Genomic DNA, 54,649 nt, shown 5'->3' with positions numbered 1-54,649 from the left:
ACCGAAGACGCCGAAGACGCTCAGTCCTTGGGCTTCGGCGCATGGCCGTGCGGCAGGTGCTCGTCCACCGGCACCTTCACCAGCCCGTCCGCGCGGAACATCGCCTTGATGCCGCGCACGGCCTGGCGGATACGCGCCTCGTTCTCGATCAGCGCAAAGCGCACGTACTCGTCGCCGTAGTCGCCAAAACCGATGCCGGGCGAGACGCAGGTCTTGGCCTTGGCCAGCAGCTGCTTGGAAAACTCCAGCGAGCCGAGCGCGCGATACGGCTCTGGGATGCGCGCCCAGATATACATCGACGCCTTGGGAATCTCCACCGGCCAGCCGGATTCGATCAGCCCGCGCGCCAGCACGTCGCGGCGCGTCTGGTAGTGCGCGGCGATCTCCTTGACGCATTGCTGGTCGCCTTCCAGCGCGGCGATGGCGGCCACCTGCAGCGGCGTGAACGTGCCATAGTCGTGATAGCTCTTCATGCGCGTGAGCGCCGCCACCAGGTCCGGGTTGCCCACCATGAAGCCGATGCGCCAGCCCGCCATGTTGTAGCTCTTGGACAGCGTGAAGAACTCCACTGCGATGTCCTTGGCGCCCTCCACCTGCATGATCGACGGCGCCTTCCAGCCATCGAACACGATGTCGGCATAGGCCAAGTCGTGCACCACGAAGATATCGTGCTTGCGCGCCAGCGCGATCACGCGCTCGAAGAAATCCAGCTCCACGCATTGCGCGGTGGGATTCGACGGAAACCCCAGCACGATCATCTTCGGCTTGGGATAGCTGCCGCGGATGGCGCGCTCCATCTCGGCGAAGAAGTCCACGCCCGGCACCAGGGGCACGGAGCGGATATCGGCGCCGGCGATCACCGCGCCATAGATATGGATGGGGTAGCTCGGATCGGGCACCAGCACGGTGTCGCCGCGATCGAGCGTGGCCAGCATCAGGTGGGCCAGCCCTTCCTTGGAACCGATGGTGACGATGGCCTCGGTGTCCGGATCGATCTCGACGTCGTAGCGTTCGCGATACCAGTGCGAGATGGCGCGGCGCAGGCGCGGGATGCCCTTGGAGGCGGAGTAACCGTGGGTATCGGGACGCTGCGCGGCTTCGGTGAGCTTGGCAACGATGTGCGGCGGCGTGGCGCCGTCCGGGTTGCCCATGCTCATGTCGATGATGTCTTCGCCACGGCGGCGCGCCGCCATTTTCAGCTCGGCGGTGATATTGAAGACGTACGGGGGAAGACGATCGATACGCGCGAAGCGGCGCTTGCCTGCGGAGGCTGACATGGATTTTCCTTGAACGTAAGCGCCCGGAACCGTCCGAGCGACGCTGCCAGCCGTTGGTGCGGCTAACCGGAAAGATCTTAGCGGCGAATGCAAGCGGCGTCTACGGCTTTTGCAACTCAGCACCGCGCGTCGGCGAATCTCGCCGTCATGTGCCGTCATGCGCCGCGCTTACTTCAACGTCTCCTCGCCCACCTTCCTCACCACGGCATCGCCGGGCCCGAGCAGGCGGCCATCCTCGGCGCGCACCTCGAGTTGCCGCACCGGTTTGCCGGCCTTGCCATCCACCAGCACCGAATGCGGTTCGCCGGGCGCGAAGAAGAACGCCTCGCCCCATTGCCGCAAACCCACCACCACGGGGAACAGTGCCCGCCCCTTCTGCGTCAGCACATATTCCTGGTAGGCGCTGCCGTCCGATGCCGGCACCTGCTCCAGGATGCCGTGCGCCAGCAGCGTGCGCAGCCGGTCGGCCAGGATGTTCTTCGCCAGGCCAAGGCTGCGCTGGAACTCCCCGAAGCGACGCAGGCCGTCGAAGGCGTCGCGCACGATCAACAGCGACCACCAGTCGCCGATCACATCGAGCGAGCGGGCCACGGGGCACTCCGCGCCTTCCAGGCTGGTTCGCCGAACCATGTCGCAACTCCATCTGCTCGCCGGCGGCACGGCGCCGCGGGATGCGGCGCGCTGCAATGGCGCCGGCTTCGGCGCCCACGGCGAGGCGGTTGCATTGTAAAACCAGCCGATCCCGTCTTCAACCTCCGGGCAAACCGCCGCGGCGGCCGTCAGTCGTCGATATTCTCGTGCACGGCGGCGGCGCCGGCCTTCCAGTAGCTGGCGGCGCGGATACGTCCCTTCTCGATGCCGCGCTCGCCCACCAGGTACTGGCGCACGGCACGGATCGCCGCGCCTTCGCCGGCGGCCCAGGCATAGCCCTCGCCGCGCGGCAGCGTCAGCTCGCGCAAGGCTTGCTCAAGCAGGTTGCCGGCGGTTGCACCCGCCGGCGCGCTATCGCGGTGCTGCCAGCGGATATCGGCATCGGCGCGGCTGGGCAGCGGGATTTCGGCGGCGGCGTTGTCCACCGCCAGCACCACCAGCGCGCGCACGCCGGCCGGCAGTTCCTCCAGGCGGCGGGCGATCGCGGGCAGCGCGGTTTCATCGCCCACCAGCAGGTGCCAGTCGAAGGCCTCGGGAATCACGAACGAGCCACGCGGGCCGCCCACGCCGAGATACTGGCCGGGCGCAGCCTGCGCGGCCCAGGTGGATGCGGGACCATCGCCATGCAGCACGAACTCGATATCGAGCTCGCCGGCAGCCGCGTCATAGCGGCGCGGCGTGTAGTCGCGCGCGGCGGGCTTCGGCGCGCCCTCGGGAAACACCGGTCCGTTGGGGCCAGGTTCGGGCAGCGCGGGCTTGTCCTGCCCGGGCGCCGGGAAAAACACCTTGACGTGATCGTCGAAGGAAGCGGAGACAAAACCCTTCAGGTCGTCGCCGGCCAGCGTGACGCGCAGCAACTGCGGCGAAACCGACTGGGTGCGCACGACTTGCAGCAAGCGCATCTTGAGTTCATGGCGAACACGTTGCACGGTAAGGTCGCGAGTATTCATGGATTTCCTGGGTGACTGGAATATGGGATACGGGAGATGGAGTGTCGGGATGCGGCTCAGCACTAGGCGCCCTGCCGGTGTGGCCCGGCATTGATCTCGGCGGTGGCTCGCGCAAGGATGGCGGCGATGCGCCGCTGCTCGGCCGGCGTGGCCTCCGTGCGCAGCAGCAGCGCCCGCTTGAGCGCCAGGCGCGCCTCGACGAACTCGGGCAACCAGCCGCCTTCGGCTTCACCCTCGTTGCCAGCCTCGGCCCCCTCGCCCGATAGCGCGCGCCGCACCCACTCCATCTTGCGCGCCACATGCTTGAGCTTGTTGAGCATCATCGCCAGCCGCTCGCGGTTGGCTTCGAGGTGTGCCAGGCCCGGCCCGGCCAGTTGGTAGCGTTTTTTGTTGCCCTCGGTATCCACGGTGGCGTAGCCGACTTCCTCCAGGAAGGTCAGCGCGGGATAGACCATGCCCGGGCTGGGCTTGTAGAAGCCGTTGGTGCGGGCCTCCAGTGCCTTGATCAGTTCGTAGCCGTGGCTCGGCTTTTCCTCAAGCAGGGACAGCAGCATCAACTGGAGATCGTCCGAGCTGAACTTGCGGCCGCGCCGCCAGCTATCGCCGTCGCCGTCGAAGCCATCCCCGCCACCGCCAAAGAAGCCGCCGGGACCGCCGCCGTGGCGGTGACGGCCAATGGCATGGCGCGCCCCGTGGGACGAAGAGGGAAAGGAAAAATCGGTAGACAGGTGGGCAAGCATGTGATGGCTAAGCCTGCCCAGAAGCGGATGGTGACGCATGATCGCGACTCCTACTATCGAAAGACATATCGTAAGATATATATCGTAAGTAAGGATGTCAAGGCGATCTTTGCGGGCACGGCTGGAGAAGCCGGCCCGCCGGGACTGCGCCATGGCATGCGCAAAGCCCGTGAAACATGGATGGCCAGCGCCACATGCGCCGGCCACGCAGGGCTACCTGGCGCCCTTCGCCGTGCTGTAGCTCGCCATCAGGTTGCGATAGTCGGGAATGTGATTGGAGAACAGCGTGCCCAGTCCTTCGATATCGTTGCGCCAGTCGCGATGCAGCTCGCAAGCCACGCCGAACCAGCTCAGCATCTGCGCCCCGGCTTCCGCCATGCGGGTCCACGCGGCATTGCGGGTGATCTCGTTGAAGGTGCCCGAGGCGTCGGTTACCACAAAGACGTCGTAGCCTTCGGCCATCGCGGACAAGGCCGGGAACGCCACGCACACCTCGGTCACCACGCCGGCGATGATCAGTTGCTTGCGGCCGGTGGCCTTTACCGCCTTGGTGAAGTCCTCGTTGTCCCAGGCGTTGATCTGGCCCGGCCGCGCAATATAGGGCGCATCGGGGAAGGTCTGCTTCAGTTCCTGCACCAGCGGTCCGTTCGGGCCGTCTTCGAAGCTGGTGGTCAGGATGGTGGGCAGATTGAAATACTTCGCCAGGTCCGCCAGCGCAAGCACGTTGTTCTTGAATTTATCGGGTTCGATATCGCGGACCAGCGATAGCAGGCCAGCCTGGTGATCGACCAGGAGCACGGCGGCCTGGCTCTTGTCCAGGCGCTTGTATGGGGTAGTCATGCGAATCTCCTTCTTGAGGATTTGAGGATCGGTGTTCGACGATTGACGCTCAGCTACGCTGCGAATCCAGCGTCTCGTGTTCGGATGCAACCTGCTGCGCCTTGATGTAGCTTTCGATCAGCAGTTGATAGTGCGGCATGGCCCGTGAGTAGACCTCCGCCCATTCCCGGGTATCCGGCCGGTTCCACGATTTCTGCATTTCCGACAGCGTGCCCATGGTGTCGATGGGCACCACGCCGGCCTGGACCAGCCGCGCGATGGTCAGGTCGGAGGCCATCTTCGACACCGTGCCCGAAGCGTCCACCACGGCGAACACCTTGTAGCCCGCAGCCACCGCGCTCAGGGAGGGGAACGCCAGGCACACGCTGGTGATGGTGCCGGCGATCACCAGGGTCTTCTTGCCGGTGGCCTCGACGGCGGCCGCGAATTCGGGGTTATCGAAGGCATTTATCTCCCCCTTGCGGGCCACATACCTGGCATGCGGCGCGGCCTGGTGGATCTCGGGGATCAGCGGCCCGTTGGGGCCTTGCGGCACCGACGCGGTGGTGATCACCGGCATCTTGAGCAGGCTGGCCGCCTTGGCCAGCGCGGTCACATTGGCGCGCAGTTGCGGCAGGTCGATGTCCTTGACCACCTGGAACAAGCCGCTCTGGTGATCGATCAGCAGCATGGCTGCATCGTCGGGATCGATCACCGGTTTCTGCCCGTTGAAATTGGCGATATTGGCAAAGGCGTTCATGTTGATGGATTCTCCGGTTTGGTTGCGGCGGGCCCACGGCCCGCCCGATCCTCAGGTGCGCTCACTGCAAGCGCCGCTCGTGCGCTGCCTCGATATGCCCGAAGCGGCCGCTGCGAAAATCCTGCAGCGCCTGCGCGATTTCTTCCTCGGTGTTCATCACGAACGGCCCGTAGCTCGCCACCGGTTCGTCGATGGCGTCGCCGTGCAGCACCAGCACCATGGCATCGCTGGTGGCCTCCACCGAAAACGCGGTGCCGGCGCGGTCGAGCAAGACCATCTGCCCCGCTTGCGCGGCCTGGCTGCCGTTGACCCGCACATTGCCGCGCAGCACGACCAGCGCCACGATGCGGCCCGCCGGCGCATCCAGGTCGACATCCGCGCCCTTGCGCAGCTGCATGTCCCACACATCCATCGGCGTGAAGGTGTGGGCCGGCCCGCGGGCTCCCCGGAATTCACCGGCGATCACGCGCATCTCGCCTGCGCCGCCCGGCAATGGCAGCGACGGGATATCCGACGACACAATGGTCTGGTAGCCCGGCGCGGCCATCTTGTCGCTGGCGCGCAGGTTCACCCACAGCTGCACCATTTCCAGCGTGCCGCCGGTGCGGGTGAAGGCCTCCGAGTGGAACTCTTCGTGCAGGATGCCGGACGCCGCCGTCATCCATTGCACGTCGCCCGGGCCGATGCGCCCGCCCTGCCCGGTGGAGTCGCGGTGCTCCAGCTCGCCCTGGTAGACGATGGTCACGGTCTCGAAGCCGCGATGGGGATGCTCGCCGACGCCGCGCCGCCGGGTGGCCGGCGCGAACTCGGCCGGGCCCGCATGGTCGAGCATCAGGAACGGGCTCAGGTGGCTGCCAAGGCTCTGCTGGGAGAACAGCGTGCGTACGGGAAAGCCGTCGCCCACCCAATGGGCATGCGGGCTGCTGTAGGTGCCGATGATCTGCTTCATGGGGATTCCTGAACGATGGCGGGCTGACTTCGCCTCTGGTGAGGAAGAGCTTAGGCGGTGGACAAGCGCGGCGGTAGTCGCCGTGCGCTATCCTCAGTGTCCTATCGATAGGACGATGACCCGATGCACCCCGACCTCAACGACCTCTTCTACTTCGCCCAGGTGGTGGACCATCAAGGCTTCGCGCCGGCAAGCCGCGCCCTCGGCATACCGAAGTCGAAGCTGAGCCGCCGTATCGGCGTGCTGGAAGAGCGCCTGGGCACTCGCCTGATCCAGCGCTCGACGCGGCGCTTCAGCGTCACCGAGATCGGGCAGAGCTACTACGGGCACTGCAAGGCCATGCTGGTCGAGGCCGATGCCGCGCAGCAGGCCATCGACCTGACGCGTTCCGAGCCCCAGGGCATCGTCCGTGTGACTTGCCCGGTGGCCCTGCTGCACGCGCGGATCGGCGCCATGGTGGCGGAGTTCATGGCCGCCTACCCCAAGGTGGTCGTGCATCTCGAGGCCACCAACCGCAGCGTGGACGTGATTGCCGAGCGCATCGACGTGGCGATCCGGGTGCGCGTGCCGCCCTTGAGCGACAGCGACCTGGTGATGCGCACGCTGGCTACCCGTGCGTGGTGCCTGGTCGCGAGTCCCGCGCTGCTCGCCGACCGCGGCCTGCCCGCGGTGCCGGCCGACGTGGCGCAGCTGCCGACGCTGGACTGGGGCCCGCCGCAACCGATGCATAGCTGGCAACTGCAAGGGCCGGAAGGCGCCAGCATGGAAATCCGGCACAGCCCGCGGCTGGTTACCGACGACATGCTTTCCCTGCGCCTCGCCGCGCTGGCGGGGGTCGGCGCGGTGGCATTGCCAAGCATGGTGGTGGAGGACGAGTTGAAGCAGGGCCGGCTGGTCATGCTGGTGCCGCAATGGCGGCCCAAGGGCGGCGTCATCCATGCCGTCTATCCCTCGCGGCGGGGCCTGCTGCCCGCGGTACGTGCCTTGATCGACTTTCTCGCCCTGCGTTTCGAGCAGCTCGTGGAGGAATAGGCCTCGCAAGCCGGCGCCCGGAGAGCCAATCCACCAGGAGGAGCTCGACCAGGATATGCGCCGGCTGTTCGGCACCGGCGACTTCGAGCACGTCAACTATCGTTTTCCTCGAGGAACCTGGCAAGCGCATCCTCTCGGTTGATCAAGTCATCGAGAAATCCTACGGCCCGAATGACCTGCGTTTCGGGCTGGGCCTGAGTTCGGATTTAACGCCTTGTGGGCAAGGTGCTGAATGACGGCACCGACGGCACCATGGCGTCCTGGACCTCTCCGGCGCAAGGCAAGCGCAAGCCGATCGAAGGCCAGTTGACGCCACTGCGCAGCAAGACCGACAAGGGCCAGTCCTGCCGGCAACTGAAGTTACAGCTCACGCGGGCGGACCAGGAAGACAACTGGACCGGCTGGTTCTGCAAGCAAAGCGACGGCCGCTGGCGCTCGCGCAAGGTAGCGGACGATTGAGCCATCACCCACAAGCTGCCGCCGCTGACGCCAGCCACGGACCAACCTTCCTCACACCCTCGCCATTCGTCGATGGACGCCTCGCCATGCGGCTCGTTCAGGTTCTCAACTCAACCAGAATCCGTTCAGCGAGATAGTCACAGGGCGGCCGCGCGGACCGGGAACTGCGGGCGAGGACAATTTCGAGATCAGCCAGCGGTGGCAAGCCGTCATTCTGGGATAACTGCACAAGATGCCCCGGTACGCTGCATCTTGCGAGCGGAGCTACCGCAAGCCCCGCTTCGACCATGCTGACAAGACCCAATAAACTTGGGCTTTCATAGGACATGCGGTATTTGATGTTCTCGCGCGCAAGCGCGCTGATGGCATTGGCTCGCGCCGTACTGCCGTGGGCGAAAACGGCGATGGGCAGCGGGCGCTCATTCCAAACCTTTCTCACGGCCGCCCCCACCCAGACCATCGGCTCGAACCGGATGAATTCCCCGGGAATGCCCTTGGCTTTGGTGAGGCAGGCCAGGTCAAGCGTATTGTCCTTGAGCAATGGCACGAGCGCGCTGCTGGGCATGCCGATCACCCGAATCTCTACCCGCGGGTGAGCCATGGCGAACTGCCTGAGCACGGACGGCAGCAATGAAGAGGCGTAGTCGTCAGGCACGCCAATGGTGACGCGGCCCTTCATCTCCGGGCGAACTACCGATGCCCATGCTTCTTCCCGCATCGCAAGCATGCGGCGGGCATAGTCCAGCAGCGTCTTTCCCTCGGCGGTAATCGTCACGTTTCGGGTCGTTCGCACGAACAGCGGCTTCCCAAGCGCTTCCTCAAGCGCCTTGATCTGCATGCTCACCGCCGATGCAGACCGGTGCACGGTCTGCGCCCCCCGAGCAAACGAGGCGGTGTCGGCGACCGCGACCACCATCTCCAGCACGTCCAGATCGAGCTTCTTCATATTAATCAGAAAAGCTGAACAAAAACTTCAGTTTAACGCGTTTTACTCGGGCATTCATCAAGTGGATACTACAGCCAATGTCCACTGGGGAACACGGAGCATGCAAGGTACGGAATCGATTTACGGATTTCTGGCGATCGGAGGAATGCTAGCCGTGACGCCGGGCCCGAACATGGTCTACGTGATGTCGCGTTCCATCGCACAAGGACGCAAGGCCGGGCTGGTATCCCTCGCTGGCGTCATGCTCGGATACCTCTTCTACATGTTTGGCGCGGCGTTTGGCATCACGGCGTTCTTCCTGAGCGTGCCCTATGCCAGCTGCATCCTGGGCGCCGTTGGCGCGCTCTATCTGTTCTACCTGGCGTGGCAAGCAGTCAAGCCTGGTGGCCGCTCCCCGCTGGAAGTCCGCGACCTGCCCCACGAGCGGCCGCGCCGGCTGTTTGCGATGGGCGCAACCACCAGCCTGTTGAATCCCAAGCTGGCGATGACCTTTCTGTCGGTCTTGCCCCAGTTCATCAACTATCGGAACGGCAGCGTTCTCCAGCAATCGCTCGTGCTCGGGTCGTCGTTGATTGTCGCATTCGCGTGCGTCAATGGCGCCGTGGCAATCTGCTCCGGCAGCATGGCAACGCTCCTGTCCCGCCGGCCGGGACTCCTGCTGGCCCAACGCTGGGCCATGGGCGCTGTTCTGCTGGTGCTGGGCGCGAACATGATTGTCGACGCCTGGAGGCTGGCGGGAATTGGCTGACTGAAGTCAAGCGCGCTTGCTGCGGCGATTCAGTGGGTGCTTGAGTCAGCCGTGCGATTCGTGCACCATTGGCGCTTTAAACGGCGCCCCGCGCTTGCACAGCAGCGCCGTGGACCAGCCTTGTGCTGCACACTCAAGTGAATCACACCGCCGAGAGCATCGACATGGTTGCCGACCTTGCCCACTCCTGGTTGACCTGCAGCGCGCCTGTGGCCGCTGCACAGGCCGCTGGCCGCCCGCTCGTGGCGCTGGAATCGACCATCATCGCTCACGGCATGCCCTACCCGGACAACGTTCGCACTGCGCGCGAAGTGGAGGCCTTGATCCGCGACTTGGGAGCCGAGCCCGCAACGATCGCGCTGATCGGTGGGCGAATCCGCATCGGCCTTTCGGACGACGAACTGGAACTGCTCGGCCGCTCGGACCAGGTACACAAGGTTAGCCGCCGCGACCTGCCGGCCGTGCTGGCCGGCGGCGGGCTCGGCGCCACGACAGTGGCTGGCACGATGATATGTGCCGCGCTGGCCGGCATTGAGGTCTTCGTCACCGGCGGCATTGGCGGCGTGCACCGCGGCGCGCAGGAGACCTTTGACATCTCGGCCGACCTGCAGGAACTGGCGAAGACCTCAGTGGCGGTGGTCTGTGCCGGTGCGAAGTCCATCCTGGACATCGGGCTCACACTGGAATACCTGGAAACGCACGGCGTGCCGGTGCTCAGTTGCGGGCAAGACAATTTCGCGGCGTTCTACACGCGCGACAGCGGCTTTCGCGCGGACTTCAGGCTGGACGATGCGGCGGAGCAGGCACGCTTCATCCGTACCAAGTGGGACTTGGGCCTCGCGGGCGGCGTGGTATTGAGCACTCCGGTGCCGGAAGCGGCAGCGATGACGTTCGAGGAGATCGACGCGCTGACCCAGCAGGCGCTCGCCGAGGCCAAAGCGCAAGGAATCACCGGCAAGGCCGTGACCCCCTTCCTGCTGGCTTGCATCAAGGCGCTGACGAGTGGACGCAGCTTGGCGACAAACATCGCACTCGTGAAACACAACGCCGAAGTGGGGGCAAGGCTGGCGCTGGCGTTGGCCCACGCGGGGCGCGGGGCAGGCGCGGCGTAGCCGAGCCGCCGGAACGTCCGCTCCCTACCAAACTTCGCGCCAGCTTCCAACGACCGCTCCTGGCCACCGGCAGTCTGATCGAGCTGCGATTTGACCATCGCCAGCAGGCAATGCGTGCCGCTGCCGCTGAATCAATATCCTCGCTGCTCCAGTCTGGGTCTGTTCACGCGAACCACGCTTTCACGGCTCTCGGGCAAGGCGAGGTTGGCGACTCCGTTCACTTGCCCATTAGACAGGTTCTCGGCCAGATACGTCTCTATTGTTCCTATCAAGTCTGTCGGCAGTGTGCCGTAGTTCTCAGCGGCGGCCTCTTTCTGGCCCTCATTGAGGGCCCAGCGGAAAAGCGCCAGCGCGGCAGCCGCGCCAGCCTTGTCCTTGGAGCTGGCTTCCATCAAGATGAATACGACGCCGGGAATCGGCCAGGATTGGTAGCCCGGCGGATCGGGCTCGATTCGATAGAAATCGTTCTCACGGCCCCAGTTCATGGATTCCACCGCAGCCTTGAAACTCACGGCCGAGGGTGCTACAAACGCGCCACTTCTATTCTGGACGATGACATACGGCAGGTGCGCCGGCGCGGCGTAAGACAGTTCTACGTAGCCGACTGCGCCCTTGATCCGCTTGACGTAAGCGGCGACAAGTTGGCTGCTCGTGACGCTCACCCCGACGGGCCAATTGACCCTTATGCCGCTCCCCACCTGTGCCCGCCATTGCGCACTCACCGTGGACAGGTAGTTCGTCCACGTGAAGGTCGACCCAGACCGATCACCGCGATGTATCACAACAATATTCAGGGGAGGGAGCAGGAGGCCGGGATTGACGGCCTTGACCGCCGGATCGTCCCATTTGGTGACTTTGCCCAGGTAGATGTCGGCCAGCAGCGAACCCGTCAAGTGAAGCTGCCCCGGGGCAATGCCATCCAGGTTGACCACCGGTACGAGGCCGCCCGCCGCCACCGGAAACTGTATGAGTCCGGATGCGCGCAATTCGTCTGGTCTGAGCGGCATGTCGGAGGCGCCAAAATTCACTGTGGCCGCTTTCAGCCGATCGATGCCAGCCCCTGAGCCAGTAGATTGGTACATGACCTGTTGGCCGGTTCTATCGTGATAGGAGACAGCCCATTTCTGCATCAGGGGATCGAAGAAGCTCGAGCCCGCGCCCGTGATCCCTCCATCTGCGTGGGCAGCCAGCGCATGACTCGCGAAGATACACGCAGTCGCGATCCATCTACACAGCCGCCACAGGCCGCGGGCGCAATGCCAATCTGAGGTTCTCATGACATCCCCGACATTCATTTTCTTGCTGGAGACACTTGCCATCCTTCGACGGCGCGATTCGATGTTCGTGTACCGCGCCCGCGAATGCGCTGCCGGTGAAGCGGGGGTTCTCTTCACTGGGCTGCAGCAATGGCTTAGCGCGTGCTCTGCGCCGCCCCCTGTCCAAGGGGCGCGGCATCCAACAGTACAAGAGCACTGTATGTCCTGCGGATGGTCGTATAAATAAGGAATCTTTCCGAAAAGAGGCTAGGGGATTGCCCTATTTGGTGAGAGGGCTCCGCCCTATTGGCTCTCGATCCACGCAGTAGCGATACCGAACGACGCCTCATGGCCGAACGCTGACATCGGCTCACCATTCGAGGGCCGACGGCGGTCATCGACGGCTTCCGACCCCGCTCCGACATTCGCACTCTGCTCTGCAACCGACTGGCGTAGAGTGTATTAATTCTGTCGCCACCCTTGCCGTGGTCTGATGCGCCTTAGTGCCGCTGTTTTGACACATTTCCTTCTACTCGAAGCGCAATAAAAGTGTCAATTCGCGTGGGTCCGAAAGAAATCTGTCAACTCACGTTTGCACTTCCTCGCTCCAGCCGTCAGGAGTCTGGGGCGTCGTATGACGAGGCCCGCCAAGCACTGTTCACGTTCCTTGAAGGCTGAACAGCCTGAAGGGCGTTTCGAGCCGGATGATCCGCAAAAAGAACTATCCGAGCATCCGGCGTAAGCTGTGGGGCGGTGCGCTTTGGTCGCCGATCTACTTCGCCGGAAGCTGCGGCGGCGCACCGATCAACGTGATCCGCCAGTACATCGAGCAGCAGCGAACGCCACACTAAGGGCCCAAAGGACGGCTACGCCGTCCGCGCTATCCTTCCCCGCCCTGAAAAGGGCGAGGTTTGCCGCGCAAGCCGATCAATCCAGGCCTCAACCCTGAAAGCACCGCCAATGCCCTCTGGGCCATGATGGATGGGGTTCATTGCCTGGCATTGCGGAAAGATGCGATGCGGCCGGAATCCGTGAGTCCAGAGGCATTGATCGGCGCGGCCTGGAGCCTGCTCGAACTCGGCATGAGAACGCGCTGAGATGATTGCAGGTGGGAATTTCACGCAGTCCCGCATTGTGCCGCCCCACTTGGCCCTGTCCGGGGAGCCAGCGGGCGGAAAATGCGCGCGTACTTGTTAGCCAATGCGAGTGCCGTGCGGTGTGCCCGCGTTGCGCAATGCGCTGTTGTAGCCTTCTACTGCTTGCCAGACACAAGCCGCTCATTACGCTCAGTCAGCGACTGGATCAGCCCCTCCACTCCGCCTTGCTGAATGCGCTCGTTGAACTGCTGCCGGTAGGTCTGCACCAGCCAGGCGCCCAGCACGTTCAGGTCATACACACGCCAGCCTTCCGGCGTTTTGTGCAGCCGGTAGTCGATCTGCACTGGCTGGCCGCTTTTCATATTGGTGGCGACGGTGCGCACCACCACGTCCGTGTCGGACGGCTCGATGCGAGACGGCGGATACTCGATCTGCTGGTCCGGGCGGAGCTGCGCGATAGCGCCGGCATAGGTGTGGATCAGCAGCAGCTTGAACTGCTCCACCACTTGCTGCTGCTGTGCCGGCGTTGCGGTGCGCCAGTAGCGGCCCATGGCGAGTTGCGTGGTGCGGTTCAGATCGGTGTACGGGAGGATGTCCTTGTTCACGATCGTGGTAATGCGCGCGATATCGCCTGGCGCGACCGCGCGGGTGCGCACTTCGCGCAGCAACTGCTGCGTCACGGTCTGGATCAGCGCCTGCGGCTTCGACTGGTCATCGACCTGGGCACGGGCTGCGCTGCCAAAGGCAAGCAATGCCGAAACAAGGGGAATCAGGAATACGTTCCTCATCGGTGGGGGTCCTGTCTGAATGTGCCTGAATGTGCCTGAATGTGCCCGAATGTCCCGTCGCATGCAGATGGCATGTTAAAGCAAACGCCATTGCGCTACATCCCCAAGTCACCCGCAAGACCGCCAGCCTGCTCCAGCATCGCCCGTGCCCCCGCCAGTATCTCCCTGGCCACATCCTGGTTGGCCACCGTGCGCGCCAGCATCAACGCCCCAACGCACTGGGAGATGACGCCCCAGGCCGCTTCACCGCTCCCGAGCCGTACCGCCAGCTCCCGCTGCATGGCCACCATGCCGTCCTCGCAGGCCTGGCGCGTGTGGGCATCGGCCCGGGCGATCTCCGCGCCCAGGCTGGGCAACGGGCAGCCTGTTTCCGGATGCCGCACATGCCCCATGGTGAGATAGCAATCCAGCATCCTTGCCAGCCAGGCGCCGTCGTCTCCCTGCCCGTCGGGCAGCAATAGCTCCCGGCTGCGCTGTAGCTCGCGCTCGATCACCTCGCGCAGCAATGCCTGCTTGGAATCGAAATGGCTGTAGAAAGCCCCGCCGGTCAGGCCGGCGGCGCCCATCAGCTGGTCAACGCCCGTCGACGCAAAGCCCTCGCGCTTGACCAGCGCGCCGCTGGCCTCCAGCACCCGCTCGCGGGTGGCAGCTTTGTGAGTGGCGGAATAACGCATTGCAGTTCCTGAGATTGTCCTGGGGCAGATGCCGCTTGACGCGACCTGCATACATACCATAACGTTCGTTTGCTAAACGATCGTTCAGCTTACGCCAGATCGGCTCCCGAGGAAAGCGGCCAGCGTGGGCAAGAGCGCAGAAAGCCCGTCCGGCCATGCCGGGCGGATCATTCCAAGACTGGAGACAAGCCATGTCCAACAAGAAAGCCATCCTTGTGGTGGGTGCCGGCGACGCCACGGGCGGCGCCATTGCGCGCCGTTTTGCTCGCGAGGGCTATATCGCCTGCGTGACGCGCCGCAGTGCCGACAAGCTCACGCCGCTGGTCGAGCAGATCCGGGCCGAGGGTGGCGAGGCCTACGGCTTTGCCTGCGATGCCCGCAAGGAGGACGAGACGGTGGCGCTGATCGAGCGCATCGAGCGCGAGATCGCGCCGCTGGAGGTGGCGATCTTCAATATCGGCGCCAATGTGCGGTTCTCGGTGCTGGAAACCACATCCCGCGTGTACTTCAAGGTCTGGGAGATGGCCTGCTTCGGCGGCTTCCTGATGGGGCGCGAGGCCGCCCGCGTGATGCTGCCTCGCGGGCACGGCTCGATCTTCTTCACCGGCGCTACCGCCAGCCTGCGCGGGCGCGACGGCATGAGCGCCTTCGCGGGGGCCAAGCATGCCCTGCGCGCGCTGGCCCAGAGCATGGCGCGGGAACTGGGGCCGAAGAATATCCACGTGGCGCACCTGGTGGTGGACGCTGCCATCGACACCGACTTTATCCGCTCGAACTTCCCCGACCGCTACGCCACCAAGCAGGACGACGGCATCGTCAATCCGGAGCACATCGCCGATACCTACTGGATGCTGCACCAGCAGCCGCGCGACGCGTGGACGCACGAGCTGGACATCCGTCCGTGGATCGAGCCTTGGTAAGCGCGCAGGGCATGAACGAAAAGCAGCATCGAGAACGCGTCACGATACCAAGCGGAGACAACGACATGAGCAGGCAAGTGGAGTTTTATTTCGACTTCGGCAGCCCCTATTCCTACCTGGCCTACAAGGAATTGCCGCGCGTGGCGCAGCGCACCGGCGCGCAGATCGTATGGCGGCCCATCCTGTTAGGCGGCGTGTTCAAGGCCACCGGCAACCACAGCCCCGCGGAGATCCCCGCCAAGGGCCGCTGGTCGAAGACCGACTCCGCGCGCTGGTCGCGCCGGTACGGTGCAAACCTGCAGCAGAATCCGCATTTCCCGGTCAACACGCTGGCGCTGATGCGCGCCGCCGTCGGCTTCCAGTTGCAGGACGAGGCCGCGTTCCACCGCTATGTGGAAGCGATATTCGCCGCCATGTGGGAACTTCAGCGCAACCTGAACGACCCCGCCGAGATTGGCGCCGTGCTGACGGCCGCCGGGTTCGACGCGCGCCAGGTGCTGGGGATGATCGATGACCCAGCGGTGAAAGATGCCCTGAAGCGGGCCACCGAGGCCGCGGTAGCACGCGGCGTGTTCGGTGCCCCAAGCTTCTTCGTCGGTGACGAACTGTTCTGGGGCAATGACCGGTTGCTGTTTGTCGAGGAAGCGCTGGCCGCATAGCCAGCGCTATCCTCCAAAGCGCGGTCGGTCAGAACGCCGGCAGGATCGCGCCCTTGAACTGCGTGGCCAGGAAGTCGCGCACTTCCTGCGACTGGTAGGCCGCCACCAGCGGCTTGACCCACGGCTTGTCCTTGTCCTGCGTGCGCACCGCGATCAGGTTGGCATAGGGGCCGCGCAGGTCTTCGGTGGCAATCGCATCCTTGGTCGGGCTGAGGCCGGCCTTGACCGCGTAGTCGGTATTGATGGAAGCCACGGCCAGGTCATCGAGCGAGCGCGGCAGGATGGCCGAGTCCAGTTCCACGATCTTCAGCTTGCGGGGATTGGCCTTGATATCGAGCGGCGTGGCGTTCTTGCCGTTCTTGCCGGCGCCATCGCGCAACGTGATCAGGCCCTCTTTCTGCAACAACAGTAGCGCGCGGTTGCCATTGGACGGATCGTTCTGGATGCCCACCCTGGCGCCGTCCGGCAGGTCCTTCAGCGACTTGAGCTTCTTCGCGTAAAAGCCCATCGGCGCCACGTACGTCAAGCCAACATTGGCGATCTTGTAGCGCCGCGCCTCGATCTGGCTGTCAAGGAAAGGTTGGTGCTGGAAGCCGTTGGCGTCCAGGTCCCCGGCATCCAGCGCGGCATTCGGCTGGGCATAGTCGTTGAATTCGATGATCTTCACGTCCAGGCCACTGCGCTTGGCCACGGTCCGCACAACCTCCCAGATCTGCGCGTCGGGGCCGCTCATGGTGCCAAGGCGCACCACCTGGTCAGCGGCGTGCGCGGCCGGCAGCACGATCATGGCGGCGGCCAGGGCAATGGATTTGAATAGACTACGGCGTTGCATGCAGGCTCCACACTCATGGTTGCGGCGCTTCGCGCGCCACGCCGATGCGCGGCGGCGCGCAAGCTGGCCGCTGTTATCAAGGCGCGACCGGCACTTGTGATGCCGGCTCGCTTGCCAGCCATGTTAGCGCTGCAGCTTTGGGCATGGAATGAAGGTGTTCGCCTATCGATATGCATGGCGTGCGCGACGCGGGCGTTCTCGGCTGCGGGTAGAATCGCGCTCCTGTTTCCTGCGGATATCCAGCAAGCCATGACGCAAACCCAGCCAGCATCGCCTGCCTACGAGGTTCTCTTCGCTTTCACCGCAGCCGCAGGCACGGTGCTGGAAATCAAGCGCCTCGGCCTGCCCGCCGACGCGCCGCGCTCGCGCAAATACCAGTGGCTGTGGGTAGCCGCGGACAATACGGGTAACACGGGCAATAGCCCGCGGCAAGCGCTGCCGTTGCAGTTTGTGTCGATGAGCCAGGGCGATTGCCAGGAGCGCGTGTTTGCCGAAGGCAAGCTGCGCTTCGGCGAGCGAGATGCGACATTGACGCTGCGCACGGGACAGACGCTGCATCTGCTGGCTTGCGCGGCGGACACGGTTCCGCCCGATGTGGCGGCGGTGGTGAGGCGTTTTGCGGCTGCGGATTGAGCCACCCTCACTCGCCCAGAAACTCCGCCAACACTTCCAGCCCCTCCACATGGTCCGCCACCACTTTGGCGATCACGGCAATGGGAATGGCCAGCAGCACGCCCCAGGTGCCCCATAGCCAGGTGAAGAGCAGCAGCACGACGAACACCGCGACGGCGTTCATCTTGGCCATGCGCCCCGTCATCCAGGTGGTCACCAGCGCGCCGATCAGCGTGGCGACCAGCAACGAGCCGCCTGCCGCCATTGCCGCCAGGGCAAAGTCGCCCGACTGCATGAAGGCAGCCAGCCCGATGCAAACCGCAATGAGTACCGCGCCGAAGTAAGGCACCAGGTGCAAGGCGGCAGCGGCCAGCGACCAGGTGCCGGCGTTGTCCACGTGCAGCCATTTCAGCAGGAACCAGGTCAGCAAGCCCACCATCGCGTTGGTGACCAGCAGCATCACCATGTAACGCTGGATCTGCCGGTTGATTTCATCGAGCATGTGCACGCTGATCTTCTTCTGCGACAGCGTGGTACCCGCCATCTTGATGAACTTGCGCTTGAACATGTCGCCGGACACCAGCATGAAGAAGGCGAGGAACAACACCACCGCCACCTGGCCGGCGACGGCAAAGACGCCCACGGAACCTGCCAGCAGGATATTGTTGAGCGAATCCCCGGCGCGCTCCACCACGATCCGGGAGCCACGCACGGGCGGCCCTTGCCCGGTGCCGCCCAGAACCGTGGCGGCGCGCCGGATCTTTTGCACCATCGAGTCGTCTCCGCTGAGCAAGGCGCCTATGGAGCGCGACAGCTTGGTGGCCACTTCCGGCAAACGGTCGATCAGGCCGGCTACCTGATCCTGCAACAGGTAGGCGCAGCAGACCACGCCGGCCAGCAACGCCAGCAGCACCAGCGAGGCGCCGAGCACGCGCGGGATGCGGCGGCCGCACAGCACCGTGACCAGCGGATCGAGCATATAGGCAACGACCACCGCCAGCACCACGGGGATCACGAAAGCGCTAGCCAGGTGCAGCGTGTAGAGCGAAGCGAGCACCGCGAGGATGGTCAGTGCCAGTTCGCCGCGCCTGCCCGGGTCGGGAACGGTTGCGGTCGCGGCCGGCTGGGCCGCCGGAGCGCCCGCAGCTACGGCTTCAGGCGCCGGCGGCTGGCTGGCCGAGGGCGCCGTCCGGCCTTCGCCGACGCCGCCAATGGCATCCGCTGGGACAGACGACTGGCTGGCCGCAGCGGGGCCGGCGTTCAGATCAGCCATGGGATTGCGGTTCCTGTCGTGATGGTCGCGTGATGGTCGCGTGATGGTCGTGTGAGTGCCGCGTGGGTGCCGGCGAGGGAAGCATGTGCGCGCAGCGCGCGCCATGCTTCATGCAAGCATAGCCTTGCCTGCCTGCATTTCTGTCGGAGAATGACGCAAGCCGGTGTAGGACAACCACGGCTTGCCGCGCGGCTCGCGATGCACCACATTGAGAGAACACGGATGCGCCGTGAAAGGGACTTCCCGACCCGCAACGCGCCGTGGCCCGCACTTTCTCCCGCCGTCCCTGCAATGACGAACTGACCCATCCTCTGCCATGCAGATACTCGATGCGCGCGCCCGACTGGTGCTGAGGCACCCATGGCGCTTCGTGCTGCGCACGCTCCGGCATTTCCGTGCCAACCAGGGCTTGCTGCTGGCTGGGGCCGTGGCGTACTACGCCTTGCTGTCGATCGTGCCGCTGCTGATCCTGATGGTGATCGCGCTGTCCCATGTGATCGAGCCGGAGTTGCTACTGGCCACCTTGTCGCGCTACCTGGAGTGGCTGGTGCCGGGGCAATCCCGCGCGCTGGTCGGCGAACTGGCCAACTTCCTGGCAAACCGCGGGGTGATCGGCTGGGTGCTGCTGGTGAGCATGATCTTTTTCAGCTCGCTGGCGTTCACGGTGCTGGAGAACGCCATGTCGGTGATCTTTGTGCACCGGGTGGCGATACGCCGCCGGCACTTCCTGGTGTCGGCGGTGCTGCCGTACTGCTATATCGTCGTGCTTAGCATCGGACTGTTGCTGGTCACGGTGGTCTCGGGCAGCCTGCAGGCGTTTGGCGAGCGGCATGTGGAAGTGCTGGGGCATGACCTGTCGCTGGACCGGATCTCCGGCACCCTGCTCTACCTGCTCGGGCTGGCGGGGGAGATCCTGCTGTTGACCTCCATCTACCTGGTGATGCCGGTGGGCCGGCTGTCGCTGCGCCATGCGCTGATCGGCGCGGTGAGCGCCGCGCTGCTGTGGGAGATCTCGCGCCACTTGCTGGTCTGGTACTTCGCCACGCTGTCGCAGGTGAGCGTGGTGTATGGCTCGCTGACCACCGCGATCGTCGTGCTGCTGAGCCTGGAGATTGCCGCCACCTTGCTGCTGCTCGGGGCGCAGGTGATCGCGGAGTTCGAGCGCAGCAGCGTCAATGCGCCGGTGCAGGCAGAGGCGGAAACGCAGACTGAGACCTTTCACACCTGAGCCGCACCGCGCGCAGGCTAAGGACTATCAGTGCAACGTCCCCAGCAGCTTCGGCAGCGAGGCAGACAGCAGTGCCACGCCGGATGCGGTCAGCAGGCTCAGCACGATCCTGCGAAATGCGATGTCACTGATGCCGATGTACAGCCGCGCGCCCAGGATGCTGGGCACCAGCATGGCCGGCCCCACCACCAGGAACATGGGCAGCATGTCGCGCGTGACGATGCCGGTGCCGACATAGGTGGCCATGGTCACGGCCAGCGTAGCCAGGTTGAAGTTCTGGATGATGGCGCGCTGCTCGTCCTTGGCCAGCCCGCGCAGGGTGCACCACAGCGTGGGGATGACGCCGGTAAAGCCGCCGATCCCACCCATGATGCCGCCGGCCGCACCGATCACGCCGTCGGCCACGCGTCCACCGGCCCGGATATGCGGCAGTTGCCTGGACATCAGCATGAGCGGGCACCAGATGACCAGCAGCCCGCCCAGGCAAGCCTTGAACACGCCGGGGTTGAGCGCCGGCAGGATCGCCACGCCAATGGGAATGCCCAGGATGCCGCCGGCCACGAAGGGCAGCAACTGCCGAGGCGAAAAGCTGCGCCGCACCGTCACCGCCGCCACCACCTGCCCGGTCAGCGAGCCGAACACGGCCATCGTCGCGGCCAGGCGTGGCTCCACCGTCCAGACCCAGAAGGACATGGCCACCATGGCGAAGGCAAACCCGGACAAGCCTTGCACGAAGCCGGCCACGATGGCGCCCAGCGCCAGGATCAGGACAGGAAATTCCATCGGTAACGCGAATGCCCGAAAGCCACGCCATGCCGCGCTATGCCGCGCGAAAGCCGCAAACTATGCCGGGGATTGAACGGTTTGTCACCTTCCGGCGGCCTTCACGCCGCGTGCCTGCACGTCGAGCACCTTGGCCCGCGCCGCGTCGAAGCGCGCGCCCTCGGCCGCCAGCCAGTCCTCCACCATGGCGATATGCGGCGTCTGCCCATGCGCGCAGACGAAGAAATAAGACGCCTGCGAGCGCGCATGGATGCCGAACAGGTCGACCAGGCGGCCGGCCTCGATATCTTCCAGCACCAGCGCCGAGCGCCCCATCGCGATGCCTTGCCCGGCCAGCGCCGCGCCCACGGCCAGCTGCGACAGGTTGAAGCGCTGCCCCGCGTCCAGTTCGCCCACGTCCGCCTCCACCCCCGCCGCCTGCAGCCAGTGGCGCCATTCCTCGAACGCTTGCGCGCCGTCCCACGGGCTCACGTCGTGCAGCAGCCAGGCGCCCTTCAGGTCCTTGGGCGTGCGCAAACCGGGATGTGCGGCCAGGAAGGCGGGGCTCGCCACCGGCAGCAGCCATTCGTCCAGGAACAGCCGGGCCTTGAGGTCGTCATAGCCGCCCAGGTCGAAGCGCACGGCCGCGTCGATGCCATCACGCACCATCCGGGTGCGGTCCAGCGCGTGGAATTCGCCGTAGACGCGCAGCCCCACCTCGGGGTGATCACGGAAAAAATCGCCCAGCCGCGGGGTCAGCCAGCGCATGGCAAACGATGGTGCGCAGCTCAGCGCAATGGGGCCGGCTTCGCGCGGCTTGCGTAGCTGGGTGAGCGTGCTTTCGATGGCCTGAAAGGATTCGCATAGCACAAAGCGCAACCGCTCGCCTTCGGGCGTCAGCACCAGTGCGCGCGGTGTGCGCAGGAACAAGGGCCGGTCCAGCCACTGCTCCAGCTGCTTCACCTGCTGGCTGACCGCGCCCTGTGTCACGCACAGTTCCGTGGCCGCGTGGGTGAAGTTGCAATGGCGCGCCGACGCCTCGAAGCATCGCAGCCAGCTCAGCAAGGAGGACGATAACAAGGTACTCATAAGTGGCCGCGGATACCCATATCCACCCCCAGATTGCCATTAGTCATACTAATGCCTCGCTAAATATAAATGGATTGCCAGCTGTGCCGTGCGGGCCAACAATGCAGTCACCCTGGAACCCGCAGCAGCCTATCCCTTTCCGATGAACCAGCCTTCTGCCATGAACGCATCACCCGCCGCCAACCCGGAAAATGCAGCAGCATTGCGCGCCAGCCTGGCGGCAGCCACGCCGTTGCTCTGGTGCAATCCGGCGCGCGCCGGCACGCCCCCACCCGCCCAGGCCGCTGGCGAGCGCAGCATTAGTCTAGCTGATGTCGAGTCCGCACAGGCGCGCATTGCCCGCTTTGCCCCGCTGCTGCCGGCGCTGTTTCCCGAGCTGGCCGAGACGAATGGCGTCATCGAGTCGCCCCTGGTGGCCGTGCCGTCCATGCAGGCAGCCCTTGGGCTGGCGCAGAGCCAGGGCCAGCTCTGGGTCAAGGCCGACCACAGCCTGCCGGTCGCGGGCTCCATCAAGGCGCGCGGCGGCATCCACGAGATGCTGGAATTTGCCGAGAGCCTGGCGCTGCGCCACGGCCTGCTCGGCCCCGGCCGCAACGGGCCGGCGCATTACCTGGCACTGAGGGAGCCCGCGGCCCGCGCCTTGTTCGCGCGCTACCAGGTGGCGGTGGGCTCCACCGGCAACCTTGGCCTGAGCATTGGCGTGATGGCTTCGGCGCTGGGTTTTCGCGCGGCCGTGCATATGTCGTCGGATGCCAAGGCATGGAAGAAGGCGCGGCTGCGCAACCGTGGCGTGGAGGTGGTGGAGCACGCCGGCGACTACGAGGAAGCCGTTGCCGCCGGCCGCCGCCAGGCGCAGCGCGACGAGTTCACCTACTTTGTGGACGACGAGCGCTCGCTGTCGCTGCTGCTGGGCTATAGCGCCGCGGCGCTGCACCTGCGCCAGCAACTCGCCGCGCATGGGATCCGCGTCGATGCCGCGCACCCGCTCTTCGTCTACCTGCCTTGCGGCGTGGGCGGCGCGCCGGCCGGTATCACCTTCGGCATGCGGCAACTGTTCGGGCCGCACGTGCACTGCGTGTTTGCCGAGCCGACCCAGTCGCCCTGCTTCCTGGTGCAGATGATGGCAGGCGTTGGCAATCCGTCCGTCTATGACTATGGCCTGAGCAACCGCACGGAGGCCGATGGGCTAGCCGTGCCGCGCGCCTCAGAGCTGGCCGCTGCCGTCATGCGCCCGCTGCTGTCCGGCGTGTTCACGGTGGCGGACGATACCTTGTTCGAACACCTGGCCCTGGCATGGCGCACGGAACGACTGCGCATCGAGCCCTCGGCTGCTGCCGGCTTCAGCGGGCCGCGCATGCTGTGCGAAAGCGCGGCGGGGCGCGATTACCTGGCCCGTCACCAGCTCGAAGCCGCCATGCCGCAAGCCACGCACCTGGTGTGGACCACCGGCGGGCTGTTCGTGCCACAGGCGGAGTACCAAGGCTTTCTGGACAAGGCGGCGGCGCTCGCAATCTGATCCGCTCACCGCTATCAGCCATCCCCCTCATCGTCGAACGCAGGAGAGTCAGCATGAAACCCGTCCACACCTTCAAGCTTGCATGTCTGGCCGCCTGTTGCCTAGCAGTGCCTGCCGGCAGTGCGCTGGCCCAGGCCTACCCCACGCACCCGATCCAGATGGTGATCCCCTTCCCGCCCGGCGGCGCCACCGATGTCATCGGCCGGCTGCTGGCGAAGAAGCTCGGCGACCACCTGGGCCAGACCGTGGTGATCGACAACCGGCCGGGCGCCGGCACCATCGTGGGCGCCGGCATGGTGGCCAAGGCCGCGCCGGATGGCTATACGCTGCTGGTCAGCTCGGGCACCACGTTCACGGTCAATCCGGCGATCCATCCCAAGCTGCCCTATGACCCGCTCAAAAGCTTCGAGCCGATCGGGCTGACCGGGCGCACCGGCCTGATCCTGCTGGCCAACCGCGATGTGCCCATCAACAACCTCAAGCAGCTCGCCGCGGCGGTGAAGGCTACGCCCGGCAAGTTCTCCTACGGCTCGTTCGGCACGGGCACCACCGCGCAGTTCGCCGGCGAGATGCTGCTGAACGATCTCGGCATCAAGATGCTGCACGTGCCCTACCGTGGCAGCTCGCCGGCCATGACCGACCTGATCGGCGGCCAGATCCCGTTCTCGGTGGATACCGTCTCGGCGGCCGTGCCGCAGATCCGCGCCGGCAAGGTCAAGGCCATCGCGGTCACCACCGCCAAGCGTTCGTCCCTGCTGCCCGACGTGCCCACCGTGGCGGAAAGCGGGTACCCGGGTACGGATATGGATACCTGGCTGGCCGTGGTAGCACCGCGCGGCCTGCCGCCCGAGGTGAAGGCCAAGCTGGAAAAGGCGCTGGCCGAGACCATGGCCGATCCGGACACGCGCAAGAAGCTGCTGGACAATGGCTTCGAACCGTCCTACGGCACGGGCGCGGAGGTGACCGCGCTGATCACCAAGGAGCTGCCGCGCATGCGCGCCATTGCGCAGCGCGCCAATATCACGGCGGACTGAACGCAGGCAAACGGCCCGAGGCGGGCCTGGTTTGACAGCGCCCGCCTCCAGCCCACATCATCGCAAGCACAGCCGCCCCCGAGGCGGCGCCATGCCATCCAGAACGATCCGAGACAACCCGAGACAGTCCGACACATGACGCTCCCTGATTCCACTTCAGCCACCCTGCGGCTCGGCGCCTGTGCCGTCGTCGGCCAACCCGCCGCCGCCATCGACACGCCGGCGCTGATGCTCGACCTCGACGCCTTCGAGCGCAACCTGGCGCAGATGCAGCAAGCCGCCGACAAGGCGGGCATGCAACTGCGCCCGCATGCCAAGGCGCACAAGTGCCCGGAGATTGCACTGGCGCAGATCGCGCGCGGCGCGGTCGGCATCTGCTGCCAGAAGGTCAGCGAGGCGCTGCCGTTCGTGCAGGCCGGGGTCAAGGACATCCATATCAGCAACGAGATTGCCGGTGCGGCCAAGGCCGCGCTGCTGGCCCGCCTGGCGCTGCATGCACGGATGAGCGTTTGCGTGGATGATGCGCGACAGGTCGACGCGCTGGCAGCGGCCGCCGGGCAAGCCCGCAGCCGCATTGGCGTGTTCGTGGAAATCGACGTGGGCCAGGGACGCTGCGGCGTGGCCGACGCGGCTGCCGCGCTGCGCCTCGTTCAAGCCATCGGCGCGCACCAGCAACTCGAGTTCCGCGGCTTGCAGGCGTATCACGGCGGCATCCAGCATGTGCGCGACTACGCTGCGCGCCGGCAGTCAGCGGCCGATGCCGCGGCGCGTACCGCCGCCATCGTCGCCGAACTGGCCGAGGCTGGCGTGGCTTGTGCCACGGTGACCGGCGGCGGCAGCGGCAGCGTGGAGTTCGACCTGCGCAGCGCCGTCTATACGGAAATCCAGCCCGGCTCCTATGTCTTCATGGACGCCGACTACGGCCGCAACGAATACAGCGGCGCGCTGCGCTTCGAGCACAGTTTGTTTATCGCCACCACCGTGATGAGCGTGGCGGCGGCAACGCAGCCTTCGCCTCGCGTCGTGCTGGATGCGGGCCTGAAATCGATGGCGGTGGACTCCGGCCTGCCGCTGGTGTGGGGCGCCCACGGCCAGGACCGCGCGCTGGCCTATGTGGCGGCCAACGACGAGCACGGCATTGTCGAGCCGCTCCCCGGAACCGGCGCGGCCGGCCTGCCGGACCTCGGCAGCCAGGTGCTGCTGGTGCCGGGCCATTGCGACCCCACCCTCAACCTGTACGACGAGATCGTGGGGGTGCGCGGGCAGGCCGTGGCCTGCCTGTGGCCGGTGTCGGCGCGCGGGCTGAGCCGCTAGCCGCGCGATGTAGCCAATCCGACTGCAATGGCGCCTCGCCTGCCATGCCGGCGCGCCGCTTTCACCACAATGCCAGAGAATTTCACCATGACCCAGACCGATAACCTGCTAGCCCAATCCGCCGTGGCGCTGCGCCGCATGATCGGCAGCAAGGAGATCTCGCCCGTCGAATTGCTGGAGGCGTGCATCGCCCGCATCGAGGCGGTCAACCCCTTCATCAACGCCATCACCGCCACCTGCTATGACCGCGCCCGCGAAGAAGCCCGCGCGGCCGAGCGCGCCGTGCTCGACGGCGCGCCGCTGGGCCTGCTGCACGGCCTGCCGCTGGGCGTGAAGGACCTGGAAGCCACGGCAGGCCTGCTCACCACCTACGGCTCGCCGCTGTACCGCGACAACGTGCCCAGCGCCGACAACGTGCTGGTAGCCCGCCTGCGCGCGGCCGGCGCCATCGTCACCGGCAAGACCAACATCCCCGAGATGGGCGCGGGCGCCAATTCTCGCAACGCGGTGTGGGGCGCCACCGGCAACCCCTTCAACCCCAACCTGAACGCAGGGGGATCCTCGGGCGGCTCCGCTGCCGCGCTGGCGACCGACATGCTGCCGGTCTGCACCGGCTCGGACACCGGCGGCTCGTTGCGCATCCCCGCCGCCAAATGCGGCGTGGTGGGCTTCCGCCCGTCGCCCGGCGTCGTGCCCAGCTCGCGCAAGCTGCTGGGCTGGACGCCAATCTCCGTGGTCGGCCCGATGGGCCGCACCGTGGCCGATGCCTGCCTGCAGCTGGCGGCCTCGGCCGGCGTGTCGGCTAGCGACCCGCTCACCTATGCGCTCGACCCGATGTCGTTCCTGCTGCCGGCCAATGTCGACCTGGGCTCGCTGCGGGTGGGCTGGACCGAGGATTTCGGCGTGTGCGCGGTCGACAACCAGATCCGGCAGGTCTTTCGCGACAAGATCGCCGCCATGCGGCACCTGTTCCGCCGTTGCGACGAAATCCAGTTCGACCTGGGCGAGGCACACCGCTGCTTCGACGTGCTGCGCGCCGAGAGCTTTGTCGCCGGCATGCACGAGGCCTACCAGCGCGATCCGCAGAGCCTGGGCCCGAACACGCGCGCCAACTACGAGATGGGCGCGGCCATGTCGCTGAGCGACAGCGCCTGGGCGCAGGCCGAGCAGACCCGCATCCTGGGCCGCTTCCAGGCCGCCTTTGAAGACTATGACGTGATCCTGTCGCCCACCACGCCGGTCTCGCCGTTCCCCTGGACCAGCCTCTACGCCGAGACCATCAACGGCGAAAAGCAGGAGAACTACTACCGCTGGCTGGCCCCCACCTATGTGGTCACGCTGACCACCCACCCCGCCATCAGCCTGCCCTGCGGCCTGGACCATGCCGGCATGCCGTTCGGCCTGCAGGTGGTGGGACGCTTCCGCGCCGATCACCACACGCTGGGCGTGGCGCATGCCATGGAGCAAGCCTTTGCGGGGTCGGAGGCGCTGCGCCGGCCGCTGCCGCGCCTGGATCAGTTGCGCGCGGCCCAGCCTGGGCTGAAGTCCATCGTCACCGCACCGCCGGCGCTGGGTGGCAAGGCGCCGGGGCGGGCGTCATCGGTGTCTGCGGTCTAGCCACCAACGTCCGGCCGCCGACAAAAACTGATACGGTCTTTTTGTCGGCGGTTGCTTCTGTTATCTTCCGCCTCCTGCCGGTAGCATGGTGTCCATGGCATGCGCCCGGCGCGAAACGCACACAATGCGAATCGCCCGACCGGGCCGCCGTGCCCAATCTTCCGGCAATGCTCATGGACATCCCCGCTTCAACCCTGCCCGCCCGATCAGGTTCTGCCACGGCTGGCGTACACCGCCACCTGCCGGCACCGCCACTTCCCCAAAAAAAAGAGCCGCCCAATACGCTCGCACAGTGGTCTAATCTGATGACCTGCGCCACAGCGACGCGCATCCCGGAGGTCACGACATGTTTGGTTTGAGCGCGCTCGACCTGGCACGGATCCAGTTCGGCTTCACGATTTCCTTCCATATCATTTTCCCGGCCATCACCATCGGCATGGCGAGCTACCTGGCCGTGCTGGAAGGTTGCTGGTTGCGCACGCAAAACACGGTATACCGCGACCTTTATCACTTCTGGTCCAAGATCTTTGCCGTCAACTTCGGCATGGGCGTGGTGTCGGGGCTGGTCATGGCGTACCAGTTCGGCACCAACTGGAGCTTCTTCTCGGACTTCGCCGGCAGCGTGACCGGCCCCTTGCTGGCCTACGAGGTGCTGACCGCGTTCTTCCTGGAGGCCGGCTTCCTGGGCGTGATGCTGTTCGGCTGGAGCCGGGTCGGCCCCGGCCTGCATTTCTTCGCCACGTTGATGGTGGCGCTCGGCACGCTGATCTCGGCCACGTGGATCCTGGCCTCCAATAGCTGGATGCAAACCCCGCAGGGCTTCGAGATCGTCGATGGCCGCGTGGTGCCGGTGGACTGGCTGGCTGTCATCCTCAACCCGTCGTTCCCGTACCGCCTCGTGCATATGAGCGTGGCGGCCTTCCTCGCCACCGCGCTGTTCGTGGGCGCCTCCGCCGCCTGGCACCTGCTGCGCCGGCGCGACAACCCGGCCATCCGCAAGATGCTGTCGATGGCGATGTGGATGCTGCTGATCGTGGCGCCGATCCAGGCCGTCATTGGCGACATGCATGGCATCAACACGCTCAAGCACCAGCCGGCCAAGATCGCCGCGCTTGAAGGCCACTGGGAAAATCGCGGCGACGAGGCGCTGCCGCTGATCGTGTTCGGCTGGCCCGACATGGCGCGCGAGGAAACCCGCTTCGCGGTGGAAATTCCGCGCCTGGGCAGCCTCATCCTCACCCATAGCCTCGATGGCCAGATCCAGGGCCTGAAGGAGTTCGCGCCGGAAGACCGCCCGAACTCCACCATCATCTTCTGGAGCTTTCGCGTGATGGTGGGGCTGGGCACGCTGATGATCCTGCTCGGCCTCTGGAGCCTGCTGCTGCGCCGGGGCGGCAAGCTGTTCCACTCACGCGCGTTCCTGCGCATGGCGCTATGGATGGGCCCGACCGGGCTGGTCGCGATCCTGGCCGGCTGGTTCACCACCGAGATCGGGCGCCAGCCGTGGGTGGTCTACGGCGTAATGCGCACCGCCGACGCGGTCTCGCCGCACGGCGTGCCTGAGCTGGCGTTCTCGCTTGCGCTCTTCGTGGTGGCTTATTTCTTCGTCTTCGGCGTGGGCATCGCCTACATGATGCGGCTGGTACGCAAGGGCCCGGTCGAGCACGAGGGCGATCCGGAACCCGACGGCGGCCACGCCGTGGAGGGCACGCCCGCGAGGCCATTGTCCGCCGTGGACGATCCCGGCGACGTACCGAATGCGGTCGCCTCCGCTAACCGCCTGGCCGACAGCAGGAGCTGATCATCATGGGCATCGACCTCTCTCTGATCTGGGCCGTCATCATCTTCTTTGGCGTGATGATGTATGTGGTGATGGACGGTTTCGACCTGGGCATCGGCATGCTGTATCCCTTCGTGCCGGACCGTCATGACCGCGACGTGATGATGAACACGGTGGCCCCCGTGTGGGACGGCAACGAGACCTGGCTGGTGCTGGGCGGCGCTGGCCTGCTGGCCGCGTTTCCGCTGGCCTACTCGGTGGTGCTCAGCGCGCTCTACCTGCCGCTGATCCTCATGCTGCTGGGGCTGATCTTTCGCGGCGTGGCGTTCGAGTTCCGCTTCAAGGCCAATGACCGCGAGCGCCACGTCTGGGACAAGGCGTTTATCTGCGGCTCGCTGGTGGCGGCGTTCTTCCAGGGCGTTTCGCTGGGCGCATACATCGACGGCATCAAGGTGACCGGGCGCACCTTTTCGGGCGGGCCGCTGGACTGGCTGCAGCCCTTCCCGCTGTTCTGCGGCGTTGGCGTGGTGGTGGCATACGCCGTGCTGGGCAGCACCTGGCTGATCGTGAAAACCGAGGGCAAGCTGCATGAGCGCATGCTGGAACTCACGGGCAAGCTGGCCTGGGTGCTGCTGGCGGTGATCCTGGCGATCAGCATCTGGACGCCGCTGTCGCAACCGCGCATCGCCGAGCGCTGGTTCAGCCTGCCCAACCTGTTCTGGTTCTCTCCAGTGCCGCTGCTGGTGGCGTTTGCCATGTACCGGCTGATCCGCTCCTTGCAGCAGCATGCGCACCTCGCGCCGTTCATGTACACGCTGGCGCTGGTGTTCCTGGGCTATAGCGGGCTGGCGATCAGTGTGTGGCCAAATATCGTGCCGCCGGATATCTCGATCTGGGCCGCGTCCTCGCCGCCGCAGAGCCAGGGCTTTGCGCTGGTGGGCGCGCTGTTCATCATTCCCTTCATCCTGATGTACACGGTGTGGGCGTATTACGTGTTCCGGGGCAAGGTGAAACGTGGTGAGGGGTATCACTGATGGCTGCGACAGAACACCGCCGGCGCCCCTCCGATGATCCGCCCAGGCCGTGGCTGAAGCGGGTCGGCTGGATGGTACTGATCTGGGTGGCCAGCGTGGCCGCGCTAGGTGTCGCGGCGCTGGCGCTGCGCTTGCTGATGCGGCTGGCCGGCATGCATAGCTGAGAGGCTGGCCGGGCGCGCGCGAGCTCGGGGTGATCTCATTTTTCTTTACTTTACATTTTGCTTGTCCCGCAAAGGGCAGCAGGGCGGGAAGGCCATTGACCCCCACCCCCACCCCCACCCCCTGCCCCTGCCCCTGCCTTACGCCGACAAACCACCATCCACGCCGATGCTCTGGCCGTGGATAAACCGCCCGGCGGGCGACGCCAGCAACACCGCCAGCCCCGCCACATCCTTCGCCTCGCCAATCCGCCGCATCGGAATCGCGGCGGCCAGGCGCGCCTCCTGTTCCGGGTTACCCCATAGCGCCTCGCGCGAGAATTCCGTGCGCACCGGCCCGGGGTTGATCGCATTCACGTTGATCCCCTTCGGCCCGAGTTCCAGCGCCAGGCTGCGCACCGCGCCATCGGTCGCGGCCTTGGTGATGCTGTACATGCCGAGCATGGCAGAGCCGCGCTTGGCGGCGATGCTCGACATGAAGATGACCGCGCCATCTCCACGCTCGATCATCTGCGGCGCCAGCGCATTGACCAGCACCAGGTTGCCCCGCACATTGCCCGCCATGGCCTGCTCGAACACCTCCGGGCCCTGGCTCAGCAACGAGCCAGCCGTGCCGCTGCCCGCCGCGTTCAGCACCAGCGCGTCCACGCGGCCGTAGGCGTCCAAAGCTTGCCTGGCAAACGCCTGGATGCTCTCCACGTTGCCGATATCGCAAGCGATGCCCTTGGCCTCGAAGCCCTCACCTTCCAGCGCGGCGGCAACCGCCTCGGAAGTGGCCTGGTCACGGCCGGAAACCACGAGAGCGGCGCCGGAGGCGCCCAGCGCACGGGCCATTTCCAGGCCCATGCCCTTGGTGGAGCCGGTGAGGACGGCAACGCGGCCGGTGAGATCGAACAAGTTCTGCATGACGGATTCTCCTGAAGAGAGCGGAAAGATGGGCAACGCCACCTGCATCGGTGATGCTTTAGCGCCGCCCGCTTAAATGATGCCCAACATCTATTGAATAAATTATGGCTGTCATCTAAAATCCGGTCAAGCAAAGTTTCAGCAAGAGAGTCCGATATGGCGCGCGCATCACGAGAGCAGGCAGACAAGCACAGGGAAGCCATCGAGCAGGCCTCCTCCAGGCTGTTCCGCGAACGCGGCCTGAACGGCGTGAGCGTGGCAGAGCTGATGGCCGGCGCCGGCCTCACGCACGGCGGCTTCTATGGGCACTTTTCGTCCAAGGACGCACTGGCCGCGCTGGCAAGCAAGCGCGCCTTCGAGGAATCCGCGTGGCGCTGGTCGCGCCGCATCGAGCGCGCCGAAGGCGACAAGCGGGTGATGCGCGCCAGCCTGGTGGAGCCCTACCTCACCGCCGAGCATTGCAGCAGCCCCGGCGACGGCTGCGCGGCGGCGGCACTCGCCGGCGACGTTGCCCGCGAGCCGGCGGACAAGCCAGTGCGCCAGGTCTACATCGACGGCTTCAAGGTCATGGTGGAGGACTGGATGAAGACGGTCGAGCACGCCGACCCGGCCGAGCGCCGCAAGCTGGCGCTGGGGCAACTGGCCACGCTGGTGGGCGCCATGACGCTGGCACGGGCCACCGAGGGCGATGCCCTTTCCGAAGACATCCTGGCCGCGGCGCGCGACATGCTGCTGGGCCCGAATTCGCAGTAACAAGAACGGCCGACGACGCCCCACGACAAACCAACGCCCCCCCGGAACTCCACCCATGTTCGCTCAAGCGCTTTCCAGCCGACTCGATCGGCGCGGCATCCACTACGCGTGGCTGATCGCCGCCATCACCTTCTGCGTGATGCTGACCACCTCGGCCGCGCTCGGCCTGCCCGGCGCCTTTCTCAAGCCGCTGACGCGCGAGATGGGCTGGGACACCGACCAGATCTCATCCATCCTCGCGTTTCGCTTTGCGCTGTTCGGCCTGATGGCCCCGTTCTCGGCGATCCTGATGGAGCGTTTCGGCGTGCGCAACGTGGTGTGGGCCGCGCTGGCGCTGATTGCCGGCGGCATGGCGCTGGCCACCGTGGCCACCGAGCTGTGGCAGTTGTTCATTGCCTGGGGCCTGATGCTCGGCGTCGGCTCCGGCCTGACCGCGCTGGTGCTCGCGGCCGTGGTCGCCAGCCGCTGGTTCAGCGCGCGCCGCGGGCTGGTGATCGGCATCCTGACCGCCAGCTCGGCGACCGGCCAGCTGGCGTTCCTGCCCGTGGCCGCCTGGCTGATCGAGCATATGGGCTGGCGCACCGCCGTGCTGCCGGTACTGCTCGCATGCGCATTGCTGGCCGTGCTGGTGTTCTGCTTCATGCGCAACCGCCCCGCCGACGTGGGCCTGGCTGCGTTTGGCGAGGTGCCCGTGCACGTTCACGCCGCACCGGCACCGCCCAGCGCACCCGCGCCGCTGACCCTGCGCGGCCCCTTCGTGGTGTTGCGCGACGCCGCCCGCAACCAGACCTTCTGGATCCTGGCCGGCACCTTCTTTATCTGCGGGCTGAGCACCAATGGCTTGATCCAGACGCACTTCATCTCGCTGTGCGCGGACTTCGGCATGGCCGCCGTGCCGGCCGCCGGCGCGCTGGCGATGATGGGCGCGTTCGACTTCGTCGGCACCATTCTCTCGGGCTGGCTCTCGGACCGCTATGACTGCCGCAAGCTGCTGTTCTGGTACTACGGCCTGCGCGGCCTGTCGCTGTTCTGGCTGCCGCACTCCACCTTCACGCTGTACGGCTTGTCCATCTTTGCCATGTTCTATGGCCTGGACTGGATCGCCACGGTGCCGCCCACGGTCAAGCTGGCGGGCTCGGTGTTCGGCAAGGAGCGCGCGCCAATGGTGTTCGGCTGGATCTTTGCCGCCCACCAGGTCGGTGCCGCCACCGCCGCGTTTGGCGCGGGCCTGACGCGCACCCTGCTACTGACCTACACCCCGGCGCTGTACGCCGCCGGCGCGGCGTGCGTGGCGGCTGCGCTGCTGGCGTTGATGGTCCGTCGCCCGAGCACTCAGGCCAGCGCCACGGCCCCGCAAGCGGCCAAGGCCTGACGTCCGCGGCGCTCGCCGCCGCTGCGTTGCCCCCGTCACCATGGCCAGGGCAACGCAGCACGCTTGATCCCCGCCTTACTCCTCGCTTCCTCCTGGTTTCCCCGCAGCTTCCTCGCCTTTCGTCGTCTTCCGCGGTCATTCCTGAAGCCGCGTAATCCTCGCATTCTTCGTCCGCCAGCCCGCCATTCCGGCAGGGCATATGCCTTTCGCGTGCCTGTCCCATCAAGAATGCAAATAGGCGCATCAGCATTCTTTGCCTCCCTGTCACCCGCATGACAACCCCTTTTCTTACTCTGCCAACGCGTCACGGGGAGCGTGATCGGACGCGCCGCCGGAGCGGCGCGCCGCTTTGGACAACAGAAAAGAGGAACCGGATATGGCATGGAATCAGCGGGCACGCATGGCATGTGGCGTGGCCCTGGCGGGCACGGTAGCGGCATGCGGCGGTGGCGGCAGCGACTCGCCGGCAGTGGTTGCCCCCGATCAGAACAACACGGGCGGCAGCGCCGTTACCAGCAAGAAAGTGCTGCTGGTCGGCGTGGATGGGGCGACCTATAGCCAGTTGCAGAACGGCATCGCCCAGGGCACGTTGCCCAACCTGGCCACGCTCTCGATCACGCCGGCGTCGACCGGCGGCAAGCTCGGCACCACCACCGAGCAGGTTCCGCTTGCCAGCCCGAGCTGGGCCACGGTCCTCGCCGGCAACTGGGCGAACCGCCACGGTGTCAGCGACGACGTAGCCGCGGCCGCCGGCCTGCGCACGCCGAGCCTGTTCCAGTACTTGCGCGCCAGCGCCGGCTCGAGCCGGCTGCGCCGCGGCGTCGCTACCAGCGCGCCCGTGCTGCCGGCATTGCTCAAGGCTGACGTGGCCGCGGGCAATCTCGATTCGATGCGCGACTGTACCGCTGACGACAACTGCGTGACGCAAGAAGGCGTGAAGCTGGTGCAGTCCGGCTACGACGTGGTCTTCACCCAGTTCAGCGCACCCGACCGGGCCGCAGCCGCCCAAGGCTTCCAGAACGGCGGCTACTACGCCACCGCGCTGTCCGGCTTCGACCAGGCGCTCGGCAAGCTGCTGGCCGCCGTGCAGGCGCGCCGCCAGGCCAACGCCGGCGAAGACTGGCTGGTAGCCGTGACCACCAGCCACGGCCTGGACGCAACCGGCTCGACCACCACGCTGCCGACGGTGCAAAACCGCACCACCTTTATCGCGCTCAACAAGCCCTTCAACGCGGCGGTAGCCAGCAACCTGCCGGCGGCGCCCACCACGGCAGATACCTTGGCAGCACTGCCGACCGAGGCCGACCTGCTGCCGACCGTGCTCGCGTACGTGGGCGTGGCCCTGCCCGCCGCCGCGTACCAGATTGACGGCTCGGCCCTGACCGGCAATGCGGGCGTGCGCGCCATGCAGTCGGTGGTGGGCAGCACCAACACCTCGGTGGTGCTGTCATGGCAAAACCCCACCACCGCCACCGGCGACATGACGCTGCTGCGCGACGGCGTGCAAATCGCCACGCTGCCGAGCGGCACGTCCACCTATGAGGACAAGACGATCACCGCGCCCGCCAGCGGCGTGTACCGCTTCAACTACACGCTGGTGCGCAACAGCATGCCCACCTCGCTGCTGGCGCAGATCAACTACGTCAAGCCGATCGTGCTGGCCGACACGCTGCGCAACAACCTCGCGGCCTACTACAGCTTCGAGACCCTGCCGGCGGTGGACACCAAAGGCACCACCACCATCGGCCCGTGGGTAGCCGGCACCGACGGCGGCTCGCTTGGCAGCGACAACTTCGGCGGCAAGTCGCTGAAGGTCAACTCGGTGATCGATGCCTACCAGCTCACGCAGAGCGGCGCCGATATCGCGCTCAGCCCGCAGTTCACCATCGGCTTCTGGTTCAGGTCCGACTGCAACCAGGGCAATGGCACGGGCGAGCCGATCCTGTCGAACAAGAACTATGTCTCGGGCGCCAACCCGGGCATTGCCCTTGGCCTGTTCAGCAGCTGCGAGATCCGCTTCAACATGGGCAGTGGTTCCGGCAAGCGCGATGACATCCAGGGCATGAAGTTCAGCGCCAACCAGTGGGCCTACGTGGCCTTGTCGGTCAACGCCACGGCCAAGACCTTCAGCGCCTACATCATCGACCCGGTGCTCGGCCTGCAGAAGACCGAGAACAAGGCCATCGCCAACACCGACGTGACCAAGCTCAATGGCCTGGCCACCAAGGTCTGGGGCATCAACGACGATGCCACGCATGCCTATGTGCCGAACAACGCCGGCGCGCTCAAGGGCGTGATGGAGTTCAACGACCTGGCCATGTGGACGCGCCAGCTCAGCCTGGCCGAACTGCAGACCATCGCCGGCTCGCGCCAGCCGCTGTCCACGCTCAACCCCTGATACCCACTTCCCCCGAGAGCAAACGTGACCATGAAGCCTTCGATCTCTTTCTTCGCGCGGCCGGGCTGGCTGGCGGCACTGGCGCTGTGCGCCACGCTGGCGGCCTGCGGCGGCGACTCCAACGACAGCAAGCCCGCCGATCCGGCGCAGCCCGGGCAGCCGCCCGCAGTCACGCCGCAGTTGCGCTGCGCGCCATAACGAACAGTCGCTAACAGTAGCGCACCGCAGGGCATGCCCAACGCCCCGCACGAACCGGACAGTCCAGCAAAAAACCAAGATGAGCCTTCACAGCAGACGCAAATTCCTCAAGATGGCCGGCGGCAGCGCCGCCGCCACCGCGGCGCTCGCCGCCTTCCCGCCGTCGATCCGCCGCGCGCTGGCGATTCCCGCCAACAACGCCACCGGCACCATCCGCGATGTGGAGCACGTGGTGATCCTGATGCAGGAAAACCGCTCCTTCGACAATTACTTCGGCACGCTGCAGGGCGTGCGCGGCTTTAGCGATCGCTTTACGATCCCGCTGGCCGGCGGCCTCAACGTCTGGCAGCAGACCTTCACCAACCGCATCGTGCAGCCGTACCACCTCGACAGCAGCGCCGGCAATGCGCAGCGCGTCAGCGGCACGCCGCACAGCTACCCCGATGCGCAGAACGCGTGGGACCTGGGTCGCATGAGCAAGTGGCCGATTGCCAAGCAGACGCAGTCGATGGGCTACTACACCGAGGCCGAGCTGGACTTCCAGTTCGCACTCGCCAATGCCTTCACGCTATGCGACGCCTACCACTGCGGCTTCCATGGCGGCACCAACACCAACCGCCTGTTCCACTGGACCGGCACCAACGACCCCACCGGCGCCAACGGCGGCCCCGTGATCGACAACAGCGGCGACTCCATGGGCGCCTCCACCAGCGGCTACCGCTGGACCACCTATCCGGAACGCCTGCAGGCGGCCGGCGTGAGCTGGAAGCTGTACCAGAACATGCCGGACAACTTCACCGATAATCCGCTGGCCGGCTTCGTGCAGTACCGCAAGGCCAACGAGGCGCGAGGCAATACGTCCAACGGCAGCCCCTACCCGGCCTACACCATTGCCGACGACGTCATCAACCCGCTCATCAAGGGCATCGGCAACACCATGCCGGACGGCGGCTTCCTGCAAGCGCTGAAGGATGACATCGCGGCCGGCAGCCTGCCGCAGGTCTCGTGGATCGTGGCGCCGGCCACCTACTCCGAGCACCCGGGGCCGTCCAGCCCGGTGCAAGGTGCCTGGTACACGCAGGAAGTGCTCAATGCGCTGACGGCCAATCCCGACGTCTGGAGCAAGACCGTGCTCCTGATCAACTTCGACGAGAACGACGGCTTCTTCGACCATGTGCCGCCGCCGTGCGCGCCGGCCTATGACGGCGGCGTGCTCGCCGGCAAGTCCACCGTCGCCACCGACGGCGAATACCACACCGACATGCATCCCTATGGCCCCGGCCCGCGCGTGCCGATGTACGTGGTCTCGCCGTGGAGCCGCGGCGGCTGGGTCAACTCCCAGGTGTTCGACCACACCTCGGTGCTGCGTTTCCTGGAGGCGCGCTTTGGCGTCGCCGAGACCAATATCAGCCCGTACCGCCGCGCCATCTGCGGCGACATGCTGTCGGCGTTCAACTTTGTCAGCCCGAACAGCGCGGCCCTGCCTGTGATCCCCAATCGCACCAAGGCCGCTGCCGACACCGTGCGCACGGCGCAGGAGGGCAAGGCACAGGTAGCGCTGCCGACCGTCGCCTTCCAGACCGCCAACCCCGCCACCCAGCCTGCGGGCACGCGGCCGTCGCGCGCGCTGCCTTACGAGCTGCACGTGAGCGGGCGCGAGGATCCGGGCGCCAAGGCCATGTGGCTGCTGTTGAGCAACACCGGCACGGCCGCCGCGGTCTTCCACGTGTACGACCGCCTGCACCTGGACCGCGTGCCGCGCCGCTATGCGGTCGAGCCGGGCAAGCAGGTCAACGATAGCTGGGACGTCTTCACCGCTGACAACGGTAAGTACGACCTTTGGGTGCTGGGCCCGAACGGCTTCCATCGCGGCTTCCAGGGCGACGTCAGCACCGTGACGGCAGCCGGCGGCACCGCGCCGGAAATCCGGGTGTGCTACGACATCGCCAATGCCGCGGTCTACCTGACCATGATCAATACCGGCACCAAGGCCTGCACCTTCACCGTCACGCCCGCCGCCTATCGTGACGACGGCCCCTGGACCTTCGACATCCCCGCTGGCAAGCAGCTCGACCAGCACTGGCCCGTGGGCCTGCAGGGCAACTGGTACGACTTCGTTGTGACCACCACCCAGGGCAGCTTCCGGCGCCGCTTTGCCGGCCGCCTGGAGACGGGCGCCGACTCCGTCTCGGACCCCGCCCAGGGCAAGCCCGCCCGGGCCGTGCCCTGAACGCGGCCCGGGCCGCGCTCGCCGGCCCGGGCTTGCCTGCTATCCCTGCTTCTTCGCCGCGCCGCCGCGTCCGTGGCCGCGCGGCGAGGAACTGTCATAAATCGCCGCTAGACTGGCGCGCTTGCGTAATCCCCACGGAAATCCCCCATGCTCGGCGACCTGCTGACGACGTTCTATGAAGTGGCACGGCAGGGCAGCATCACCACTGCCGCCAAGCAGCTGCGCGTAAGCCAGCCCACGGTCACCGGCCGCATCCGCCAGCTGGAAGAGAACTATGGCGTGGAGCTGTTCTACCGGCGCGCTGGCCGGGTCGACCTGAGCGACGTCGGCGTGGCCCTGATGCCGGTGGTGGAGCAGTTGATGCAGCACGAAGGCAGCGCGGACTTCCTGCTGCGCAATGCCGGCAACCTGCATCTCGGCCATCTGCGCATCGGCGCTACCGGGCCCTATTACATCCTGAGGAGCGTGGCCGCGTTTCGCGAGCGCTATCCCGCCATCGAGATCAGCATCGATATCGGCAACTCGCAGCAGATGCTGGATGCGCTGATCGAATACCGCATCGACGTGGCGGTGTCGTCGCACGCCGTCGATGACGATCGCCTGGCCCGCATCACCCTGGCCTCCGACCCGATGGTGCTGGTGGTCAACCCCGCCCACCCGCTGGCGCGCGCGCCCAGCGTCAGCCTGGCGCAGCTGGCGACCTGCCACCTGCTGATCCGCGAGCACGGCTCGATGACCCGCAAGGCCACCGAGACCGCGCTGGACGACGCCGGCCTGCCGCTGCCGGCCACCACCGTGATCGGCAGCCGCGAAGCCATCTACGAAGCCATCCGCCAGGGGCTAGGCGCGAGCGTGGTGCCGCTGGGCGAAGTGCCGCGCGACCCGGCGCTGTGCGTGGTGCCGTTTGCCAGCCAGCCGCCAGTGCTGCACGAATACCTCTATTGCCTGCAGGGCCGCACGCATACGCGCCTGATCGGCGCCTTCCTGGAATGCCTCGCGCCGCGCAAGGCGGCGTAGGCGGTAACTGCAACGCCGGCAACGCCGGCAACGCCAGCAAAAATCCCTGATAGCCGTATCGGGATTCTTGCACCGCGCTTCATCCGTGGGTCATTGCCGGTGGGCATCCTTGCCGCTTTTCCGACCGGAGACGGCGCATGTCCTGCCTTGCCTTGTTTGACCTCGACCACACCTTGCTACCGCTGGATAGCGAATATGAATGGGCACGCTACCTGGTGCAGGCCGGCGCGGCGGATGCCGGCGAAGTCGAGGCCAACAACGCGCTGTGGCTGGCAGAATACACCGCCGGACGCCTGGACTTCCACCGCCATGCCGGCTTTGCCCTGGGCCTGCTGGCGCGCCATCCGCGCGCGCGGCTGGAGACCTTGCGCAGCGGCTTCATGCGCGACGTGATCGCCCCGGCCATCCGCCCCGAGGCGCGCGCGCTGCTGGCCACGCACCAGGACGCCGGCGATCTTTGCTGCATCGTCACCGCCACCTGCCGCTTCGTCACCGAGCCGATCGCCCAGGCACTGGGCGTGGCGCACCTGCTGGCGGTAGAGGCCGGGCGCGACGGGTCGGGCAATTTCACTGGCGCGGTCGAAGGCGTACCGAGCTTCGGGGCGGGCAAGATCGCGCGCGTGGCGCAGTGGCTGGAATCGCTCGGCATGGCTTGGGAGCAGTTCGAGCGCACCGTGTTCTATAGCGACTCGCGCAACGATATTCCGCTGCTCGAAGCCGTGAGCCACCCCGTGGCCACCAACCCGGATGCCGCACTGCGCGCACTGGCGGACACGCGCGGCTGGCCGCTGCTGATGCTGTTTGCTTCGGCCGAGCCGGCGCCGGCGCTGACCACGGCCTGACGTCCGGCGCCAGTCATGGGGCTTTCACAAAACTGGGGGACGATGGCGGGCACGCTTTTGTAACCTGACCGGCCGCCAGCGCCTATATTGACGTTGACGACCCCACAATCGACCATCGCATCGCCCCCCCAAGGAGCCGCCCTCGCCCATGGCGCAGCCACCCAACGCAGGCAGTTTCGCTGAAATGCAGCAACTGGAGAGCATCCTGGAAGCCGGCGCCAGCCGCCTGGATGCCTGCCGCGTCGGCGAGGTGCGCGCGGGCGGCCAGCGCTTTCCCCTCTACACCGCCAGCATCGGGTCGAACAATCCGCGCGCGCCCGCCATCGGCTTCTTTGCCGGCATCCATGGCCTGGAGCGCATCGGCACGCATCTGCTGCTCGACTATATGCGCATGCTGCTGTGGCGCCTGGAGTGGGACGAGCTACTGGAGCGCCAGCTGCAATCCGTGCGGCTGCTGTTCATGCCGATTGTCAACCCGGGCGGCATGTGGGCCTCAACCCGCGCCAATCCCAATGGCGTGGACCTGATGCGCAACGCACCGCAGGATGCGGTTGGCCGGGTGCCGCTGCTGGCTGGCGGCCAGCGCGTGGGGGCGTGGCTACCGTGGTACCGCGGCAAGCGCGGCGCGCCCATGGAGGTGGAAAGCACAGCCATGCTGCAAGTGGTGGAGCAGCAGTTGCAGTGCCGGCCCTTGAGCTTCGCACTGGATTGCCACTCGGGCTACGGCTGGGGCGACAGCATCTGGTTTCCCTACGCGCGCACCGCCGCGCCCATGCCGCACCTGGCCGAGATGTTTGCCCTCAAGACCATGTTCGAGCAGGCGCATCCACACCACGGCTATGCTTTCGAGCCGCAGAGCCGCCAGTACCTGCTGCACGGCGACCTGTGGGACTGGGCCTACGACCACACGCCGCCCGGCAACATCTTCCTGCCGATGACGCTGGAGCTGGGCTCCTGGCTGTGGATCAAGAAGAACCCCCGCCAGTTGTTCTCCCGCCAGGGCTTCTTCAACCCGGTCAAGGCGCATCGCACCGCGCGCGTGCTGCGCCGGCATGCCAACCTGCTGGATTTCCTGGCCCGCGTGGCCTACGCGCCCGAGCGCTGGCTGCCAAGCGGGGAACGCCGCCAGGAACTGCTTGACCGCGCCAACGCCCAGTGGGCCTGGGGGCCGCCTGGATGAGCGACTGGATCCTGCTGCGCGGCCTGACGCGCGAGACCCGCCACTGGGGCGTCTTGCCGGGGGTGCTGCAGGCCAGCGCCGGCATCGGGCCCGTCGCCATGCTGGACCTGCCTGGCAATGGCGTGGAGGCGGCGGCGCACGCGCCGGCCGGCGTGGCTGCCATGGTGGCATTCCTGCGCGAGCGTGCCGCCAGGCAGGGGCTGGCGCGGCCGTACCGGCTGCTGGCGATGTCGCTGGGCGCCATGGTGGCGGCGGAGTGGGCGCAGCGGCACCCGGAAGAGATCGGCGCGCTGGTGCTGGTCAACACCAGCATGCGGCCCTTTTGCAGCGTGGCCGAGCGGCTGCCGCCGCGCAACTGGCCGGCACTGCTGGGCATGGCACTGCGCTGGCACAACGCCCCTTACTGCGAGCGCATCATCTACCGGCTGACCTGCAACGCCAGCGCGGCCTTCGCGACGGATGTGGCGCAATGGTGCGCGATCCGCGGCAGCGCGCCGGTGAGCCGGGCCAATGCCCTGCGCCAGCTATGGGCCGCGGCGCGCTATCGCGCACCGGGTGCGCCGCCGGCCTGCCCGACACTGGTACTGTCTTCTGCGGCGGATCATCTGGTCGACCCGGTGTGCTCTACGCGCCTGGCCGAGGCATGGGGCGCGCAGCACCGCCGCCATCCCTGGGCAGGGCACGATTTGCCGCACGACGATCCGGCCTGGCTGGCCGCCACGCTAGCGCGATGGCTGGCGGCATCCGGCCTGCGCCAACGCTGAAACCGCGCCGTCACAACTTCACGAGTTCACAACCTCACAATTTCACGGATTTCACACCGGCGCGGCAGCGGCACGCCGCATGCGTGGGGTGCCGCTGCAGCAGCCTGCGCACCACGCCGTTGGTCCAGCCAAAGCCGTCCTGCAGCGGATACTCCCCGCCCGCGCCGCCTACCGCGCCGTCTTCTGCGGGATGCAGGGCGTACTTCTCCACCAGCTTGTATTCACGCTCGTAAAGGCTGGCAACGGTCAATAGCCAGCGATGCGCGATTTCGTGCGCAAGCGCGGCTTGCCCGCAATGCGCAAACCCGCCGATCGCCAGCCATTGCAGCGGCGCCCAGCCGTTGGGCTGGTCCCATTGCTCACCGCTGACGTGTTCCGTGGTGGCAATGCCGCCGGGCTGCAGCAGCCGCGCTGCCGCGGTTTGCGCCACCCGCGCCGCCTGCGCGGAGGTGGCAGCGCCTACGTAGAGCGGCACCACGGTGGCCGCCGTCAGGTTGGCGCGGGCATTGTCGCGTTGCCAGTCGAAATCGAAGTAGGCGCCCTCGGCCTCGCGCCACATCAGGCGGTCGATGGCCTCCCGGCGCGCCTGCGCGCGCTGGCCAAAGGCCGGTGCGTCGGCATCGCCGGCGGCCTGCGCCAGTTCGGCGAGCTTGTGCTCCAGCTTGAACAGCAGGCAATTGAGATCCACCGGCAGGATCGCTGTGGTGCGAATGCTCTCCAGCCCGCCGCCGGGCTCCTGCCAGCGCGAGCTGAAGTCCCAGCCCGATTCGGCCGCGGCGCGCAGGTCGCGAAATACCTCGGAGGCTGGCCGCCCCGACAATGCGGCCGTGCCGGTATCTTCGATAAAGGCTTCCTCGCGCGGGGTGTCGCGCTCGTCCCAGTACCGGTTCAGCAGGCTGCCATCGGCCAGCCTGACCACCCGCCGGCACGCGTGCCCCGGCGCCAGGTGGTCGGCGCCCCGCATCCAGAAGGCGTACTCCTTGCGCAACTGCGGCAAGAAGGCCAGTTCGGGCTGCACGCCGTGGTCCTCGAACAGTTCCACCATCAGCGCGAACACCGGCGGCTGCGAGCGGCTCAGATAGTAGCTGCGGGTACCGTTGGGAATCACGCCATAGGTGTCGAGCAGGTAGGAGAAGTTGTCCGCCATGCCGCGCAGCAAGCCGCCCTGCTCGCTGGCGGCCAGGCCCAGCATGGTGAAGTACGAATCCCAGTAGTAGAGCTCGGAGAAGCGCCCGCCCGGCACCACGTAGGCATGCGGCAGCGGCAATAGCGAGCATTGCGGCGGGTGCTGCGCCGGATGCCGGGTCAGCACCGCCCACAGCCCGTCGATATGGTCGGCCAGCGGCTGGTTGGGGTCGGACTCGTAGCAGCTGCGCGGCACCTCAGGCAGCACGAAATGCTCGTGCACGAAGGCGGCAAGGTCAAAGCCGGTCTCACCGGCGCGAGCGCGGTAGGCGGCCAGGATGGTTGCCGGATCCTGGCGCGGCATGGCGTCGGTGAAGGTCTTGCTGTCGGGAAAAATGCGGCCCATCTGCACCGCCACGAACAACTCCTGGTAGCGATCGGCGGGCGTGAGCGGATCGGCGTGCGCGCAGCCGGGCAAGCGGTGCGGGACGAGTTTCTGGCCGCCGGTGGGGTCGCCCACCTCGCGTACGTGGGGCTGGCCGGCCGGGCCGCCGCCTCCGATGGTGATGCGTGGTGCCACTGCCCCTCCCTTTTCTTACCCTTGCGGCAACGCGGGAGGCTGCCGACAACAAATGAGAGTGGCTGGCTGGCGGGCGAGTTCCACCGCCGCGCAAAGGCGCCGCGCCTGGTCGGGGCCGCGCTAAAGGCACATACTCCCGGCACGCGCCGGATGCGCCGCCTAGGGTTCCGGTGTCGGCGTCACCAGTCGCGGCCCGAGCACGGCGTGGGCGCGACGGAAATGCTCGAGCGGCTGCGGGCGCCCCAGCAGGAATCCCTGCGCTTCGTCGCAGCCTTCGGCCTGCAGCAGGCTGAGCTGTTCGTCGGTCTCCACGCCTTCGGCCAGCACCGGGATCGCCAGGCTCTGGCCCAGCGCCAGGATGGCGCGGATGATGGCCTTGGCCTGCTGGCTGTCGGAGATCTCCGCGATAAAGGTACGGTCCAGCTTGATCTTGTCGAACGGGAAGGAGCGCAAGGTGTCGAGCGAGGAGTAGCCCGTGCCGAAGTCATCGATGGCGATGGTCACGCCCAGCGCCTTGATGCGGCGCAATATGTCCAGCGCCCGCTCCTTGTCGCCGATGATGGCCGACTCGGTGATTTCGAGCTCCAGCCGTCCCGCCGCCAGCCCGGTTTCCTCCAGCACATGCGCCACCAGCGTGACCAGGTTGCCGTGGGTGATCTGCACCGGGGACAGGTTGACCGAGATCTTGCGCGGGAATGTCCACTGCGCGGCTTCCTGGCATGCGGTGCGCAGCACCCACTCGCCGATCGGCAGGATGGCGCCGCACTCTTCGGCCAGGGGGATGAAGTCGTCGGGCGCGATCAGCCCGCGCTCGGGATGCTGCCAGCGCAGCAGCACCTCGCAACCGATGGCTTCGCCACTGGCGATGGCGGTCTGCACCTGGTAGTCCAGCACGAACTGGTTGGCGGCAATGGCGGTCCACAGCTCACCGGCCAGCGCGCGCCGCTCGCGCTCGGCTTCGTCCATCCGGCTTTCGTAGAAGCAGATCGATTCGGACAAGCTGCCCTTGGCGCGGTACATCGCCAGGTCGGTATTGCTGACCAGTTGGTCGCGATGCGTGCCGTCGCCGGGATAGATCGCAATCCCGATGCTTGCGCCCGTGGTCAGCTCGAAGCCTTCGAGCCGCACCGGCTCGCTCAGGCAAGTCACCAGGCGCGCGCTGAAGTCGCTCAGCTCGGCCTGCCGCTCGAAACGCTTCACGGCAATGAACTCATCGCCGCCGATGCGGGCGATGAACTCGCCCGGCTCCAGCTGGCTGGCGATGCGCTGGGACACCGCCCGCAGCACGGTGTCGCCGGCCGCATGCCCATGCAGGTCGTTGATTTCCTTGAAGCGGTCCAGGTCGATGCCGAGCGTGGCCACCCGGCAGCCCTGCTTGCGCGCGCGCTGCAGTTCCTCGTCCAGGTAGTCGTTGAAATAGCTGCGGTTGGGCAGGCCGGTGAGCCCGTCGTGGCGCGCCATGTGCTGGATCTTGGCTTCGATGCGGCGTTGCTCGGTGACATCCTCGCAGGTGGTCACCCACGAGCCGTCGGCCATGGTGCTGTGCGACAGTGCAATGGCGCGCCCATCGGGCAGCGCTTCCACGCTACGCCAGTGCTTGTGGCGGCGCAGGATCTCGCGGTGCCGTTCGCAGAGCGCCTGCGCGTATTGCTCGGCGCGGCCGTCGGGCTGGCCCGCCTCGGCCTGCGCATCGCGGCCAAGGCGGCCGGCCGGCGCGCTCGGCGCCGCGATTTCGCTCTCGCGCACGCCAGCCATGGTACGGCACAGGGCCAGAAAATCCGCGCCTGGCGCCAGCGCTGCGCCCGCGCCGCGGAAGATCTCTTCCATGCGGCGATTGGTCAGGAGGATCGCGCCATGCGAATCGAACAGGCACAGCCCCTGCAACATGTTCTCCAGCGCCAGGTCCAGCGTGCGTGTCACCTCGGCAATGCGCTCGGCGTCGGCCTTTTGCTGCGTCATGTCGCGCGTGACCTTGGCATAGCCAAGCTGCTTGCCCTTGCCATCGAAGATCGGCGTGATCAGCACGTGGGCCCAGAAGCGGGAACCATCCTTGCGCAAGCGCCAGCAGCCTTGCGCCACGAAGCGGCCCGCCTCGCGCGCTTCCAGCAAAGCCTGCTCGGGCAGCCCCGCGGCGCGATCCTCAGGCGTGTAGAAGCACGAGAAACGCGCCCAGGATTTCATCCTGGGTGTATCCCTTGGCGCGCTGGGCGCCGGGGTTCCAACTGCTCACGCTCCCGGCGGGATCCAGCGCGTAGATCGCGTAATCTGTCACGCTGAGTACAAGCGTGCGAAAAAGTTCGGTCTCGCCGGGAGGGCCTTGGATGTGAGGCATGGAGGGTGCGGGTGTAGGGCCGATGCCGTCTCGTGCAGTGCTCGTCCGGGTGAAAGGACAAGCTGCGCGCGCACGACTATCGACGGAACCGGCGCGGCCTGTGTGCCGGGACGTCGATTGGTATAACGGCAACGCGGGCGCGAAGTTTACCCTCGCGCTGGCAAAGCGCAACCCTGCGCGTCGCAAGCCGGGCCTCCCGCACTGCCCACACTATCCGCTTCCATGCTCCCGCCCTGCTGCGCAACCGCGCGCGCCAGGCTCTCCTGCCAGGCCCCCGCATCGCCAAGGAACGGGCCCACGTCGAGCACGGCGAAGCGATCGGCGCCGCTTTGCAGCGCAAACGTGGGGAAGCCGTGCCCGCCCAGCCGGTTCAGCAGCGTACGGCTGGCGGCTATATGCGCCTGCGTCTTGTCACCGCCAATGTCCAGGCAAAGGTCGGCAAAGCGCTGCGGATCCAGCCCGGCCTGCCCGGCGATATCGGCGAGTACCTGCGCATCGGCAATGCGCAGCCCGTCCACATAGTGCGCATGCTGCAGGCGCGCCAGCAGATCCGCGGCGGCCTCCATGCCGCCCAGCGCCTGCGCGGCCAGGATCGCGGTGGTGGGCGGTGCGGAGTCCATCACCGCGCTTTCGTCGCGCAGCAAGCCTTCGAAATACCGCTCGCCGAACGGCTGGCCGGTGAGCGCGGCAATGCGGCGGTCGTGCGGCATCACGTAGTCGCGCCATTGCGCCGTGATGCGGCGGCGGTTGGCGCCCGTGAGCATGCCGCCGCCGTGCAGCGCGAGCGCCAGGCCGGGCACGGCGCGCGCGGCGCGCACCAGTGGCGCGGCGCCGTAGCACCAGCCGCACAGCGGGTCATAGATGTAATGCAGGGTGAGACCGGACATGATCAGTGCTTCCTGGGATTTGTGGCTGACGTTGTGCGCATCGCGAACCGCGCTCTGGCACAAAGCCGTCATTTTGCAGGCCATTGCATCTCGCCCTTGATAACCTTGGCGCTCAGCTCGAGCGAGTCCAGGCCGCCCAGTTGCGGATAGTGTTTCTGCATCGCCGCGCTCAGCGCCTTGGCATCCGGCGCGCGCGCCGCCTCTTGCTCGAACGTGCGCAGGTAATCCCGCGTGAAGCGCACCGACGCCAGCGTCTGCGGCGCATCGCCCAGAGAATGCCCCGGCACGACCCGCGCCGGCTTCCTTGCCTCGATGCGATCGAGCATGGCGATCCAGTGCTGGCGCGAAGCCGGTGTCTGCGTATCGGCCACCCAGACGTGGCTCTTGCCAAAGACCACCACGCCGCCGGCTACCGTCTTGAGCGACGGAATCCACACTACCGTGCGTTCCGGCGCCGGGCCGTCCAGGCCCAGCACTTCCAGCTTGTTGCCTTCGAGCTCGATGGTATTGCCGGCCAGCGGCTCGGGCAGCACCAGCGCCTTGGGTGCATTGTCCTTCAGGATCGGGGTCCAGTAAGCCTGCTTGCCCGCCATGGACGCCTGGATGGCCGCCACCGTTTGCGGCGTGGCGACGATCCTGGCCGCAGGGAACGCGGCCTTGAGCACGTCCAGCCCGAAGTAGAAATCCGGATCGCTGTGGCTTATGTAGATGGTGGTGAGGTGCTTGCCGCTGGCACGGATGCGCGCAACCAGCGCCTCGGCGTCGTTGCGCTGGAACTGCGCGTCGATCAGCACCGCGTCGTGCGCGCCGGTGACGAGTTCGGACGAGACCGGGAAAATGCTCTTGGTGCCGGGGTTGTAGACCTGCAGCTTGAGCGCGGATGCGGCCAGTGCGGGCGTGCTGGCGACGATGCCCAGGCACAAGGCGGCGGCCAGGCCGCGCAGGAAACGGTTCAGGGTCAGGCTGGAGCGCATTGGGAGTCTCACGTTGCTGGAAATCAAGGAGACCGCCAGCTTAATTTGCGCAGGCCGGTACAAAAACCCCATAGAATAAACATCTTTGTTGCGCCAATCGATCAAATAGGGCAACAAGATACGCCAACATCACCCACCATCCCATGGACCGCATCACCGCCGCCGAAGTCTTCGTAGCCATTGCCGAGCGCGGCAGCATGACGGCAGCCGCCGAGGTGCTGGACATGTCGCGCGCCATGGTCACCCGCTATCTCGCGCAGATGGAAACCTGGGCCGAGCAGCGCCTGCTGCACCGCTCCACGCGCAGCCTGAGCCTGACGCCCGCCGGGGAGCAAACGCTGGCGCGCTGCCGCCAGATGCTGGAGATTGCCGCTCAGATGGCGCGGCCCGAGCATGAGCGCGCGGGCACGCCGCGCGGCATGCTGCGCATCAGTTGCGCGCAATCGCTGGCCGAGTCCGTGCTGGCCGCAGCAGTGACGGCCTACCTGAAGCGTTATCCGGAAACCGCCGTCGACCTGCATATCGGCAGCCAGGCGGTCAACCTGGTGGAGGCACGCATCGACCTGGCGATCCGCATCACCAACGATCTCGATCCCAACCTGATTGCGCGCCCGCTGGCGAGTTGCGCCTCGGTGATCTGCGCCGCGCCCGCCTATCTCGCCGCCCACGGCATGCCGCGCAAGGCGCAGGACCTCGCCATGCACAACTGCCTGACCTACTCGTACTTCGGCAAGAGCCTATGGCAACTGGAGCGCGCGGGGGAAACGCTGTCAGTGCCGGTGCAGGGCAACCTCAGCGCCAATGAATCGACGGTGCTGCTGGCCGCCGTGGTGGCCGGCGCCGGCATTGCCATGCAGCCGCTCTATTCTGCCGCGCCGCTGCTGCGCGGCGGGCAACTGGTGGCCCTGCTGCCCGGGTGGCAGCCGCAGGCGCTGGGCATCCATGGCGTATACGCATCGCGCCGGCAGATGCCGGCGATCCTGCGCACCATGCTGGATTTCCTCGCGGAGCGCTTCGCCGCGGATCCCGGCTGGCAAGGCACCGGGGCCACGGCGGGCCTTGCGGGCCGGGCGGGGTGACACTGCCCCGCCCGCCGCATCACAGACGCCGCATCACGGACACATCACTCAGGGCAGCACAGGATTGGCCTGCGCGCTGGCCACGCGCCGATCAGCATCCGCCTGCAGCAGGAAGCGCTTGGCCACCAGCCCGGCGGCCACGCTCTGCACCTTGGCCACATAGCCGGCCTGGTCGGTGTAGAGCGACTCCAGCGAAGGCCGCGTATCGCCAGCCGCAATGCGCGCGGCCTCGGTCTTGTGGAAGGGAATGTAGCTGCCGCTCAGGTTGACCAGATCCACAATGCCTGGCGCTGCCACGTAGTTGAACTCCAGGCTGGTGCCCACCGGCGCGTCCACGTCAACGGAGTGGATGCCGGCCTTGGTCAGCCCGGTCTGCGCATCCACCTGCGGCACCATGATGGCGTAGTCCCGTCCCATATGCGACGGCGGCAGCAAGGTCGGGATGCCGGACTCATCCTGCGGGCGATATGTCGGACCGTAGTCGAGCAGCGGGAAGCCGTTGTAGCGCGCCAGGTACTGCAGCGTGGGAATCGCGGCATTGCTGCCCGCACCGGCCCAGGTAATGCCCTTGGTGACGGGGAAGGCCAGCTGATCGGGCCGCACCAGCGTGCCATCGGCGATGGCCGGAACCTGGCTGGCCGGCGGCGCGACATCGCGAGCCACCCAGTCTTCCAGCGCGACGAACAGCGCCCGGAAGGTATCGGCAAAATCGACCATGGAACCCGCCGGGTACACCGTGGACGCAGGCGCGTAGCTGATCAGTGGCGACTTGCCGCCATGCTGCGTGCTGGCGTAGTAGTAGATACGCGCGTTGTCAGGCTGCTTCAGGTCGGCAAAGCCGTAGGGATCGGTCAGCACCGGCGAGCCCTGCAGTTGCCAGAACTCCGTGCCCGAAAGGCCGAGGAAGAACTTCGGGCAAGTCTGCGTAGCGGTGCAGCGCTGCATGACGCCGCCGCTGCGGCCCGCCAGCGGGTCCTGGTAGTCGGCGGCCAGCCCGCGCGGCGCGGTCTGCCCAAAGGCGCGATGGTCGGTGCGCAAGCCACCGCCGCCGCCGGGCACGGCGAAGCGCGTGTTGATGTTGGTCTGGCGCGCGGCCACATGCGCGTAGATGCCGTCGAACACCTTGCTGCCATCCAGCGCCTGGTTAAAGCCAAGATGCAGGAAAGTCTTCATCGCGTTGCCCGATTGCGAGGTGCCCTGCCCGATGGCAAAGCGCACCGCGCCCGCCACCGGATTAGGCGTGCCCGCCGAATCCGCGGCCTGATGCCGGAAGAACGTGATGGTGTCGCGCAGCGCCGCCAGGCCCACGCCCATCACCTTCGGGTCTTTCGCCACGTAGGTGATCTCGTAGAGGTAGCCCGGCACGAAACCGCCTTTTAGGCAGATGTTGGCGGCGTCGGACTTGCCCGGGAACGGATTGCCCGCGTTATCGCAGGTGGCAAACTTCCAGTCCGTTGCGGGAATCGCCACGCGCGGGTCGGTTTCGTTCACGCGCCGCGTCAGCGTGTAGCCCGGCAGGGTGTTGTCGAGACTGGCCGGCGCATAGGGAATCATCGTGCTGTTGAACACACCGCCCGGCAAGCTCATTGACGGGCTGGCAACACTCGGGATCAGCTCCGCGGCGTACGGGCCGGTAATGCTGCTGCCGTCCTTGTTCTTTGCCACCGGCACCGCCAGCGTGAGCCGTGCCGCCGAGCTCTTCGGCACGTCGCCCTGCCAGGCCGAGTACAGCAGCACATAGCCGCGCTCGAAATAGAGCGAATCCCCCGGCACCGCAGTGGGATTCGGCATGGTCAGGATATTGCCGCGATTGGGCGCGTCGTAACGCAGCACGCCGCCGGCCTTGCTCATGTCCTTGGGCTTGAGCATGACGAACTCTGTGGTGTACTCGACCAGCCCGCGGCCATTCACCGGCGCCAGCCCCAGGTCCTGGATGATGGCGTTGTGCGCATCGGCGGGGTCGACCTCGCCCTTTAGCGTGCCGGTGAGTTTTTCATAGGCGCCCACGTTGCCGTAGGTGCCGGGCATGTCTTCCCGTGCGGTGATGGTCAGCGTTATGCCCGGGGTGGCCGCCGGCGTGGACGCCGCGGGGGCGCCCGTGCTTGGGCTGTCATCGTTGCCGCCGCAGGCGATCAACGGCAAAGCTAGCGCCAGCGCCGCCATGCGGCGCGCCAAGGTGGTCTCCATACTTGCTCCTCTCTTGTCGTACGCCCTGCTAAGGGGGGCGTTGGCACAAAGTGTAGGGAGCGCGGCAATATAAGGTAAATGGATAGTTTCGATGGATTGAGCGAATAAACCGCTGAATCGCTTTTGGGGGGAGAGCGTAAGGATTGGGGGAAAAAACGCGCTTGGCGCCGCTACCAGAAGCTCCGCCATTGAAACGTGGCCAACCAGCTTGTCACCCAGCCGGCCCCGTAAAGGCCCAGGCCGAATATCCCGTGCGTGACAAGACTATGAAAGCGCGCGGCGGCGGGACGCGGAGTGCGGCTGGCGGCGACGCCGGCGCCCATGCCTGGCTGCATCAAAAAGAAGGGAGCCGCCACGCTGCCGATGCCGACGATCAGTGCGGGGCCGAGCGTCGGATGACTGACCCAGTCCAGGCCCCGGAAAGCGAGCAGCACGGCCGCGAAAGCAATACCGATCAGATAGTGGGCGATCCAGCCGGTCACGCGTTCGCCCTGTACGGGCGGCGAAGCGCCAATGGGGTCGTGGCGAAAGCGCCCGCGCACCAGATAGGCGAGCCAGCGGCCTACCAGCGCATAGTCCAATGACGCAATGCCGAACAGCCGCTTACGGGCAGCGGCCCAGATATCCATCACCGCGGTCGCACCCGCCCCGATCAGAAGCACGCACATCACCAAGTCCACTGCATCAGACACGGGCTGCCTCCTTCGACGCGGCCGCCGCAGACGGCGCCCGGGCGCTGACCATCCAGCAGGCAGCGGTGTAGCGAACCTCGGTGCCGTGCACGTAGGGATCGAAGGCGCTACGGACAACTTCGCTGACTCGCGTGCGCGTGCGCTCGTCCGCCTCTTGCAGGACCAGGCCAACGGGACCGAGCCGCGTGAGGTAGCTGAGCAACTCCTTCTCTGGCAGGGTGCAGTCGACATCGATCGGCCGGATGTCGATCTCGGCCCAGCCGCTTTCCTCCAGCAAGGAAGAAACACGATGCCGGTCTGCGAAGGAGAACTGCCCCGGCGCGTCTGGCCGCCGCGCGGGAAGGTTCGGCAGCAGCGGTGCCGCGGCGCGCTCGGCCGCCGTCATGAACGGGTTTTCCGTGGCACCGCGCCAGGCGATGCACCGGAGTTCGGCCTCGTCCCTTGCGGCACGCAGCAGGTTCGCGAAGGCCAGGACCGGGTTGTCGAAGAACATGACGCCGAAGCGCGAAATGATCAAGTCGAAGCTCGCGCGCTCGAAAGCGTGGTTCTGCACGTCGGCGTGGAGGAAGCTTGCCGTGGTGTCTTCCCGTTTTGCGCGTGCCCGCGCGGCCGCGATCATAGGATCCGAGATGTCGGCGCCGATGCAAAGGCCCGTCGCGCCGAGCCGCCGCGCCACGGCGAGCGTCGTGCTGCCCGTACCGCAGCCGACGTCGAGCACCCGTAGCCCGGAGCCGGTGCGGACCGCATCGACAAGCAGGTCTTCGAACGGCTTGAACATGTGGTCGAGCAGCGCCTGGGCCTCGACCCAGGCGCTTCCAGAGCGGCCCCGCCAAAGCACCGCCTGCTCGCTTTCGGTCCGTTGCGTGACATCCATGATCGTTTTCCTTTGCTGCCCCCAGGGAGCGGAAGCTACACTGTGCCAGTTCAAGTCGACTTGAGGTCAAGAGGGTGAAAAGCCTAGACATAGCCGAAGTGGCGCAACAATCCGGCGTTCCCGCATCGACGCTGCGGTTCTATGAGGAAAAGGGGCTGATTGCCTCTACCGGCAGGCGAGGGCTGCGCCGCCTGTTCGATTCCGGCGTGCTGGAACGGCTGGCGCTGATCGCGCTGGGGCGCGCCGCCGGCTTCTCGCTCGATGAGATTGCGCTCATGTTCGCGCCGCAGGGGCAGCCGCGCATCGACCGGCAGATGCTCGCGGCCAAGGCAGAAGAGCTAGACAAGACGATCCGCAAACTGAGCGCCATGCGCGACGGCCTGCGGCACGCCGCTGCCTGCCCCGCACCGAGCCACATGGAATGCCCCACCTTCCGTCGCATCCTGCAGGCCGCCGCGTCCGGCGCCCTTGGAGCGCGAGCGAAGAAGACGCCGCAATCACTGCGGCGTTAGCGCCATCGGGCTGGTCATGCTCACGCTGTGAGAGGCTCGCGAGCCGAGCATTGACGACTTAGGTGTTCACCAAAGCTTGTGCAGCGCCTTCAGCCCCGCCGCGATGCCCGCCTCGTCTATCGCGCCGAAGCCGAACAGCAAGCCCGCGCGATCCGGCGGGCCGAGGTAGTACTCCTGCGTGGTCCAGACGCCAATGCCCTGCGCCCTCGCGCGCTGCGCCAGCGGCTCGGGATCGGCATGGTCAACGCACAGCGCGGCCAGGTGCAGGCCCGCGGCGCAGGGCACCGGATCGAGCCGGCCGCTGAAATCCGCGCGCAGCGTATCCAGCAGAAGCTGGCGGCGCGCGCCGTAGAGCCGGCGCATCTTGCGCACGTGGCGCGCCAGGTGCCCTTCGGCGATGAAGGCGGCGAGCGTATCCTGCGCGGTGGCAGCGCAATGCCAGTCGCTGCATTGCTTGGCCAGCGTAAGCGCCTGCCGCGCCCAGCGGGGGGCCACCACGAAGCCTAGCCGCAGCGTCGGAAACAGGCTTTTGGAGAAGGTCCCGACGTAGCACACGGATTCGGCGCGGTCGAGCGTCTGCAAGGCGTCGAGCGGGCGCTCGCCGTGGCGGAACTCGCCATCGTAATCGTCCTCGACGATGACCGCGCCGTGCGCCTGCGCGAAGGCGAGCAAGGCCGCGCGCCGCGCCGCCGACATGGCATGGCCGAGGGGGAACTGGTGCGATGGCGTGACGTAGATCACCCGCGCATCGGCGGGCAGCCGTTCCACCACCAGCCCTTGCGCGTCCACCGGCACCGGCACGATCCTTGCGCCGGCGGCAGCAAAGGCGGCGCGGGCCGGCGGGTAGCCCGGGTCCTCCACCGCCACCACGGTGCGCCCTGGCGTCACCAGCACGCGGGCCAGCAGGTCGAAGGCCTGCTGCGCGCCCGCCGTGACCACCACGTCGCCAGCCTGGCATGCGACCGCGCGTGCAAACGAGACGTGGCTGGCAATGGCCTCGCGCAACCCAGGCTGCCCCTGCGGATCGGCATAGGCCACCGGGGCGTGCGCCATCGCCCGCATGGTGCGCGCCGTCAGGCGCCCCCACAGGTCCGCCCGGAATGCCGACAGGCCCGGCACGCCCACGCGAAAATCAAAGCGCGGCACCATCGGCGAAGCTTCCCGTGGCGGCAAGGGCGGCGCGCGCCAGAACGCGGCCAGCCGGCGGTCGGCCTCGGGCGCGCCATGCTGCGGGGCGGGCTCTCGCGCGGGCAGCAGCCCCGCCACATAGGTGCCGCCACGATCGCGCGCCACCACATAGCCCTCGCTCAGCAGCAGGTCGTAGGCGGCCACCACCGTGTTGCGCGACACGCCGCAAGCCTGGGCCAGCGCGCGCGTGGCAGGCAGGCGCAGGCCGGGGCGCAGGCGCCCGTCCAGGATCGCCCCCTTGAGCTGGCCGTGCAGGCAGCGCAGCAAATGGCGCGAGCCGGGTGCCGGCAAGCGGATCGGGAAGGCGAACTCTGGATCCATAAATTTCCTTGTTTCTGGTTCTTTTCTAGTACCAGTTTGCCGTCTTATCCTGCCCCTGTCATCCCCATGAGGTGCCAGGAAATGAAACGCTCCGATCTTTCGTTATTGCTGTCGCTGGCCGCCCTGTGGGGCGCCTCCTACCTGTTTAT

52 protein-coding genes and 2 pseudogenes are annotated in these 54,649 nt (G+C 66.6%); 29 read left to right on the top strand and 25 right to left on the bottom strand.

Annotation, left to right across the window (positions count from 1 at the left end; genetic code table 11):
• Nucleotides 1–20 precede the first annotated feature (20 nt).
• The 7 genes from alaC to ACYP5B_RS24870 form a co-directional block, all read right to left on the bottom strand.
• Nucleotides 21–1,277 (bottom strand): alanine transaminase, encoded by a 1,257-nt coding sequence (alaC, locus tag ACYP5B_RS24900; RefSeq protein ID WP_318232681.1) that lies wholly within the window; start codon nt 1,275–1,277, stop codon nt 21–23.
• A gap of 168 nt (nt 1,278–1,445) precedes the next feature.
• Nucleotides 1,446–1,907, bottom strand: coding sequence for a winged helix-turn-helix transcriptional regulator (locus ACYP5B_RS24895; RefSeq protein WP_459571438.1), 462 nt, complete (start codon nt 1,905–1,907; stop codon nt 1,446–1,448).
• A 149-nt stretch (nt 1,908–2,056) separates the two neighbouring features.
• Nucleotides 2,057–2,878 carry a siderophore-interacting protein gene (locus ACYP5B_RS24890; protein WP_459571437.1) on the bottom strand — a complete coding sequence of 274 codons (822 nt, stop codon included), beginning with the start codon at nt 2,876–2,878 and terminating at the stop codon, nt 2,057–2,059.
• 62 nt (nt 2,879–2,940) lie between these two features.
• Complete coding sequence (locus ACYP5B_RS24885) at nt 2,941–3,657, bottom strand: PadR family transcriptional regulator (protein ID WP_459571436.1); 717 nt, start codon at nt 3,655–3,657, stop codon at nt 2,941–2,943.
• 174 nt (nt 3,658–3,831) lie between these two features.
• Entirely contained in the window at nt 3,832–4,458 is a 627-nt protein-coding gene (ycaC, locus tag ACYP5B_RS24880; protein ID WP_318232684.1) for an isochorismate family cysteine hydrolase YcaC, read from the bottom strand.
• 49 nt (nt 4,459–4,507) lie between these two features.
• Nucleotides 4,508–5,197, bottom strand: a complete 690-nt coding sequence (locus tag ACYP5B_RS24875) for an isochorismatase family protein (RefSeq protein ID WP_459571435.1) — start codon at nt 5,195–5,197, stop codon at nt 4,508–4,510.
• 61 nt (nt 5,198–5,258) lie between these two features.
• The gene (locus ACYP5B_RS24870) at nt 5,259–6,146 is read right to left on the bottom strand and encodes a pirin family protein (RefSeq protein ID WP_400093499.1); all 888 of its coding nucleotides are present in this window, start codon (nt 6,144–6,146) and stop codon (nt 5,259–5,261) included.
• 123 nt (nt 6,147–6,269) lie between these two features.
• On the opposite strand from ACYP5B_RS24870, the gene ACYP5B_RS24865 reads away from it, so the two are divergent.
• The 3 genes and pseudogenes from ACYP5B_RS24865 (at nt 6,270) to ACYP5B_RS24855 (ending at nt 7,637) form a co-directional block, all read left to right on the top strand.
• Entirely contained in the window at nt 6,270–7,178 is a 909-nt protein-coding gene (locus ACYP5B_RS24865; protein ID WP_459571434.1) for a LysR family transcriptional regulator, read from the top strand.
• Nucleotides 7,179–7,194: 16 nt separating this feature from the next.
• Nucleotides 7,195–7,384, top strand: a pseudogene (locus ACYP5B_RS24860) (patatin-like phospholipase family protein); the annotation flags it as partial.
• Between the two features lie 10 nt (nt 7,385–7,394).
• Nucleotides 7,395–7,637 carry a hypothetical protein gene (locus ACYP5B_RS24855; RefSeq protein ID WP_400093501.1) on the top strand — a complete coding sequence of 81 codons (243 nt, stop codon included), beginning with the start codon at nt 7,395–7,397 and terminating at the stop codon, nt 7,635–7,637.
• A gap of 97 nt (nt 7,638–7,734) precedes the next feature.
• Here the strand turns inward: ACYP5B_RS24855 and ACYP5B_RS24850 are convergent, their stop codons facing one another.
• Nucleotides 7,735–8,583 (bottom strand): LysR substrate-binding domain-containing protein, encoded by an 849-nt coding sequence (locus ACYP5B_RS24850; protein ID WP_318232689.1) that lies wholly within the window; start codon nt 8,581–8,583, stop codon nt 7,735–7,737.
• A gap of 100 nt (nt 8,584–8,683) precedes the next feature.
• Between ACYP5B_RS24850 and ACYP5B_RS24845 the strand changes: the two genes are divergently transcribed.
• Nucleotides 8,684–9,331 (top strand): LysE family translocator, encoded by a 648-nt coding sequence (locus tag ACYP5B_RS24845; RefSeq protein ID WP_459571433.1) that lies wholly within the window; start codon nt 8,684–8,686, stop codon nt 9,329–9,331.
• Between the two features lie 164 nt (nt 9,332–9,495).
• Nucleotides 9,496–10,443 (top strand): pseudouridine-5'-phosphate glycosidase, encoded by a 948-nt coding sequence (locus tag ACYP5B_RS24840; RefSeq protein ID WP_459571443.1) that lies wholly within the window; start codon nt 9,496–9,498, stop codon nt 10,441–10,443.
• A gap of 131 nt (nt 10,444–10,574) precedes the next feature.
• Here ACYP5B_RS24840 and pstS read toward each other — a convergent pair whose 3' ends face one another.
• On the bottom strand, nt 10,575–11,720 hold the full coding sequence (pstS, locus tag ACYP5B_RS24835; protein WP_459571432.1) for a phosphate ABC transporter substrate-binding protein PstS: 1,146 nt from the start codon (nt 11,718–11,720) through the stop codon (nt 10,575–10,577).
• Between the two features lie 653 nt (nt 11,721–12,373).
• On the opposite strand from pstS, the pseudogene ACYP5B_RS24830 reads away from it, so the two are divergent.
• Together ACYP5B_RS24830 and ACYP5B_RS24825 are read left to right on the top strand one after the other, a co-directional pair.
• Nucleotides 12,374–12,550 (top strand): annotated as a pseudogene (locus ACYP5B_RS24830) (transposase); the annotation flags it as partial.
• A 60-nt stretch (nt 12,551–12,610) separates the two neighbouring features.
• Nucleotides 12,611–12,796 carry a hypothetical protein gene (locus ACYP5B_RS24825; RefSeq protein ID WP_459571431.1) on the top strand — a complete coding sequence of 62 codons (186 nt, stop codon included), beginning with the start codon at nt 12,611–12,613 and terminating at the stop codon, nt 12,794–12,796.
• Between the two features lie 155 nt (nt 12,797–12,951).
• On the opposite strand, the gene ACYP5B_RS24820 is transcribed toward ACYP5B_RS24825, so the two are convergent.
• On the bottom strand, nt 12,952–13,584 hold the full coding sequence (locus tag ACYP5B_RS24820) for an MlaC/ttg2D family ABC transporter substrate-binding protein (RefSeq protein WP_459571430.1): 633 nt from the start codon (nt 13,582–13,584) through the stop codon (nt 12,952–12,954).
• A gap of 95 nt (nt 13,585–13,679) precedes the next feature.
• Nucleotides 13,680–14,258, bottom strand: a complete 579-nt coding sequence (locus ACYP5B_RS24815; protein WP_400093507.1) for a TetR/AcrR family transcriptional regulator — start codon at nt 14,256–14,258, stop codon at nt 13,680–13,682.
• A 191-nt stretch (nt 14,259–14,449) separates the two neighbouring features.
• Between ACYP5B_RS24815 and ACYP5B_RS24810 the strand changes: the two genes are divergently transcribed.
• Nucleotides 14,450–15,178 carry an SDR family oxidoreductase gene (locus ACYP5B_RS24810; protein WP_150985585.1) on the top strand — a complete coding sequence of 243 codons (729 nt, stop codon included), beginning with the start codon at nt 14,450–14,452 and terminating at the stop codon, nt 15,176–15,178.
• 65 nt (nt 15,179–15,243) lie between these two features.
• Complete coding sequence (locus ACYP5B_RS24805; protein ID WP_459571429.1) at nt 15,244–15,837, top strand: 2-hydroxychromene-2-carboxylate isomerase; 594 nt, start codon at nt 15,244–15,246, stop codon at nt 15,835–15,837.
• Nucleotides 15,838–15,865: 28 nt separating this feature from the next.
• On the opposite strand, the gene ACYP5B_RS24800 is transcribed toward ACYP5B_RS24805, so the two are convergent.
• Entirely contained in the window at nt 15,866–16,669 is an 804-nt protein-coding gene (locus ACYP5B_RS24800; RefSeq protein ID WP_459571428.1) for a MetQ/NlpA family ABC transporter substrate-binding protein, read from the bottom strand.
• Between the two features lie 249 nt (nt 16,670–16,918).
• Here ACYP5B_RS24800 and ACYP5B_RS24795 point away from each other — a divergent pair, with 249 nt between their 5' ends.
• Complete coding sequence (locus ACYP5B_RS24795) at nt 16,919–17,302, top strand: hypothetical protein (RefSeq protein ID WP_459571427.1); 384 nt, start codon at nt 16,919–16,921, stop codon at nt 17,300–17,302.
• Nucleotides 17,303–17,309: 7 nt separating this feature from the next.
• Here the strand turns inward: ACYP5B_RS24795 and ACYP5B_RS24790 are convergent, their stop codons facing one another.
• Nucleotides 17,310–18,554 (bottom strand): AI-2E family transporter, encoded by a 1,245-nt coding sequence (locus ACYP5B_RS24790; RefSeq protein ID WP_459571426.1) that lies wholly within the window; start codon nt 18,552–18,554, stop codon nt 17,310–17,312.
• 316 nt (nt 18,555–18,870) lie between these two features.
• On the opposite strand from ACYP5B_RS24790, the gene ACYP5B_RS24785 reads away from it, so the two are divergent.
• On the top strand, nt 18,871–19,782 hold the full coding sequence (locus ACYP5B_RS24785) for a YihY/virulence factor BrkB family protein (protein WP_459571425.1): 912 nt from the start codon (nt 18,871–18,873) through the stop codon (nt 19,780–19,782).
• A 27-nt stretch (nt 19,783–19,809) separates the two neighbouring features.
• Here the strand turns inward: ACYP5B_RS24785 and ACYP5B_RS24780 are convergent, their stop codons facing one another.
• Together ACYP5B_RS24780 and ACYP5B_RS24775 are read right to left on the bottom strand one after the other, a co-directional pair.
• The gene (locus ACYP5B_RS24780) at nt 19,810–20,565 is read right to left on the bottom strand and encodes a sulfite exporter TauE/SafE family protein (protein WP_459571424.1); all 756 of its coding nucleotides are present in this window, start codon (nt 20,563–20,565) and stop codon (nt 19,810–19,812) included.
• A gap of 84 nt (nt 20,566–20,649) precedes the next feature.
• On the bottom strand, nt 20,650–21,633 hold the full coding sequence (locus ACYP5B_RS24775) for a LysR substrate-binding domain-containing protein (protein WP_459571422.1): 984 nt from the start codon (nt 21,631–21,633) through the stop codon (nt 20,650–20,652).
• Between the two features lie 160 nt (nt 21,634–21,793).
• Here ACYP5B_RS24775 and ACYP5B_RS24770 point away from each other — a divergent pair, with 160 nt between their 5' ends.
• The 7 genes from ACYP5B_RS24770 to ACYP5B_RS24740 all read left to right on the top strand — a co-directional run bounded on the left by ACYP5B_RS24770 (nt 21,794) and on the right by ACYP5B_RS24740 (nt 30,092).
• Complete coding sequence (locus ACYP5B_RS24770; protein ID WP_459571421.1) at nt 21,794–23,149, top strand: D-serine ammonia-lyase; 1,356 nt, start codon at nt 21,794–21,796, stop codon at nt 23,147–23,149.
• Between the two features lie 53 nt (nt 23,150–23,202).
• On the top strand, nt 23,203–24,183 hold the full coding sequence (locus tag ACYP5B_RS24765) for a Bug family tripartite tricarboxylate transporter substrate binding protein (RefSeq protein WP_318232704.1): 981 nt from the start codon (nt 23,203–23,205) through the stop codon (nt 24,181–24,183).
• A gap of 135 nt (nt 24,184–24,318) precedes the next feature.
• Complete coding sequence (locus tag ACYP5B_RS24760; protein WP_459571420.1) at nt 24,319–25,497, top strand: DSD1 family PLP-dependent enzyme; 1,179 nt, start codon at nt 24,319–24,321, stop codon at nt 25,495–25,497.
• 87 nt (nt 25,498–25,584) lie between these two features.
• Nucleotides 25,585–27,114: an amidase gene (locus tag ACYP5B_RS24755; RefSeq protein ID WP_459571419.1), complete on the top strand. Its 1,530-nt coding sequence runs from the start codon at nt 25,585–25,587 to the stop codon at nt 27,112–27,114.
• Nucleotides 27,115–27,460: 346 nt separating this feature from the next.
• Nucleotides 27,461–28,915: a cytochrome ubiquinol oxidase subunit I gene (locus ACYP5B_RS24750; protein ID WP_400093523.1), complete on the top strand. Its 1,455-nt coding sequence runs from the start codon at nt 27,461–27,463 to the stop codon at nt 28,913–28,915.
• A 5-nt stretch (nt 28,916–28,920) separates the two neighbouring features.
• Nucleotides 28,921–29,928, top strand: a complete 1,008-nt coding sequence (gene cydB / locus ACYP5B_RS24745) for a cytochrome d ubiquinol oxidase subunit II (protein WP_400093524.1) — start codon at nt 28,921–28,923, stop codon at nt 29,926–29,928.
• Nucleotides 29,928–30,092 carry a DUF2474 domain-containing protein gene (locus tag ACYP5B_RS24740; RefSeq protein ID WP_318232709.1) on the top strand — a complete coding sequence of 55 codons (165 nt, stop codon included), beginning with the start codon at nt 29,928–29,930 and terminating at the stop codon, nt 30,090–30,092. The genes cydB and ACYP5B_RS24740 overlap by 1 nt, the downstream gene beginning before the upstream one ends.
• Nucleotides 30,093–30,230: 138 nt before the next feature.
• Here the strand turns inward: ACYP5B_RS24740 and ACYP5B_RS24735 are convergent, their stop codons facing one another.
• Entirely contained in the window at nt 30,231–30,995 is a 765-nt protein-coding gene (locus tag ACYP5B_RS24735) for an SDR family NAD(P)-dependent oxidoreductase (protein ID WP_400093525.1), read from the bottom strand.
• Between the two features lie 156 nt (nt 30,996–31,151).
• On the opposite strand from ACYP5B_RS24735, the gene ACYP5B_RS24730 reads away from it, so the two are divergent.
• The 9 genes from ACYP5B_RS24730 to ACYP5B_RS24690 all read left to right on the top strand — a co-directional run bounded on the left by ACYP5B_RS24730 (nt 31,152) and on the right by ACYP5B_RS24690 (nt 41,749).
• Nucleotides 31,152–31,748 carry a TetR/AcrR family transcriptional regulator gene (locus ACYP5B_RS24730; RefSeq protein WP_459571417.1) on the top strand — a complete coding sequence of 199 codons (597 nt, stop codon included), beginning with the start codon at nt 31,152–31,154 and terminating at the stop codon, nt 31,746–31,748.
• A gap of 55 nt (nt 31,749–31,803) precedes the next feature.
• Nucleotides 31,804–33,120 (top strand): MFS transporter, encoded by a 1,317-nt coding sequence (locus tag ACYP5B_RS24725; protein ID WP_318232712.1) that lies wholly within the window; start codon nt 31,804–31,806, stop codon nt 33,118–33,120.
• A 376-nt stretch (nt 33,121–33,496) separates the two neighbouring features.
• On the top strand, nt 33,497–35,518 hold the full coding sequence (locus ACYP5B_RS24720) for a hypothetical protein (RefSeq protein WP_459571415.1): 2,022 nt from the start codon (nt 33,497–33,499) through the stop codon (nt 35,516–35,518).
• A 30-nt stretch (nt 35,519–35,548) separates the two neighbouring features.
• Nucleotides 35,549–35,716 (top strand): hypothetical protein, encoded by a 168-nt coding sequence (locus ACYP5B_RS24715; protein WP_400093528.1) that lies wholly within the window; start codon nt 35,549–35,551, stop codon nt 35,714–35,716.
• A gap of 79 nt (nt 35,717–35,795) precedes the next feature.
• Nucleotides 35,796–37,946 carry a phosphocholine-specific phospholipase C gene (locus ACYP5B_RS24710; RefSeq protein ID WP_459571414.1) on the top strand — a complete coding sequence of 717 codons (2,151 nt, stop codon included), beginning with the start codon at nt 35,796–35,798 and terminating at the stop codon, nt 37,944–37,946.
• A 147-nt stretch (nt 37,947–38,093) separates the two neighbouring features.
• The gene (locus ACYP5B_RS24705; protein WP_459571413.1) at nt 38,094–38,963 is read left to right on the top strand and encodes a LysR substrate-binding domain-containing protein; all 870 of its coding nucleotides are present in this window, start codon (nt 38,094–38,096) and stop codon (nt 38,961–38,963) included.
• A 137-nt stretch (nt 38,964–39,100) separates the two neighbouring features.
• Nucleotides 39,101–39,805, top strand: coding sequence for an HAD family hydrolase (locus tag ACYP5B_RS24700; protein ID WP_459571412.1), 705 nt, complete (start codon nt 39,101–39,103; stop codon nt 39,803–39,805).
• A gap of 148 nt (nt 39,806–39,953) precedes the next feature.
• On the top strand, nt 39,954–40,985 hold the full coding sequence (locus ACYP5B_RS24695) for a M14 family zinc carboxypeptidase (protein ID WP_400093532.1): 1,032 nt from the start codon (nt 39,954–39,956) through the stop codon (nt 40,983–40,985).
• On the top strand, nt 40,982–41,749 hold the full coding sequence (locus ACYP5B_RS24690) for an alpha/beta fold hydrolase (protein WP_459571411.1): 768 nt from the start codon (nt 40,982–40,984) through the stop codon (nt 41,747–41,749). The genes ACYP5B_RS24695 and ACYP5B_RS24690 overlap by 4 nt, the downstream gene beginning before the upstream one ends.
• A 34-nt stretch (nt 41,750–41,783) precedes the next feature.
• Here the strand turns inward: ACYP5B_RS24690 and treF are convergent, their stop codons facing one another.
• The 5 genes from treF to ACYP5B_RS24665 form a co-directional block, all read right to left on the bottom strand.
• Nucleotides 41,784–43,454 carry an alpha,alpha-trehalase TreF gene (treF, locus tag ACYP5B_RS24685; protein ID WP_459571410.1) on the bottom strand — a complete coding sequence of 557 codons (1,671 nt, stop codon included), beginning with the start codon at nt 43,452–43,454 and terminating at the stop codon, nt 41,784–41,786.
• A gap of 159 nt (nt 43,455–43,613) precedes the next feature.
• Nucleotides 43,614–45,635 carry a putative bifunctional diguanylate cyclase/phosphodiesterase gene (locus tag ACYP5B_RS24680; RefSeq protein WP_459571409.1) on the bottom strand — a complete coding sequence of 674 codons (2,022 nt, stop codon included), beginning with the start codon at nt 45,633–45,635 and terminating at the stop codon, nt 43,614–43,616.
• Entirely contained in the window at nt 45,595–45,786 is a 192-nt protein-coding gene (locus ACYP5B_RS24675; RefSeq protein ID WP_459571408.1) for a PAS domain S-box protein, read from the bottom strand. Before ACYP5B_RS24675 ends, ACYP5B_RS24680 begins: the two co-directional genes overlap by 41 nt.
• A 146-nt stretch (nt 45,787–45,932) precedes the next feature.
• Nucleotides 45,933–46,673: a DsbA family protein gene (locus ACYP5B_RS24670; protein WP_459571407.1), complete on the bottom strand. Its 741-nt coding sequence runs from the start codon at nt 46,671–46,673 to the stop codon at nt 45,933–45,935.
• A gap of 68 nt (nt 46,674–46,741) precedes the next feature.
• Nucleotides 46,742–47,647 carry an MBL fold metallo-hydrolase gene (locus ACYP5B_RS24665; RefSeq protein ID WP_459571406.1) on the bottom strand — a complete coding sequence of 302 codons (906 nt, stop codon included), beginning with the start codon at nt 47,645–47,647 and terminating at the stop codon, nt 46,742–46,744.
• A 143-nt stretch (nt 47,648–47,790) separates the two neighbouring features.
• On the opposite strand from ACYP5B_RS24665, the gene ACYP5B_RS24660 reads away from it, so the two are divergent.
• Complete coding sequence (locus ACYP5B_RS24660; RefSeq protein ID WP_459571405.1) at nt 47,791–48,726, top strand: LysR family transcriptional regulator; 936 nt, start codon at nt 47,791–47,793, stop codon at nt 48,724–48,726.
• A gap of 48 nt (nt 48,727–48,774) precedes the next feature.
• On the opposite strand, the gene ACYP5B_RS24655 is transcribed toward ACYP5B_RS24660, so the two are convergent.
• The 3 genes from ACYP5B_RS24655 to ACYP5B_RS24645 form a co-directional block, all read right to left on the bottom strand.
• Nucleotides 48,775–50,913 (bottom strand): alpha/beta hydrolase domain-containing protein, encoded by a 2,139-nt coding sequence (locus tag ACYP5B_RS24655; RefSeq protein WP_459571404.1) that lies wholly within the window; start codon nt 50,911–50,913, stop codon nt 48,775–48,777.
• A gap of 170 nt (nt 50,914–51,083) precedes the next feature.
• On the bottom strand, nt 51,084–51,605 hold the full coding sequence (locus ACYP5B_RS24650; RefSeq protein ID WP_459571403.1) for a DUF2938 domain-containing protein: 522 nt from the start codon (nt 51,603–51,605) through the stop codon (nt 51,084–51,086).
• Nucleotides 51,598–52,479, bottom strand: a complete 882-nt coding sequence (locus tag ACYP5B_RS24645) for a class I SAM-dependent methyltransferase (protein ID WP_459571402.1) — start codon at nt 52,477–52,479, stop codon at nt 51,598–51,600. The genes ACYP5B_RS24650 and ACYP5B_RS24645 overlap by 8 nt, the downstream gene beginning before the upstream one ends.
• Nucleotides 52,480–52,553: 74 nt before the next feature.
• Between ACYP5B_RS24645 and ACYP5B_RS24640 the strand changes: the two genes are divergently transcribed.
• A complete protein-coding gene (locus ACYP5B_RS24640; RefSeq protein WP_400093548.1) occupies nt 52,554–52,991 on the top strand; it encodes a helix-turn-helix domain-containing protein in 438 nt (145 codons plus the stop codon).
• A gap of 66 nt (nt 52,992–53,057) precedes the next feature.
• On the opposite strand, the gene pdxR is transcribed toward ACYP5B_RS24640, so the two are convergent.
• The gene (gene pdxR, locus ACYP5B_RS24635; protein WP_459571401.1) at nt 53,058–54,500 is read right to left on the bottom strand and encodes a MocR-like pyridoxine biosynthesis transcription factor PdxR; all 1,443 of its coding nucleotides are present in this window, start codon (nt 54,498–54,500) and stop codon (nt 53,058–53,060) included.
• Nucleotides 54,501–54,649: the final 149 nt, after the last annotated feature.

The organism is Cupriavidus sp. 8B, from assembly GCF_054589115.1.
This window is presented reverse-complemented; position numbering and strand designations above follow the sequence as displayed.

What these genes read in the sequence shown, in the direction of transcription:
- ACYP5B_RS24800 (WP_459571428.1), bottom strand. Translation starts at nt 16,669, where the DNA reads ATGCAACGCCGTAGTCTATTCAAATCCATTGCCCTGGCCGCCGCCATG.
- ACYP5B_RS24675 (WP_459571408.1), bottom strand. Translation starts at nt 45,786, where the DNA reads ATGCCTCACATCCAAGGCCCTCCCGGCGAGACCGAACTTTTTCGCACG.
- ACYP5B_RS24680 (WP_459571409.1), bottom strand. Translation starts at nt 45,635, where the DNA reads ATGAAATCCTGGGCGCGTTTCTCGTGCTTCTACACGCCTGAGGATCGC.
- ACYP5B_RS24840 (WP_459571443.1), top strand. Translation starts at nt 9,496, where the DNA reads ATGGTTGCCGACCTTGCCCACTCCTGGTTGACCTGCAGCGCGCCTGTG.
- ACYP5B_RS24845 (WP_459571433.1), top strand. Translation starts at nt 8,684, where the DNA reads ATGCAAGGTACGGAATCGATTTACGGATTTCTGGCGATCGGAGGAATG.
- ACYP5B_RS24865 (WP_459571434.1), top strand. Translation starts at nt 6,270, where the DNA reads ATGCACCCCGACCTCAACGACCTCTTCTACTTCGCCCAGGTGGTGGAC.
- ACYP5B_RS24705 (WP_459571413.1), top strand. Translation starts at nt 38,094, where the DNA reads ATGCTCGGCGACCTGCTGACGACGTTCTATGAAGTGGCACGGCAGGGC.
- ACYP5B_RS24815 (WP_400093507.1), bottom strand. Translation starts at nt 14,258, where the DNA reads ATGCGTTATTCCGCCACTCACAAAGCTGCCACCCGCGAGCGGGTGCTG.
- ACYP5B_RS24660 (WP_459571405.1), top strand. Translation starts at nt 47,791, where the DNA reads ATGGACCGCATCACCGCCGCCGAAGTCTTCGTAGCCATTGCCGAGCGC.
- ACYP5B_RS24895 (WP_459571438.1), bottom strand. Translation starts at nt 1,907, where the DNA reads ATGGTTCGGCGAACCAGCCTGGAAGGCGCGGAGTGCCCCGTGGCCCGC.
- ACYP5B_RS24730 (WP_459571417.1), top strand. Translation starts at nt 31,152, where the DNA reads ATGGCGCGCGCATCACGAGAGCAGGCAGACAAGCACAGGGAAGCCATC.
- ACYP5B_RS24850 (WP_318232689.1), bottom strand. Translation starts at nt 8,583, where the DNA reads ATGAAGAAGCTCGATCTGGACGTGCTGGAGATGGTGGTCGCGGTCGCC.
- ACYP5B_RS24765 (WP_318232704.1), top strand. Translation starts at nt 23,203, where the DNA reads ATGAAACCCGTCCACACCTTCAAGCTTGCATGTCTGGCCGCCTGTTGC.
- ACYP5B_RS24875 (WP_459571435.1), bottom strand. Translation starts at nt 5,197, where the DNA reads ATGAACGCCTTTGCCAATATCGCCAATTTCAACGGGCAGAAACCGGTG.
- ACYP5B_RS24780 (WP_459571424.1), bottom strand. Translation starts at nt 20,565, where the DNA reads ATGGAATTTCCTGTCCTGATCCTGGCGCTGGGCGCCATCGTGGCCGGC.
- ACYP5B_RS24755 (WP_459571419.1), top strand. Translation starts at nt 25,585, where the DNA reads ATGACCCAGACCGATAACCTGCTAGCCCAATCCGCCGTGGCGCTGCGC.
- ACYP5B_RS24690 (WP_459571411.1), top strand. Translation starts at nt 40,982, where the DNA reads ATGAGCGACTGGATCCTGCTGCGCGGCCTGACGCGCGAGACCCGCCAC.
- ACYP5B_RS24700 (WP_459571412.1), top strand. Translation starts at nt 39,101, where the DNA reads ATGTCCTGCCTTGCCTTGTTTGACCTCGACCACACCTTGCTACCGCTG.
- alaC (WP_318232681.1), bottom strand. Translation starts at nt 1,277, where the DNA reads ATGTCAGCCTCCGCAGGCAAGCGCCGCTTCGCGCGTATCGATCGTCTT.
- ACYP5B_RS24665 (WP_459571406.1), bottom strand. Translation starts at nt 47,647, where the DNA reads ATGCGCTCCAGCCTGACCCTGAACCGTTTCCTGCGCGGCCTGGCCGCC.
- pdxR (WP_459571401.1), bottom strand. Translation starts at nt 54,500, where the DNA reads ATGGATCCAGAGTTCGCCTTCCCGATCCGCTTGCCGGCACCCGGCTCG.
- ACYP5B_RS24750 (WP_400093523.1), top strand. Translation starts at nt 27,461, where the DNA reads ATGTTTGGTTTGAGCGCGCTCGACCTGGCACGGATCCAGTTCGGCTTC.
- ACYP5B_RS24785 (WP_459571425.1), top strand. Translation starts at nt 18,871, where the DNA reads ATGCAGATACTCGATGCGCGCGCCCGACTGGTGCTGAGGCACCCATGG.
- ACYP5B_RS24735 (WP_400093525.1), bottom strand. Translation starts at nt 30,995, where the DNA reads ATGCAGAACTTGTTCGATCTCACCGGCCGCGTTGCCGTCCTCACCGGC.
- ACYP5B_RS24740 (WP_318232709.1), top strand. Translation starts at nt 29,928, where the DNA reads ATGGCTGCGACAGAACACCGCCGGCGCCCCTCCGATGATCCGCCCAGG.
- ACYP5B_RS24770 (WP_459571421.1), top strand. Translation starts at nt 21,794, where the DNA reads ATGAACGCATCACCCGCCGCCAACCCGGAAAATGCAGCAGCATTGCGC.
- ACYP5B_RS24790 (WP_459571426.1), bottom strand. Translation starts at nt 18,554, where the DNA reads ATGGCTGATCTGAACGCCGGCCCCGCTGCGGCCAGCCAGTCGTCTGTC.
- ACYP5B_RS24805 (WP_459571429.1), top strand. Translation starts at nt 15,244, where the DNA reads ATGAGCAGGCAAGTGGAGTTTTATTTCGACTTCGGCAGCCCCTATTCC.
- ACYP5B_RS24715 (WP_400093528.1), top strand. Translation starts at nt 35,549, where the DNA reads ATGAAGCCTTCGATCTCTTTCTTCGCGCGGCCGGGCTGGCTGGCGGCA.
- ACYP5B_RS24870 (WP_400093499.1), bottom strand. Translation starts at nt 6,146, where the DNA reads ATGAAGCAGATCATCGGCACCTACAGCAGCCCGCATGCCCATTGGGTG.
- ACYP5B_RS24710 (WP_459571414.1), top strand. Translation starts at nt 35,796, where the DNA reads ATGAGCCTTCACAGCAGACGCAAATTCCTCAAGATGGCCGGCGGCAGC.
- ACYP5B_RS24720 (WP_459571415.1), top strand. Translation starts at nt 33,497, where the DNA reads ATGGCATGGAATCAGCGGGCACGCATGGCATGTGGCGTGGCCCTGGCG.
- ACYP5B_RS24775 (WP_459571422.1), bottom strand. Translation starts at nt 21,633, where the DNA reads ATGAGTACCTTGTTATCGTCCTCCTTGCTGAGCTGGCTGCGATGCTTC.
- ACYP5B_RS24760 (WP_459571420.1), top strand. Translation starts at nt 24,319, where the DNA reads ATGACGCTCCCTGATTCCACTTCAGCCACCCTGCGGCTCGGCGCCTGT.
- ACYP5B_RS24655 (WP_459571404.1), bottom strand. Translation starts at nt 50,913, where the DNA reads ATGGAGACCACCTTGGCGCGCCGCATGGCGGCGCTGGCGCTAGCTTTG.
- ACYP5B_RS24885 (WP_459571436.1), bottom strand. Translation starts at nt 3,657, where the DNA reads ATGCGTCACCATCCGCTTCTGGGCAGGCTTAGCCATCACATGCTTGCC.
- ACYP5B_RS24695 (WP_400093532.1), top strand. Translation starts at nt 39,954, where the DNA reads ATGGCGCAGCCACCCAACGCAGGCAGTTTCGCTGAAATGCAGCAACTG.
- cydB (WP_400093524.1), top strand. Translation starts at nt 28,921, where the DNA reads ATGGGCATCGACCTCTCTCTGATCTGGGCCGTCATCATCTTCTTTGGC.
- ACYP5B_RS24670 (WP_459571407.1), bottom strand. Translation starts at nt 46,673, where the DNA reads ATGTCCGGTCTCACCCTGCATTACATCTATGACCCGCTGTGCGGCTGG.
- ACYP5B_RS24795 (WP_459571427.1), top strand. Translation starts at nt 16,919, where the DNA reads ATGACGCAAACCCAGCCAGCATCGCCTGCCTACGAGGTTCTCTTCGCT.
- ACYP5B_RS24725 (WP_318232712.1), top strand. Translation starts at nt 31,804, where the DNA reads ATGTTCGCTCAAGCGCTTTCCAGCCGACTCGATCGGCGCGGCATCCAC.
- ycaC (WP_318232684.1), bottom strand. Translation starts at nt 4,458, where the DNA reads ATGACTACCCCATACAAGCGCCTGGACAAGAGCCAGGCCGCCGTGCTC.
- ACYP5B_RS24890 (WP_459571437.1), bottom strand. Translation starts at nt 2,878, where the DNA reads ATGAATACTCGCGACCTTACCGTGCAACGTGTTCGCCATGAACTCAAG.
- ACYP5B_RS24645 (WP_459571402.1), bottom strand. Translation starts at nt 52,479, where the DNA reads ATGGATGTCACGCAACGGACCGAAAGCGAGCAGGCGGTGCTTTGGCGG.
- pstS (WP_459571432.1), bottom strand. Translation starts at nt 11,720, where the DNA reads ATGAGAACCTCAGATTGGCATTGCGCCCGCGGCCTGTGGCGGCTGTGT.
- ACYP5B_RS24810 (WP_150985585.1), top strand. Translation starts at nt 14,450, where the DNA reads ATGTCCAACAAGAAAGCCATCCTTGTGGTGGGTGCCGGCGACGCCACG.
- ACYP5B_RS24820 (WP_459571430.1), bottom strand. Translation starts at nt 13,584, where the DNA reads ATGAGGAACGTATTCCTGATTCCCCTTGTTTCGGCATTGCTTGCCTTT.